This is a genomic window from Sphaerobacter thermophilus DSM 20745, assembly GCF_000024985.1.
GTDB classification, from domain to species: domain Bacteria; phylum Chloroflexota; class Chloroflexia; order Thermomicrobiales; family Thermomicrobiaceae; genus Sphaerobacter; species Sphaerobacter thermophilus.
This window is the reverse complement of record NC_013523.1, coordinates 1-54,538: the sequence shown is the minus strand read 5'-3', so window position 1 is coordinate 54,538 and position 54,538 is coordinate 1. Positions and strand designations below refer to the sequence as shown.

The following is a 54,538-nucleotide window of genomic DNA, read 5'->3' as shown; positions in this document are numbered from 1 at the left end:
GCAGGCCCTGGGGCATAACCCCCGGGGCCTGTTGTTTTTGCCGCGGTGGGTGGCGTGAGGACCCGAGCGCCGTGGCGCGTGCCCGGGGCTAAAACGCTTGGTGTGAGTTAGCCGGGGCATGCTGTGCCCTCTTGACACAGGAAGGTGCCCACTTCCATACGGGAGATAGCTCGTATCCGTCTCCCACGAAAGGAGCACCCGATGGATGTGGACACCTTCCTGATTACAGTCTATGTCCTGGTCGACACCTTCTGCCAGACCCACCTGCCCCCGGAGCCCCACCGCCCCGGCCCCGCGCCGGCCCTGAGCCGCAGCGAGGTCTTGACCCTGGCCATCTTCGGGCAGTGGATGAGGTTCTCCAGTGAGCAGGACTTCTACCGCTACGCCGAGCGCCACCTGCGCCCCTACTTCCCGACCCTGCCCCACCGCAGCCAATACAACCGGCTGCTGCGGCGGCATCAGGTCGCCCTGGCCCAGTTCGCCCTCTACCTGGCAGACCAACTTGGCCGGGGGCCAGTGGCGGTGGATGTGCTCGATGTGGCGCCGGCTCCGGTGCGCAACGCCAAGCGCCGCGGGCGGGGCTGGCTGGCCGGCGAGGCCAACATCGGCTTCAGCTTGCGCCTGGGCTGGTTTGCCGGCTTCCGCGTGCTGACCGCCGTCAGCCTGGAGGGGGCGATCACCGGCTGGGGCGTGGCCCCGGCCAGCACCAATGAGCGGTCCCTCGCCGAGACCCTGATTGCCTGTCGGGCCCACCCCGATCCCCGCCTGCCCAGTGTCGGCACGCCGGTGGCGACCTATCTGGCCGACAGTGGCTTTGCCGGCGAGGACTACAAGGCGCACCTGGCGGCCACCTATGGCGTGACGCTGGTGGCCACCCCGCAGCGGGGCAGTCGGCGGCGCTGGCCCAAGGCGGTCCGCCGCTGGGTGGCCCGCCATCGCCAGATCGTGGAGACGGTCGTTGGACGACTGCTGCACACCTTCGGCCTCGAGCGGGAGCGCCCGCACACCCTGGCGGGCTTCCAGGCGCGACTGGCGGCCAAGGTGGCGCTGCACAACCTCTGTTGCTGGCTGAATCGGCAGCAGGGGCGGCCGCTGCTGGCCGTGGCGAACCTGATCACCTGGTAGCCACGGCGCCCTAACTCACACCAAGCGTTAAAGCCGCCGGGCTGAAGAGGGGAAGCCCACTGAAGGGGCTGCGATGGCCACGTGCAGGCGTATCCGGTTCGGCAGTCCGCCGGGCACCGTGTCCCCAGCCCCTTTCGTGGGCTTCGCCGTGTCAGCCCGGGGGTAAACCCCCCGGGCACGTACCGGGCGGCGAGACCTCACGCCGGGGAGTGAGCTATGCTCCGCCTCAGCCGGCTGCAGCCGGCTTCCGCTGTGAGTCCAGCAGCTTGAGCCCGGGTCCCCACCAGGTGGCAGACACCGTATCACCTGGGGGCGGGCGCCCGCCCGGCGACCACGCAGGACGGCCTGGGCTGGGGACGCTAGACGAGCTGGTCCGGCGTCTCGACGTGCTCGCTGGGGAGCCATTGATCCTCGTACCGCTGTCCGGCGGGGTCTGGCCGCGGACCGGTACCCTGCACCGCCGCCGTCTCCCAGAGGCCGCGGAGGGGCTGCGGGAGGGCACCGGCGGTATCCTGCCGATCTTTCTCCGGGAGCGCTTCCTGCAGGGTGGCGAAGACCGCGCGGGTGGCGTGGACCGCGTCGTCGCGCGTCGGGAGCCCGGCCCGCTGGCGGACCCGCTCCAGGAACTCGTCCCGGTCAAACGACGCACCGGTGCCGCTGATCTGGCGCCGGAGCGTCGCGCCCCTGCCCAGTTCCCACTCGGTCTTTAACTCCTTGGGCAGGTGCGAGGCAATATGCCCTGCCTGTCCCTCGGGGAGGCGCTCGTGGAGCGTCTGGAAGACGGCACGGATGCTCTCCTCGGGCGTCGACGCGAAGCGGTCGCCCAGCCGCTCGCGCACCTTATTCACGAACGTCCGCTTATCCATGGACCGCCCCTCCCGAATGTCGTTCGTGGCTATGTGGTCGTGGTGCGACATCGGGGTCATTCGGCTCGGACGCTTCCCCGGCACTGGCGGGAGGCGGGCGCTGCCCGCCGCGACCATACCGGACCGCCGTCCCGGCCCAGTGGCACCGAGCGCGCCCCCGCCCTGGTCGTGCGTCCGATTCCGGACACTAGGACGGGAAATCGTCCGCTCCACCGGCCCCCGCGGAGATCGGCCAGTGCATCTCGCGCGGCCAGCGCTCCAGCTCGATGTCGGTGACGCCGCGGCTGAGCACGACGCGGTCGCTCTCGACCCGCGCAACTGCGTCCTTCGGGATGTAGATGCCGCACGCCTCCAGCCGGTGCACCAGGAAGTCGTCCTCACGTACCCCGGCGACGATGCCCACACCGCGCCCGTCGGAGTCGACGACCGGCACGCCCCGGTGGATGTCTGCCCTGTGCTCGCTCATCGGCGATCCCTCTCCTGCTCGCTCGTTCCGAGCTGTTTCCGGCATCCCCTCTGCCGTGCAAGGATCATGCCGATGCCGGCTGGTATGCCCCGTGCAACCGATCGGTAGGAACCACAGGCCCGTGAGGCGCGGGAGAAGGAGACCGCGATGACCACCGATCCGAACCTGCTCCTGCTGGAGCGCATCCGCTGGGGCATGAACGTCTGCGACAGCGAGCACCAGCCGATCGGCCGCGTGGTCAAGGTGTATCGCGCCGCCACCTACGGGACGCCTCCACCCGCCGCCTACCCCACCGAGGTTGAGCCGTACCTTGAGGTGGAACGAGCAGGCAGCGGAACGCGCCTCTTCGTGCCGATCGGATCACTCAGCGACGTCACCAACGACTGCGTCGTGCTGAACGTCACCTGGGATCGAGTGGACCGCATGGGCTGGGAGCAGCGCCCCGCCTACCTCCAGGACCCGTAGGGGGAAGGGTAGGTGAGCGGGCAAACCTAGTCAGAAGACAGCAGGGGCCGCACCGCTGCCACAAACGTCGGAGCGTGTTTGATGAGCTTCTGCTCGGCCAGCTCAACAGCACTCATCGGGGGATTCCGGAGACAAGCTGCTTGCTCCTGGATAAGTCGCGCTAGCCGAATCGAATCAAGGTCGAAGAGATCGCAGAGAAATTCATCTGGTGTCTTGACTTGTATCTGGAGTGGGTCTAGCACGGCAGCTGGGAAGTGACGAGTGTTCGCCGTCACGATGAGATCGGCACCGCTGCGCAGAGCCGCAGCGACCACGTGTCGATCGTCAGGTGCGGCGTCCATTCCGGAAACCTCGATGCCCTCGACTTGGACCGTCGCGTCTTCAAACACGTCCCGCAGTTCAATGCAGACCTGCTGCGCGTAGGCCCTCGTCCTGCCGCGCCTGACCAGGGTGTTGTGCAACTCACCCAGGGTCTTAACGCTCCAACGCGGCGTGTAGAGTTCTTCCACGGCGGCACCGATCAAGAGATGCCGCAGCGAGTCGGGCACAAGGACGCACGTGTCGAGTACAGCAACGAACGCTGCCAAGCCAAGATCGGGCAAACCTCACCGCCTAGGTATAGTCGCCCGACTCCTCGCTCGCCTCGATCATGCGCCGGATAGCTTCCTTACGACGTTCGTAGCGCTTCTGGCGGTATGCGAGGACGTCCCCGAAACGAATACGCCGGTGCCGGCCGACCGTATGGTACGGGATCTCACCACGCTCAAGGAGCCGGATTAAATAAGGCCGTGACACGTTTAGGATATTCGCCGCTTGCTGGGTCGTCAATTCTTTGTCAATGGGGACAATCGTGACCGCAGCGCCTTCGGCTAAGGCGTGCACTGCCTCGCGAAGCACCCGAAACAGCGACGGAGGCAACGCGATGCGCGTGCCATCGTCGCCGATGAGGGCGGGGCGGTCCGTCCAACGGCTCTCCAGCAAGCGGTCGATATCTTCAAGCGACGCGCGCTCGTCGTCAGCCGCCATTACCGGCTTGCTCGGCTTCAATGTAGCTGACTGCATGGGGTACCTCCTCCCGCCTGCGTGGACGCATCATAGCGCATATTCGAAACAAACGCAACTACCGTGCTCACCCAAAGGTGCCAAGAGGCCCATTCGCCCCTGGCACGCGCGAACGCGACGGGGGGCGGCAGGATGCCGGCGCTCCTGACGAAGGGGTTGGGCGAGGCTCCGTGCGACGCCCGCGCTCCTGGGTTACCGCCGCGTCGTCAGGCGGCGTGGCGCGCCCGGATCAATCGAGGTCGGCTACGGCGGGGTGAGGCGCCGGGTCGGTGAGCACTCGGCGGGCAGGAGCCGAGACACGGAGGTGCTGCCGCAGGGCCACGCAGAGGCTGTGGGCCACGATCATGTGGGCGTCCTCGACCTGCTCGATCGTCTCCGACGGCACGCAGACGGCCAGGTCCGCCAGGCGACGCAGCTTGCCGCCGGTCCGCCCGGTCAGGGCGACGGTCACCGCCCCGGCACGGCGCGCCACGCGCGCGGCGGCGAGGACGTTGGGCGAGTTGCCGCTGGCACTGATCGCAATCAACACGTCGCCCGGCCGCACCAGCGGCTCCAACTGCTCGGCGAAGACGCGCTCGTAGCTGGTGTCGTTGGCCCAGGCGGTTACGAGCGGCATGTTGTCGGTCAGCGGCACGACCCGGAAGGGTCGCCGCCCGGATAGGTGCGTTCCCTTGACGAGGTCGCAGGCGAAGTGCGACGCAGTCGCGGCGCTCCCGCCGTTGCCGGCGATGAACACGGTGCCACCGCGGGCACGGCAGTCGTCCAGCATCTCGGCGACTCGCGCCACCACAGCACCCGGCATCGCATGGACCAGGAGCGCGATCTCGCGCCAGTACCGTTCGATCTCGTCTCGCATCATCACGCTCCTTGTCTATGCCGCCCTATACCGCCTTCGGACAGACGCGTTCGCAGATTTGATCCTGAGCAGAGCCGTCCGCCGCGAGGCGGTGGGCGGCGGAGTCGAAAGATTTCCCTGCTGCGTGGCGAGTCTGACGCGAGGTTCTTCGATTCGAACCGAGCCCACGACGGGAGAGGGTAGATTTACGCAATACGCAGTACGCACTACGGTTGACCCATGACGCATCACGCACCGCCTCACGGCCAGCTCGTCTCCGTCAGCGGGGTCACAATGACCTCCTGGAGGGCGGACTCGGGCGGGATCTTGACGGCGAAGACGATAGTCGCCGCGACGACCGCCGGGTCCTGCAGGTTTGCCTCGTCCGGCATTGGGATGCCCTGCTCGATGAAGCGGTCGAAGAAGTGGGTGCGCATCCCGCCCGGGATCACCGCGGTGACGCGGATGCCGTGCGGCCGTCCTTCGACCCCCAGCCCGCGGCTGAAGCCGATCAGCCCCCACTTGGAGGCGTGGTAAGCCGCGGCGTTGGCCCAGGCACGTGTGGCTGCGGTCGACGCGACGTTGACGATGTGCCCGCCGCCCTGCCGCTTCATGACCGGGAAGGCGAGCCGGGAGAAAAGGAACGGCCCACGCAGGTTCACACCGATGACCTGATCCCACTGGGCAACCGACATCTCCTCGGCCGCCAGGGTGTGGTCGACGGCGGCGCAGTTGACCAGCACGTCGAGGCGACCGAAACGGGCGACCACCTGACCGACGGCGTGGGCGGCCGCGTCGGCGTCGCTGACGTCACAGCCGAGCGGCAGCGACTCGATGTCGGCCGCGGCGATCTCGCGCGCGACATTGGCTGCGGCCTCGACGTTGATGTCGAGACATGCGACCGCGCAGCCCTCGCGGGCGAAGGCTCGCGCGGTGGCGGCGCCGAGGCCGCTGCCGGCACCGGTCACGAGCGCCACTTTCCCGCGCAGGTCGATCCCCGTTGGTCCATCCAGGCTCATGAGTGCTCCTCTTCCAGCCCACCCCGGCCGGGGTGGTGAAGGTCACCGCTCGGCGAGATGCAGCAGCCGCTGTGGTAGCGGATCAGCGGGAACTCGGTGACGACCTCCTCTCCCACCATCGTCGCTCTGGCGGTGAGGTCGGGCGCCGCGGGCGACGGTGCAACAGCCGGGCGCGCCCGCTCGGCCAGCACGGCGCCGTAGAGTGCCTGGGTCCGCTCGGCGACCGTCTGCCAGGTGAAGGCGCGCTCGACGCGCGCCCGGGCCGCCCGGCCCATTCGGTCCCGGAGCGCCGGGTCGGCCAGCACCTCAGCCAGGCGCCGGGCCAGCGCCTCGGGATCGCGCGGCGGGACGAGGAAGCCGGTCTCACCGTGGCGCACGGTGAAGGCGATGCCGCCGACGGCCGAGCCGATCACCGGCCGGCCGCAGGCCATCGCCTCCAGCGGCGTGAGGCCGAACGGCTCGTACCAGGGCGTGGTGACGGCCACATCGCCCGCGCCGTAGTAGGCGGTCAGCTCGCCGGGCTGTCGCTTGCCGGTGAAGATCACCCGGTCGGCAATCCCCAAATCGGCGGCGAGACGCTGCAGCACGCCGATTTCGGGCGTCGCCTCCGGGTCCGGCTCCTCCTTCTCCCCGCCGACGGCGAGGAGGCGGACCGGCAGACCGGTCCACCGGGCGAGCAGGGCGACGGCGCGCACGACGTTGCGCACGTCCTTGCGGGGCAACATCCGCCCAACGTAGACGACGACCGGGCCGTCGGTGTCCAGCCCGATCCGGCGACGCGCCTCGGCGCGGTCCATCGGGAAGAACTGCGCGGTGTCCACCGCCGAGGGGATGACGACCACGCGCGCCGGGTCAGCACCGTAGTCGTCCACCAGCTCCGCCTGCTCGGCGGGACACTGCGCGATGAGGCGATCGACCTGCCGGACGATGTCGGTCTCGACCCAGATGCGCTCCGGCGGGCTGGTGTCAGCCGCACCCTGGTGCCGCCGCTTGGTGATACCCGTCGCGTGGAAGATCTGGACGACGGGCACGCCGAGCGCCCGGCGCAGCTCGCCTGCCACCCAGCCGGACATCCAGAAGTTGCCGTGGATCAGGTCGTAGCGCGCCCCCTCGCGGACTGCGAAGCGGAGGATCTCGTCGCGGAACGCGGGCATCAACGGCCACAGGTCGTCCTTCGGCAGGAAGCGCGGCGGGCCGGCCGAGACGTGGACGATGCGGACGCCGGGCGCCCAGTCGAGCGTCTCGGGCAGGTCCGGCGCGTCACGCCGGGTGAAGATGTCGACCGCGTGGCCCATCCGGCCGAGCGCGCGGCTCACCTCGTCCACGTAGACGTTCTGCCCGCCCGCATCCTGCCCACCGAGGAGCGCAGCCGGGCTGGCGTGCTCACTCAGGAACGCGATGCGGAGCGGTGGCAGATGACCGGCAGCCATCAGGGCACCGTCCTTCCCTGGTCCTCAGCCGGGCGTGGTGCGTACTGCGTATTGCGCGTTCCGTTGTCTTCCCCCTCTCCCACAAGGGGAGAGGGGGGTAGGGAAGTGAGGGGTGTCTCTCCCAACACCCGCGCAAACGCGGCGTTCCAGTCGCGCCGGAAGCGATCGAGCCCGAAGCGCTCCTCGGCGGTGCGGCGGGCGGCTGCGCCGATGCGGGCAGCCTCCGCCGGGTGGTCGAGGAGGAAGAGCATGCGGTCGATCAGATAGTCCAGGTCGCAAGACACGAAGCCGTTGACGCCGTCCTGGATCACGTTCGGCAACTCGGTCGTGGCCAGCGCCACCACCGGCGCGCCGAGGGTCATCGCCTCGATGACGGATAGCGGCAGGCTGGTGTAGCGCATCGGGCTGAAGACGAAGCGGTACGCGGCCACGCGGCGGTGCAACTCACGGTAGGGCACGTCGCCCAGGCCGCCGAACGCCTCGGTCTCCATGCCGATCGCATCGATCGGAACCTGCTCCCGCGCCTGGAGGAAGAGGTCGAACCCGGCGATGCGCGGGCGACGCTGGACGCCGTTGGCGACGAAGACGCCGCGCGGCAACCGGCCGGTGTAGCGCGCCGCCGGGTCGATGGCCACGCTGTGCTCGATGACGGCCGTGGGTGTGCGGCCGTTGTCCCACATCACGCGGTTGTAGTGCGTGACGTGGACCAGAAGCACGCGCGGATCGTCGACCGGGTGACGGGAATGGACCGCGTCCGGCCTGGGCGTGTTGTGCTCCAGGTAGATGCCGGGGAGGTCGCGCTGCTCGGCGGAGAGGATCTCGAAGCGGTCCTCGAACCAGTTTTTCGGCGTCTGGTAGATGACCAAGTCAAAGTCGAGGTGGCGCACCCGCCCAGCCGGAACCTCGCGTACGGAGCCGGGCAGATCGAAGGTCGGGCCACGCCCGCTGTAGCCTTCGGGGCGCCCCGGCTTGACCGGCAGGTACCAATCGTGCTCGATGCGCGCGAGCGCGTTGAGGTAGCTGCCGTGGATGTGCCAGATCAGGATCCTCAGTCGTCGCATGCGATCGCTCCCGCCCCCAGCAGCCGCATCGCGGCCGCGGCGACCATCTCCGGCGTGATTCGGTGCAGGCACCGGTGATCGATCGGGCACTCCCGGTGGGCGCAGGGGCTGCACGCGACCGGGACGCGCACGACGGGGTGCCGCTCCCGGTCGAGCGGTGCCCAGCGGATCGGATCGGCCGGGCCGAAGAGGGTGACGCTGGGCGTGCCCAGCGCGTCGGCGATGTGGGCCGGGCCGGTGTCGTTGCTGATGAAGAAGTCGAGCCGGGCGATCAGTGCCGCCAGCCCGCCGAGCGAGGTCCGCCCGGCCAGCACCAGCGGCGCGGCGCGCATGGCCCTCGCGACCTGCTGAACCGTCGCGACCTCCTCCGTGCTGCCAGTCAGGACCACCCGCGCGCCGAAGCGCTCGGCCAGCAGGTCGCCCGCCGCGGCGAAGCGCTCGGGCGGCCAGCGCCGCGCGGGGTAGCGTGCGCCGGGGTGGATGCCGACCAGCGGCCCGCCGGGCGGTAGCCGGTCAAGCAGCGCGGCTGCCTCGGCCCGGTCGGCGGCACTCAGCGGGAACTCCAGCGCCGGCCCCAGGTCGGGGCAGCCGAGCAGCCGGGCCAGCCGCAGGTTACGCTCGATCTCAGAGCAGTCGTCCGGGTAGGGGGCGCCGATGTCCAGCCCGGCTGGACGTGCGCCGTCGTAGTACCCGGCCGTCACCCGCCCGCCGAGCGCCAGCGCGCAGGCGTTGCTCGTCCGGCCGCTGCCGTGCAACTGGATCACCAGGTCGTAGCCCGCGGCACGCTGGGCGGCGACGAAGCGGGCGGTGCGCGCCGGATCGATCTGTACCTCCGCGATGCCGGGGTAGCCCTCGAAGGGGACGAAGCGGTCAAGGTAGCGGTCGAATCGCCGGGCGAACGCCTCGGCCCAGGGCAGGCCAATCAGAGTGATCTCGGCCCCGGGGAACCCGGCCCGGAGCGCGCGGAGGGCGGGCACCGCGAGCAGCAGGTCGCCGAGGTGCAGTGCGCGCAGCACGGCGATGCGGCGCGGCGGGGTGACGAGCGGCGCGCTCATCGCCCACCTCCCGGTACACCCACGCCGGCGCCGACCAGTAGCTCCAGCGCCGCCGCGGTTGCCTCCTCGGGCGGGATGTCGAGGCACGGCTGGCCGATCGGGCAATCGAAGCGGTAGCAGGGGTGGCAGGCGGTCGGCCGCCGCAGCAGGCGGGAGCGGGTGTGCCGCGGGCGCCACTGCGCGTCGAGGTCGGTGCCGGAGTAGAGCGCCAGCACGGGCGTGTCGAGCGCGTCAGCCAGGTGGAGCGGCAGCGTGTTGCCGCAGACGACGAGCGCGGCCCGGTCCACCAGCGCGGCGAACTCCCCCAGCGTCGTCCGCCCGACCAGCGGCCGCACCCGCGGCCCGGCCCCATCGACGACCGCGGCGACAAGACCCGCCTCGCGCGCCTGACCCGTGACCAACACCGGCCAGCCGGCCGCGGTCAGCAGCCGGGCGAGGCCCGCCGCCAGCGCGACCGGCACCCGCCGCGCCGCGGCGCTCGCGCCGGGGTGGAGCAGGACGAAGGGCGCGCCGGGGTCCAGGCCCGCTGCAGCCGCCAGCCGGGGCACGGCCGCGTGCGCCTCCGGAGGCAGGGCCACCGCCAGGCGGCGGTCGCGCACCGGGAAGCCGAGGTGTTCGACGAGGCGCACGTTGCGCTCGGCTTGGTGCAGGTCGTCCGGCGCGCCGCGCTGCTCGTCGGTCAAGGTGCTGCCGCCGAACTCCTTCGACTCCCCCGCCCGCAGCGGAATTCCCGCCAGGTAGCAAACATAGCCGGGCACGTGCGGTGTCTGGCTGAAGGAAGTGAAGATGAGCGCGGCGTCGAAGCGACGAGCTGCCAGGTCGGCGATCATCGCCCGCTCGCGCGCCGGGTCGAACGGGATTCGCCCGCCGACGTCCTGCCAGACCGGCCGCCAGACCATGACGTCGTCGACCCAGGGGAGGAGCGAGGCGGCCGCAGCACCCGCGCGGCTGGCGATCAGGGTGATGCGCCCCGCGGGCGACGCTTCCTTGATGGCCCGCAGCGCGGGACCCAGCATGATGACGTCGCCGATGTTGTCGAGCCGCAGCGCGGCGATGGTGCGTGCCTCTCGCCAGCCGCTCATGGCCGCTTCCCACCCTGTGCGACCGAGGCGGTCGCCCCATTGGTCGCCGCGGGCTCCGCCCCGGACAGGAGGTCGCGCGCGGCATCGAGCACCATGGCCGGTGGGACCAGGCGCAGGCACTCGTGCCCATACGGGCAGACTCGGCTGTAGCAGATGCGGCAGGGAACGTCGTAGAAGAGCAGCCGGTGCGGCACGCGCCACGGCCCCCACTGCTCCGGCGGGTTGGTCAGTGCGAAGAGGGCGACCACCGGCGTCTTGACCGCGGCCGAGACGTGCATCGGCCCGGTGTTGTTGGTGATCGTCAGGTCCGCCGCGGCGATCAGGGCGCAGAGGCCGGGGAAGTCGAGATCCCCCGCCAGCGGCAGCGCCCGCTCGCGCAGCGCGGGGCGCAGGCGGGCCCGGATACGCTCGACCAGCGGCCGCTCCTCGGCAACGCCGGTCAGCGCCACGGTGGCGCCTAGGCGCCCGATCAGCAATGCGGTCACCTCGGCGTACTGCTCCCAGGAGTAGGTCCGGGCCGGCATCGAGCAGCCGGGGTGGAGCACGACGAGCGGGCGGTCGCCCAGCGCGCCAATGTCCGCCAGCCGGTCGGCGACGGCCGCGCGGGCGCTGTCGGGGACCGAGAGCACGAGGTCGCGCTCGGCGGTGTACATGCCGATGGCGCCGACGAGGTCCAGACCACGCTCCACCTCGTGCATCATCCGCTCCGGGTGCTTGTGGCGCGTGGTGAGGAGCGAGCCGGGGCCGTCGATCGAGACGGCGACGCGCAGCGGGATGTCGGCCAGGTAGCAGAGGTACGCCGCGGGCAGGGGGCTTTGGCGGAACGAGGTGAAGATGATCGCGCCATCGAACCGGCGGGCCTTGAGCCGCGCGATCATGTGCTGCTCGCGCCGGCTGTCGTGCGGCAGGCGGGACCAGGGGTCCATCCAGGGCGCCTGGTAGACGACGACGTCGTCCAGGTCGGGGTTCAGCCGCCCTGCCTGGGCCCCGACCGGTCCGGCCAGCAGCGTGATCTCCGCCTCAGGCAGCGACGCGCGGATGGCGTGGATCGCCGGGGTCGTCAGCAGGACGTCGCCCAGGTTGTCCAGCCGGATGGCCAGCACCCGGCGCGCGGCGGCCCAGCGGGCGTCCAGCGGGCTCACGGCTCCGCTCCGTTCGTGCCAATCCCGGCAGAGTCGGCGGTCCCGGCCAGCGCCACGATGCGGTCGATCACGCCACTGGTGCTCAAACGGCTGACGAGCGGCAGGATCACCACCCGTCCGCCGACGGCACGGACCGCCTCGGCCTCGGGCAGCCGAACGTCGGAGTAGTCGCCTCCCTTGGCGTGGATGTGCGGGCGCAGCGCGCGGATCAGCTCGGCCGGGGTCGCCTCGTCGAACAGCAGCGCCTCGTCCACCGCGTCGAGCGCGGCCACCAGCGCCAGCCGGTCGCGCTCGCTGTTGATCGGCCGGCCCGCCCCCTTGAGCCGCCGGGCAGAGCGGTCGCTGTTCACCCCGACGATGAGGAGGTCGCCGAGTGCCCTGGCACGGCGCAGGAACTCGACGTGCCCGGCGTGGAGGATGTCGAAGACGCCGTTGGTGAAGACGATGGTCCTGCCCGCGAGTCGGGCAACGTCGAGCCGGGCGACGACGTCACGGCGAGCCGCGGCCATACTGGCGGGCCGCCCGTCCAGGTCGCACAGGCTGACGCGGCGCAGGAGATCCTGGTAGGGCACGGCGGCGGTCCGCTGGCAGGCAACGGCGATCCCGGCGGCGTCGATGCCGATCCGGCTGGCCTCCACTACATCAGCCCCGGCCGCGAGCGCGAGCCCGAGCGCGGCGGCGAACGTGTCGCCGGCGCCGATGTCGCTGGCCTGCGCGGGCGGGTGAACCGGAAGGTGCCGGCCGGCCCCGTCGCGCCCGAGCAGGAACACACCGTCGGCGCCCAGGGTGATCGCCGCATAGGCCGCGTCGACCTGCTCCAGCAGGCCGCGGCCGATCCGCTTGACCTCCGCCAGGTCGAGCGGGCCCGGCTCCTCCGCCCCCGGCGCAACGGCCAGACGTGCCTCCAGGTAGTTGGGCGTGACAACCGTCGCCCCGGCAGCATGGAAGCGGTGCAGCGCCTTGGAGTCGACCACCAGCGGGCAGTGCCGCGCGGCACGCAGCGTCCGCAACTGGGCGATGAGGTCGTCGGCGACGGCTCCGTAGGCGTAGTCGGAGACGACCACCACGTCGCAGGTGGGGACGGCGTGTTCCAGATGCTCCAGCAGCCGGGCGTGGGCCGCGGGCGAGGCGGCGCGGGAGTCTCCCTCGTCGAAGCGGACCACGTACTGCCCGTCAGCCAGGATGCGCAGCTTGTGGAGCGTGCTGACCGCCGGGTCGGCCACCAGCCAACGGTCGTCGACGCCGCGCGCGGCCAGCGCCGCCCGCAGTAGATCGCCCGGCACATCCTCGCCCACCAGCCCCAGGAAGACGACCTCGGCCCCTAGGGCGCGCAGGTTGGCGGCCGTGTTGGCGGCGCCCCCGGGCACGCGCTCCTCGGCCGTCTTGCGCACCACCGGCACCGGCCCCTCGGTGCAGAGCCGCGCGGCGGTCCCCTCCAGGTAGCTATCGAGCATGGCGTCGCCGATGACCAATGCCCGCAGGCGCCGGAAGCGCCGCACCACCTCGACTGCGCGCACCATCACCGGTCTCCTCCCGCGCCGCTCAGGCTGGCCGCCGGCCAGCCCGGCGGCCGGTAGTCCAGCTCCGGTGCCGCCGCCAGGCCCTCGACCGCACTGATGATCCGCAGCGCGTGCGGCGTGTCGCGGGCGACGAAGTCCGGCCGGCGCCGCGCCGTGACCGGCGGCGACTCGGTGGCGAGATCGACGAGGACGGTGCGGCACCCGGCGCGGCGGCCCGCCTCCACGTCGTCCAGGACGTCGCCAACGAGCCAGGAGCGCGCCGGGTCGACGCCCAGATCGTGCACCGCGCGCCACAGCATCCCGGGGGCGGGCTTGCGGCAGTCGCAGCGCCGGGCAAGCTCGGGAATCGCCCCGTCCGGGTGGTGCGGGCAGTAGTAGATCGCGTCGAGCCGCACCCCGGAGCGGTCCAGGCTGGCCGCCAGGTGCTCGTGCATCCGGTGCAGGTCCTCCTCGGTAAAGTAGCCGCGGGCGATCCCGGACTGGTTCGTCACCACCACCAGCCGGAAGCCGGCCGCCTGCAACCGGCGCAACTCCGGGCCGATCCCCTCGTAGAGGCGCAGGTGCTCGGGCCGGGAGGGGTAGTGGCGCCGGTGGACCAGGGTGCCGTCCCGGTCGAGGAAGATCGCGCGACGCGGGCCGGTCATGGGCCACCGGCTCCTTCCCGGATCGCCAGTTCAGCCTCGACCAGATCACAGAGGACGTGGGTGACGATCAGGTGCAGTTCCTGCACGAGAGCGGTGTCGTCGGTGGGGACCCGCACCGCGAGGTCAGCCAGCGCGGCCAGCCGGCTGTCGCGCTCGCCGGTGACGGCGAGCACGGTGAGACCGCGCCGGCGCGCGGTCACGGCCGCCCGCACCAGGTTCTCCGACTCCCCGCTCGTGCTGATCACGACCAGGAGATCGCCCGCCCGGCCGAAGGCCGCCACCTGCCGGGCAAAGACCTGCTCGTAGCCGTAGTCGTTGGCGACCGCCGTCACGACGGCGCTGTCGGTACACAGCGCCACGACGGGATACGGCTCCCGCTCGCGCCGGAAGCGCCCGACCAGTTCGGCCGCGAAGTGCTGGGCCCCGGCCGCGCTGCCGCCGTTCCCGGCGACCAGCACCGTGCGCCCGGCTCGCAGCGTCGCGATGAGCATGTCCGCCACGGCGGCGAGGCGGGCGCTCTGTGACTCCAACCGGGTCAGTGCCGCCGCCAGGTCGCGTCTGCGCCCGGCCAGCGCGTGGGCGAGCACCGCCCCGTACGGCCCGCCGTTGGTCGACGGAGCCCACGCTGCGACCTGCACGTCATCATCGATCATGCGTTTGCTCCCGATCGCTCGCACACGCCGAGCCCATAGGCGCGCCGGCGCACTTGAATGCGCGGGGGCTATTTCCTTTTCCCAGGCTAACGAGTTTGCCAGTCAGGCTTCATCGGGCATCTGCCCAAGCCGCTTTGGGTTCTGGAGAAGCGGGTTTGTGCAGGTGCACAACGGCGGGGTGGGGAAGAGATCTGGCTGGGGACCCCTCACCCCCGACCCCTCTCGGACGGAGCCCACAAGGGGAGAGGGGAGAGATACGCACTACGCAGTACGCATGACGTGTGACGCACGACGCATGAGGCGGGACGTTCCCCGCTCCCAAGGTTGGGAGAGGGGGTCAGGGGGTGAGGGCCGGGAGACGGCCCTCACCCCCACCGGACACGACAGCGCCCCCGGTTGCCCGGGGGACGCTGCCTTGGCGCGTCAGGCAGATGTGACGGCGCTACGACGCAACCACCTCGAAATACACAGGAGGGATGAGCTGGCGATCACGGACGGCAGGCACTTCAGTCAACCGGGGATACCGCGAGAAACGCAAGAGGTGAGCAAACAGTATTTCGAACTTCTCGTCCCTGTCGCCCAATGTTGGGAAAGGGGAACGAAGGACGTTGCGCGCCATTTGCTTTGCGTGAGACGAACGCTATGCCCCGCCGTCCATGCGCCCCGCTCCCGAGCGCCTGACCGAGGGGTGGGAGCGGGGCCGGGGGTGAGGGCCAGGTCCCCCTCACTCCGTGGCGGAACGGAGGGAGCGGACGAGGAGGGCGAGGCGGACCTGGACGGCGTCGTCGAAGCGGCGGGGGTCGAGGCCGGTCAGCAACGCGACCTTGTCGAGCCGGTAGCTGAGGGTGTTGCGGTGGATCGCGAGGCGCGCGGCGGCGTCGGAGAGGCAGCAGTCCGCAGCGAAGAAGGCATCCAGCGTTTCCAGCAGCTCCGGAGCGTGGTCGAGCGGGCTGAGGAGGTGTCGCGCCAGGTCGATCTTCGTCCGCTCGTCGGCCACGCCGACGAAGGCCGCCATACCCAGCCCGTCCAGGCAGTGGACCCGGTTCTGGCCGTGGAAGCGGCGGCCGAGGAAGAGCGCCGCCCGCGCGTCCTGGTACGAGCGGGCCAGCCCGCGGATGCCGGGATGGTAGCGGCCGATCCCGACGTTGACATGGGCGCCGGTGTCCCGCCGCAGCCGGGCGAGCAAGGCGTCCGCGGCGCGCTTGAGCGCGCTGAGGTTGGCCCACGAGGCGGCGGGCTGGTCAGGGCTGTCCTCATCGGTCCAGGCCACCAGATCCTGCGTGCTGCTGGCCTTGAGCACCGCGATGTCGCCGTCGCCGATGTAGGCGCAGATGCTGTCGTTCGGCAGGTCGAAGAAGCCGACGACGCTGGCGATCACGAGCTGGGCGCGCCGCCGCCGCTGCACCTCGGCCGCCTCGGGCCGGTCGGGACCACTCGCGCTGAGGATAAACTCCGCGGCGTCGATCAGGATCACCGCGCGCGGTCGGGTGAAGTCCATCCCCAGGATCTGGGCCACGCGCAGCACGTCGGCCTCGTCGCCGAACTGCCCGCGGAGCAGATCGTGGATGAACTTGTCCTTCAGTTCGTGGCGCTTGGGAATCTGCTCCAGCACCGCCGCCTGGTTGATCACCAGCTCCACCAGAGCCTGCACCAGCCGCGGCGACGTCGCTTCGCCGGTGACCGGCGGGCCGACGATTACCTGTCCCTCATGGGAGTCGACCCGCAGGGGAACACGCAGGAAGTGCCCGGTGGGGTCCGGCTGAACCGCATCGAATGGGAGGCCGACGAGGTCGGGGTCGGTACTGGCACGCGTCACCCCGCGATCATCGACCACAGCGACATCGGCTGCGAGCAACTCGGCAGTCCGCTCCAGGACCACCTCCGCCACGCGATCGAACTGTACCTTGACCATCGCCACCGTGCGGGCCTCCATCCGCCGAGCGGATGTGTTCCAGCACTGATCGAGATGCCGGTGTCAGGAAACGCCACCCCGCCCCAGCGGGCAGCGTGCTTGCGTGATGCAGAACACATGCCAGCCGCTGGTCGGGTGGCGCCGCGGACGCGGGTGGTAGCATTCAAGGGCCGCGCCGACCCCGGACGGACCGGTGCCCGGCACCACGACATCGACAGCGAGGAGGAGACTACCGCATGCCCACCCGTCCAGCCAGTCGCCGCCGCATCGGTCCCACGCTGACGCTCGTCCTGTTTCTGGGGCTCGTCACCCTGCTCGCGGCGTGCGGCGGGTCGCGGGAGTTGACCGGCACCGACCTAGGCCAGGAGCCGGCGCCGGACTTCACGCTCACGGATCACCGCGGGCAGACCGTCAGCCTGTCGCAGTTGCGGGGCAAGGCGGTCGCGCTCACCTTCATCTACACCCACTGCCCGGACATCTGCCCCCTGATCACCCAGCACCTGCGGCAGGCGTACGAGCAGTTGCCGGAGGACGCGCAGGAACGGGTCGCGCTGGTGGCGATCACCGTCGATCCGGCACGCGACACGCCGGAGGTGCTCCAGGAGTACTCTGAGCGGCACGGGCTGGCGGAGAACCCGGCCTGGTTCGCGCTGACCGCCGACGCCGCCACGCTTGAGCCCGTCTGGGCGAGCTATTATGTCGATTCGGGCGCGATGATGGCCGACGACCATGCCGGAGCGGACGCGCACGGCGGGCAAGGCGAGCACGGCGATCACGCCGACCACGAAGCCACGCCCGCGGCGGGCGACGGCCAGCAGTTCACCCACACCGACGCGATCTTCCTCATTGACCGCGACGGCAACTGGCGCGTCCTGCTGCGCTCGGGAACACCTCCCGAGGAGATCGCCGACAACCTTGAGATCCTGGCCGGGTAGCGGCGGCGCCTCCGTTCGGACGCGGGTTCGGCCGTGGCCCCTGGATTGCATCGTCCGGACAGTGGCAGGCACCCCGCCCGCTGCCGATACCGGGGTGCCCTCGCGGACCGCCCGGTGCGAGCCGGGAAACGGTCAGGGGACGTCCGGCGATGCTGCTCTCATTCTGGTTGCCCGCTGACTGGGGCGCGATCTTCCTGCCCTCGACGCCGATCCTGGAGATCGTCGTGCGGGGCAGCGTCATCTATTTAGTGCTCTTCTTCGGGCTCCGGTTCCTGCTGAAGCGTGAAGCCGCCGGAATCCGGCTCACCGACCTGCTGGTCGTCGTGCTGATTGCCGACGCGGTACAGAACGGTATGGCGGGTGAGTACACCGCCGTCCCGGACGCACTGGTGCTGGCCGCGACAATCGTCGGCTGGAGCATGCTACTGTCCTTCGTCTCCTACCGCTTCCCCCGTGTCCGCCGGGTGATCGAGCCGCAGCCGCTGCTGCTGATCAAGGACGGGAGATTGCTCCCAAAGAACGCCGCCAGCGAGTTGCTGACGCGCGACGAGATCATGGGACAACTGCGCGCGCAGGGGGTGGAGCGGATCGAGGACGTCAAAGAGGCTTACATGGAGAGCAACGGGATCATCACCGCGATCCCACGCGAGAAACAGGGGGAGCCGAAGCAGCAGCCCAACGACGCGGTGCGGTAGACACCGATCAGGCGCGACGGCGTGGAACCGGCTCCACGCCGGACCGGGAGGGAAGAGACGAAAGCCGGCCGGAAGGTGGCACGACGCGGGCTCTACGGCTTGCCGGAGAGCGCGTCCGGGTCGTTCACCGCCTGGCGGAACTGCTCGCGCAGTTGCCGCTCCGTCTCGGCCTCGGCCTCGGCACGCGCCTTCTTCGCCTCTTCGAGCCGCTCGCGGACGCGTTCCTGCAGCTCCGGTCCGCTCTCCGGCGCCAGCAGCGAGGCGACTGCCGCCCCGACCGCGGCGCCGAGCAGCGCGCCGCCACCGAACTTGAGGATTCCGCGGAGTAGGCCCATCATCGCGTCCCCCTCCCGAACAGCCGCCGCAGCAGCGCGGCGGCGATCGCGAGCGCCACGCCCGCGGCCGCACCGAAAGCCGCTGCGCCGGGCAGGTCGAACGTCGGGCGGACATCACCTTCCGCCTGGCCCGCCAGCACCAGCACCCGCGAGCCGTCTTCCAGATGCGCCCGCTCGGCGCGCACCAGTCCAGCCCGGCTGCGCACCATCCGCACGTCGTCGGCCGAGACCTGCGTTACCTGGCTGCGCTGGAGCACGGCGCGCTCGCTCCGGACCGACATCGCCGCGGAGCGATCGAGCTGCGCGCTGCGCGCGTCGATCCCCCGCGCTGCCGACTGCTCCATGCTCACGCGCTCGGCGGTCACGCCATCGGCCGAGCTGCGGTTCATCAGGACCGTCTGCGCCTCGACCGACCCGACGCGCGTCCCGCTGACCTCCGTGGCTGGAGTCGGCACCTTTCCCGCCGGTTGCTTATAGACCGTCTCCCGGATCCCGCTCTCCGGCCCCTCCGCCATGACGCAGCCCCCACCAGTCTCAACCTCAGGCTCATCAGTCGCGAGCGGGGCGCACCGTCAAATCCGCGCCACCATGCCCGCAGCGTCCATGGTACGGGCCACATGCTGCCAGTGTCAAACAAACGGCCCGGTAGATCCTCGCTCGCCGTGAAGCAGGGATAGTAGGTCACACGGAGCGCGGGCGTCACCGGGAGTCGCGCCCAGCGGACGCGGCTCTCACCCCCCAACCCTTTCCCAACGTTGGGAGAGGGGAGCCACACACGAGGGGTCGGGAAGGATGCCCGCGCTCCGGGACAGCCGGGTGGCGCAGAGGGTCCGGCGGCGGTAGGATGCGGCTGGAGAGGTTGGCCCGGCATTGTTGCGTCAGCCGTGGGACGGGAGGGAACCAGCATGCAGTCGCCATCCCCGAGCCGGGGTCCGCGCAAGCTCGATATCGCAACCCGCGTGGTCCACACCGGCGAGCGTCCGGCACGCCCGGACTTCGTTCCGGTCACCACGCCGATCTACCCGAGCGCCTCGTTCGTGTACGAGGATCTGGATGTGATGGACCAGGCCCTCGGCGGTGCCGAGGACGCCTTTGTCTACACCCGCTATGGGAACCCGACGACCCGTGCCCTGGAGGTCGCCGTTGCCGACCTGGAGGGAACGGAGACGGCCTTCGCCTTTGCTTCCGGCATGGGGGCGCTGCATGCGGCGATCATGACCAGCATCGCGCCGGGCGACGCCATCGTGGCGTCCCGCGACCTCTACGGCGCGACCTACGCCATGCTGAACGGGCAGCTACGCGAGTGGGGCTGCCGCGTCGAGTTCGTGGACATGCTCGACCTGGAGGCGGTGGGCGCGGCAATCGAGCGACTGCGCCCGGCCCTCGTCGTCTGCGAGGTGATCTCGAACCCGCTGCTGCGGGTGACCGACGTGCCGGCCGTGGTGGAGATGGCGCACCGTGTCGGGGCGACGGTAATGGTCGACGCGACCTTCTGCCCGACACTCTACGCGCCCGCCGCGGACGGGGCAGATCTGGTCATCCACTCGCTGACCAAGTACATCGGCGGGCATGGGGATGTCACCGGCGGCATCGTGGCGACGAGCAAGGAGCGACGGGAGCGCCTGGCAACCTTCGCCCGCACGACCGGCGCGACGATCGGCCCCTTCGAGGCCTGGCTGGCGCTGCGTGGGCTCAAGACGCTACCGCTGCGGATGGAGCGGCACTGCGCCAACGCGGCGGCGATCGCGAGCGCACTGGTCGAGCATCCCCTGGTCGCACACGTCAACTATCCCGGCCTCACCAGCCACCCGAGCCATGCGACGGCACGGCGGCTCTTCGGCGAGCGCGGCTATGGGGGCATGATCTCCTTCGAGATCAAGGACGGCGGGCGAGAGCAGGTCTTCGCCTTCCTGTCGGCGCTGGAGCTGATTGTCCCGGCCACCTCGCTCGGCGACGTCTATTCGCTGGCTCTCTACCCGGCGATGTCGTCGCACCGCGCGTTGACACCCGAGGAGCGCGCCGCCTACGGCATCGGGGATGGACTGGTGCGCATCTCCGTCGGGATCGAGGCGCCGGAGGACATCCTGGCCGACCTCGACCAGGCACTGCGGGCAGCGGCGGGGACGTCCCGCTAGGCCGCATCGCCCGCGTTGCGGGTTGACGGTGAGGCAGCGTCGTGTTAGGTTAATGGGGTCCGGGACGCGGGGCGTCCTGGGCCTGTGGTGTGCGGCTCTCCCCTTCTGGGGATTGACGACTGCCGCACTCGGCCTCGTGAAAGGGTCAACGTTGGAACCCGGTAGTACTCACAAGGGAGTCACCGTTCTCAGCGGCTGACCGGGGCCAGCGTGTTGCCATGCGTGCCACGCCCCCGGTTCAGCCGGGGGATTTTTGTGCCAATGACGGCCTGGAAAGGTGGTACGCAATGCAGACCTCCGTGCGCTACACCGTGATCAACCAGGATGGCCGGCCGGTGATCCGGGCGGTACCGGTGCCGAGCCGGCTGAACGACTCGCTGGTGCAGGCTGCTGCGCGCGGCGAGCGCCAGCAGGCGCCGGCTAGGCGGGATGAGTCGATCCTGCGGCGCATCCGCCGTCTGCGGCTGCTTGACATCCGCTAGCGTCTGCACCGATTCCGCGGTTCACATCGACCCCTGCCGGGAGCAAGCCGGCAGGGGTCGTTCCTATCTTGGGCGGGAGCCGCACCCCCGTGACGGCTCAATGGCCACGAGCGCCGGCGTCGTGCCAGTCCCCGCGAGCGAGGACTTCACCCCCGCCCCCTCTCCCAACTTTGGGAGAGGGAGTCGCATACCGAAGCCGGCGGCATGCCGGCGCTCCTGTGCCGCCCGGCTCGGGAAGTGCAATGGGGGCGAGAGTGTTGGCAAGAGGGGTGAATACGGCTATTGTCTGCCGTGGAGTCAACGGAGAGAGGGGTGTACCACATGAGCCGACTGGGCTACGCGGCGATGTTCGAGCAGTTCCACCCGACCGACCTCCTGCGCTGGTGTCAGCTCGCTGAGCAGGTGGGCTTCGACTCGGTCATGGCCTCGGACCACTTCCAACCCTGGACGCCGCAGCAGGGGCAGAGCGCCTTCGTCTGGTCGTGGCTGGGCGCGCTGGGCGCCACGACCAACCTGCGCTTCGGCACCGGGGTGACGCCGCCCGGCTACCGCTACCATCCCGCCATCGTGGCCCAGGCGGCGGCCACGCTCGAGGCGATGTTCCCCGGCCGCTTCTGGCTCGGTTTGGGCGCGGGGGAGGCGCTCAACGAGCACATCGTGGCCGAGTACTGGCCCGAGCCGCCGCAGCGGCTGGAACGGCTCATCGAGTCGATCGAAGTCATCCGCAAGCTCTTCACGGGAAAGACGGTGAAGTACTGGGGCAAGCACATCAAGATGGAGTCGGCACGGCTCTGGACGATGCCCGAGACGCCGCCACCCATCCTGGTGGCAACCTCCGGCCCGATCATGAGCGAGCGGACGGGGCGGCTGTGCGACGGGATCATCACCGTCGGCGCGGCGGATGAGAAGATCCAGATGCTGATGGGTCGCTTCGAGAAGGGCGCCCGTGAGGCGGGCAAGGACCCGGCGACCATGCCGCGCATGATCCAACTGCACGTCTCCTGGGCGGAGACCGACGAGGAGGCGGTGGAGCAGGCCGTGCGGGAGTGGCCGAACGGCGGGATGAACTTCCCCAAGCAGGACATCCGCGATCCGGAGCACTTCGCCGCGATGGCCCGGCTGGTCCGGCCGGAGCACTTCACCGGCCGGGTGTTCATGTCGGCAGATCTTGACGCCCACCGCGCGCATATCCAGCATTACATCGACCTCGGCTTCACCGAGGTCTACGTGCACAACGTCGGGCGGAACCAGGAGGAGTTCATCCGCGCCTACGGGGAGAAGGTCATCCCGCACCTCCGCTGGCCCGACGGCAGCGCGCTGGCGTCGACCGCCTCCGCCTGACCATCCAACGCAGCACCGTGAGACTGGCCGGCCCGGCGTGCACGAATCACGCACGTCGGGCCGATCTGCTCTAGATTTTTTCCTGCGTTCGTGCTAATTGAAGAGTATCGAGCCAGGGCTGTTGAGGGCAGAACGACCAGGTCGGGGAGCTGGTGCTCCATTGCTCGCGTGTCTCGGGCTCCTCTCCGGTCAGAAGGGGGAGCACCGTGTGAACGGCAGCAGGCGCTACGGTTCATCGTCCGCGGCGCACTCGGCGCCGCACCTGGGCAGTGTAGGAAACAGACATGGACCAGTCTGCGGCGCGCCCACTGATCCTGATCGCCGAGGACGATCCGTCAAATAATGAGGTCATCGCCAGCACGCTGACCGAGTTCGGCGGCTACCGCGTGGTCAGCGAAGCGGACGGCGGGCTGGTGATGCAGCGCGTGGAGGAAGAGCAACCCGACCTGGTGGTGCTCGACCTCCTGCTGCCACACCGGAACGGGATCGACATCCTGCGGGATCTGCGGGCCGATCCGCGCTTCTCCCAACTCCCGGTGGTGGCGATCAGCGCCGACGTGCGCCCGGTGGTGTGGGAGCAACTGGAAGAACTTGGCTGCAAGGAGTTCATCCCGAAGCCCTTCGGGATTGATCAATTCCTGGAGAGCGTGGCGCGGGCACTAGCAGATTCCCATGGGGAAGGGTGACCCCGCCGCGGCACGCCGGTGGTCGGCCGGCGGCGGCATTGCCGGGGTGCCGCAGAGCCCGGCCTGGCACGCCGCGCCCCGAAGAGCGCACAGCAAGACGCCGGACCGGGCACGAAACCCGTCCGGCGCGTGTTCTGTGCACCGCGTGCCCCGGCCCGCGGCGCGAGGTTGCCCGGCTACGGGGCGACGAACGTCCCGTGGCTGGGATCCGGCAGCATGAAGATGAGGACCCCGATCCAGACCGCCAGGACGATGAGCGACAGCGCGAGCACCGTCAGGACGATCCGGCGCTCCCGCGGCGTGAGGCGATGTGGCTCAAACCCCTGCATGTTTCCTCCAGCGATCCTCCTCGCGGCGTGAGGCACGGCTCCGCCCCCGCCGCCGATGCACCCTAGAGCATCGCCCACAGGCGGCCCTGCGTCAAGGGCGCCGCGCGACGGCTCCGGCGCCTGCCCCTCGTATACTTACACAGACGCGCCCGGTGACGCAGCCGACCGCGCACGCACGCCATTTCTATCCAGGAGGCGATACTGCATGCCAACGCAGCCCAGCAAGAATCTTGAGACGGTGCCCAACCCCAAGCCGGAGCGGGACTACGAGATCGAGATCTCGACGCCGGAGTTCACTTGCGTCTGCCCGGTAACCGGCCAACCCGACTTCGCCACGATCACCATCCGCTATGTCCCGGACCAGAAGATCGTGGAGTTGAAGTCGCTCAAGCTGTACCTCTGGTCGTACCGCAACGAGGGCGCCTTCCACGAGAAGGTCACCAACCAGATCCTCGACGACCTGGTCGCCGCGGTCGACCCGCGCCGGGCGACCGTTATCGGCGACTTCAACATCCGCGGCGGCCTGCATACGGTCGTGAAGGCGGAATATACGCGGGAGTAGGACGTCACACGTCATGCGTTATGCGTCATGCGTTATGCGTCATGCGTCATGCGTCACACGTTCCCCTCACCCCCGGCCCCCTCTCCCACCAGGGGAGAGGGGGAGCTCAGCGGGTGACGCATCACTCCCTATACCGCCCCGCGGCATCGGCGTAGAGGTCGCCGCCGTGCGCGTCGTTGACGACGATGGCAGGGAAGTCGACGACGGTCAGGCGGTGGATCGCCTCGGGGCCGAGGTCGGGGTAGGCCACGACCTCGGCGGCGGTGATGCGCCGCGCCAGCAGTGCCCCGGCGCCCCCGACGGCGGCGAAGTAGACCGCGCCGTAGCGGACGATGGCTTCGCGCACGTCCGGGGAGCGGTGGCCCTTACCGATCATGCCGCGCAGCCCCGCTGCCAGCAGCGCGGGGGTATACGGGTCCATTCGACCGCTGGTGGTCGGGCCGGCTGAGCCGATGATGGCGCCGGGCCGCGCCGGGGCGGGTCCGACGTAGTAGACAATCTGGTCTCGCAGGTCCACCGGCAGCGGCTCACCGCTGGCCAGGGCCTCCGTGAGCCGCTTGTGGGCAGCATCGCGCGCGGTGAGCAGCGTGCCGCTGATGAGCACGGCATCCCCGGCACGCAGGCGGGACGCCGTTTCCGCGTCGAGCGGGGCCGTGATGCGCGTCGGCTCCATTGTCACTGGTCACCTCCTCCGGGCGGCTGCAGCCCACCGGCGGGTGTGCAACCGACTCCCGGCCGGACGAATCCGATCGCGCGGGTGACGGCCGGTGGGCCTTACACCTGTGCCACCTGCTTCCAGCCGGCCACGTTCAACCCGGCCGTGTAGATCTCCAGGCAGCCGCGCCCGCGCGCCTTCGCATGGTACATGGCATGATCGGCACGGCGCAGCATCTCCCGGGGAGAGATACCGGGGTTGTGCACCGCAAGCCCGATACTGGGGGTCACGGTGAAGTCCCGCCCGGCCGCGCGGATGGGCTGACTCAGCGCGGCGAGCAGCCGGTTCGCCGCGGCAACGGCGTCCGCGTGACTCTCGACATCGTCGAAGAGAACGGCAAACTCGTCGCCACCCAGGCGCGCCGCGATGTCGCCGTCGCGCAGCGTGGCGGCCAGCCGCTGACCGACCTTGACCAGGAGCAAGTCGCCGACCTCATGCCCGAACGTGTCGTTCACGGACTTGAAGTCATCGAGGTCGATGAAGACGAGGGCGGCGGTCCGGCCGTTGCGCTCAGCCTCGGCGAACGCGAGATCGACCCGGTGCATGAAGAGGGTCCGGTTCGGCAGACCAGTCAGCGGATCATGGAACGCCTGGTGGCGAAGTTGGGCCTCCAGCTCCTTCCGCTCGCAGATGTCGCGCATGACTGCGACGACGCCGCCGACATCCGGGTCGGTCAGGAGGTTGCTGACGGCGGCCTCCAGGTGATGCCAGGATCCGTCGCGGTGCCGCGCCCGGAGCTCGACGCGCCTCACCACACCGGGCTGCTTCAGGATGTGCGCCAGCTCGCGCCTCAGGAGCGACAGGTCGTCCGGATGCACCAGCGGGTAGACGACGGTGCCCTGGAGCTCGTCCGGCGGGTAGCCGAGGAGGTGCTCCGCAGCGGGGCTGACGTAGCGGATCGTGCCGTCGGGGCCGAGGATCACGATCAGGTCCGACACATTCTGGACCAGCGCGCGGAATCGCCGTTCGCTCCGCCGGAGCGCCTGCGCGAGGGCCACAGTTCGCGCGAGCAGCGCGGCGTTCTCGCGGATGATCAGCCCCTGGCGCAGAAGCACCAGGGTCAGGAGGGCCGCGACGCCGAAGAGCATTCCCGCGAGGGATAGACTCCCCTGCCGTAGCCCGGCGAGAAGCAGAAAGCCGACGCCGAGCAGGGACGCCGCGCTCGAGATGCTCAGCCGCCAGCGCCAGCCACGCGTGCCGGGGCGGGGCACCACATCGGGCGGCATACGCTCGACCCGTTCGCGCACGTGCGCAGCCGCGACGACCAACAGGTAGCACAGCACGTAGGCAATGCCGGGCCAGGACTCGGGGTTGTAGGCTCCGGCCAACCACAGGCGGGACCAGCCGGTGTCCGCCACCAGGAAGGCGATGAAGCCGACGCAGAGGAGGATGTGGGCGGTCGTGCGCCGGGCATCGGGCAACCGGACGAGCGCCACGGCGGCACCGAAGAGCACCAGCACGTCGGCGAGGGGATACGCCACGGAGAGCACCCACTCCAGCAGCGACGCGTTCTCGGCCGTCGCCGTAGGGTAGAGCACGACGTACCACAGGACCATGAAGCCGCCGACCACGACCATCAGCGCGTCGAGCCACAGCTCCGCGCGACCGCCCCGTTGCGGCGAGACACCGGGCATGAGGAGCAGTCCCGCAACGATCGGGGGATAGGAGAGCAGGTAGCCAACGTCGGCGGCGGACGGGAAAGGCGCCGCCTGGGCGACGAGTTCGTACCACGCCCACATCCAGTCGGCGGCGGCGTTCAGGGTCATGCCGAGCGCGAGGAGCAACCAGGCACGCCGCTCGTTCCCCGCGAGCGGGACGCGGGCAACCAGGCGCCAGAGCACCAGCGCCGGGAGCGTGGAAATAAGACTGAACAAGATATGGCCGATCGCCATCTCCGCGGTCCGACCGCCCAACTCGGTCAGCTACCAGGCGACGAACAAGAAGACGCTGAAGAGGACCATCACACCTGCGCCTGCGCGCCGCCGGTGCCCCTCACTCCCCGGCCCAGTCGCCCGGGTGCTCAGCCGCTCGAGCGCTCGCTCCCGCAGGCGTCTGCGCCGCGTCACCGCCGTTCGACATCCAACACGTGCGCCGGAACCAGAGAGACGGTGCGGACAGGCTCCCGCCCATCACCCACTCTCGTCCAGCACGGGCACTAGCGTATACAGGCCAATCATTGTCAGCATGAACGATTGGTCCTGATCGGAAATGGGTCGAACTGACTATCTCCACCCTCGAACCAGAACATTTGTTCGCTTTTCCGGCCGCCGATGTGTACGCATCAGTAGACGGGTAGTCGAACACGAAACGAGGGGAGCTGGGGATGGGACGAGGACGACCCTGCGCCCGGCCCGGCTGCCGCGCCTGGGCCATGCGAGGGCGGGACTACTGCTGGGCACACGACCCGACGCGCATCCGGGCCGGTCCGGCCGCGCAGAACGCGCCGGTTCTGGCACCGGGCGTTCGCGAGTTGATCGAGCAGCGGGTGGCCGAGCTGCTAGCGCAGTCGGGAACCGAGGAGTCGCTGGCGGAGGAGATCAGCGCGCTCCGGCTGGTCCTGGCGCGGGTGCTGGCCGAAGAGGACGACCCGGCGCGGCTGGCCGCGAGCATCCCGCGGATCGTCGATGCCGTGGTCCGCGCAATCCGCACCCAGCGGACGCTGGCGGCCGGGACGGCAGAGGGGTTGACAGCGGCGATGACGCAGGTGCTGCTCGAACTTGGACTCGGAGGTGATCCATGAGCAGCGAGGAGTCCCGGCAGGCCGCGCTGCGCAGCGGGGCGACCCTGCGGGAGATCGTGACGCGCGCCGGGCGCCGCGCAGGGGTCGATCTGGAACCCGGCTGCGCCTACGGCGCCGTCACCCGCGCCCACGTCGAGGATCTCACAGCCGAGCTGCGGGAGATCAAGACGCGGATCAACTACCTCTTCACGCTGGTGATCGGGTCGATCGCGATCGAGGTCCTGCTCCGGCTGGCCGGAGTGGGGTGAGGCAAGGTGCGTGGTGAGTATTGCGTGTTGCGTGTTCCGTGCTCCGTGCCCCGTCATGCGTCATGCGTGATGCGTGATGCGTGATGCGTGAGTTATCGCTCGCGACACGGAACATGGACTAGACCGCACGCAATACGCACTACGCAATACGGAACACGAAACACGCAACACGACTCACGGAACAGGAGGAACCATGGAACGGCCGGATGACGTGGTCGAGCGCCCCCCGGAGAGCGAGAGCCCGGAGCACACGGAGCCTGGGAAGCACTCGGAGCAGGGCGCGGACGGCACGGAGGGGTTCGACCTGGAGCGCATCCGCGAGTTGATCCTGGCGGCGCACCCCGACGTGGTGCCAGACATGATCAAGGGAACCACCTTCGACGAACTGATGGAGAGCATCGAGCCGGCTCGGGCCGCCTACGCCCGCATCGCCGAGAGCATCCGGAGCCAGCCGAGCAACGCGCCCGGTATCCCGGCCGGCCAGCCCGGCCGGCAGCCATCTCCCGCCCACGTCGAGCGCCTGTCGGCGAGCGCCAAGATCGCCGAGGGACTGCGACGGCGGCGGGGGTAGCGGGAGAACCCCTCACCCCCGGCCCCTCTCGGACGGAGCCCACAAGGGGAGAGGGGGAAGTACGCAATACGCAGTACGGAGCGGGGGTGAGGGCCGTCCCGCCATGACGTACCACGAGGGGAGGGATTTCCAATGGCACTGACCAAGGTGGAAGCGGCAAAGCTGACGAACGACATGTTGCTGCGCGGCGTGATCGAGACGATCGTGATGGAGTCGAGCGTGCTGACGCTGCTCCCCTTCATGAACGTCACCGGCACCGCGCTCACCTACAACCGCGAGAAGACGATGCCCGCCGCGCAGTTCTACGACGTCGGCGACACCTGGCAGGAGGCGACGCCTGAGTTCACGCAGGTCACGGTCGCGCTCAAGATCCTGGGCGGCGACGCGGATGTCGACAACTTTCTGCAGCAGACGTACGCCGACCCGAACGACCTGGAGGCGATCGTCATCGAGAGCCGAGCCAAGGCCGTCGCGCACCTCTTCAGCGACACCTTCTTCAACGGCGACAGCACTGCCAATCCCAAGGCATTCGACGGCCTCGCGACGCTCGTCCCGGCATCCCAGACGCTGGAGCCCGGGCCCGACGGCGGTGCTCTCACCCTCGACCTGATGGACGAGCTGATCGACCTCGTCCGGCCCGGGCGGCCGGACGCGCTGCTGATGCACAAGCGCACGCGGCGCAAGCTCTCGCAGCTCCGCCGCACCAGCGGCAACCTGCTCGAGACGGACGTCGACGCCTTCGGTCGCCGTGCCCTCTTCTACGACGGCATCCCGATCATCGTCGACGACTTCATCCCGATCGACGAGACGCTAGGCGCCGGCAGCAACCTCTCCAGCATCTACGCCGTCAAGTTCGGTCCATCCGGCGTGATGGGGATCGAGAACGGCGGCATCCAGATCGAGGCGATCGGTGAACTGGAAACCAAGGACGCCAGCCGGCACCGCATCAAGTGGTACGCGGGCCTCGCCCTCTTCAGCGAGCTGGGCGTCGCCCGCCTGCGTGGCATCGAAGGGGCGTGAGGCGGGGACCGCCCTCACCCCCGGCCCCTCTCCCAAGTTTGAGAGAGGGGAGTGATTCGTCGTCCTGTTCCCCATCTCCCAGAGTTGGGAGAGGGGACCAGGGGGTGAGGGCCGTCGCCACACATCATCCCCAAGGAGGTATCCGTGACGCTTATGCCGATCAGCGGCGAGGTGGTCCCCGCGACGCTGGCCGACTGGGTGCAGGCCCACGATGTCGACCGGATGACCCGCTACCGGGAACTGCTCGACTTCTACGAAGGGCGGCAGTGGGATCGGCGACGCCGGGCCGGGGAAACCCAGTTGACCATCAACTACGCCCGCGCCCTGGTGCGCAAAGCCGCCAGCTACGTCTTCCCGGAACCGGTGGTGTTCACCGTCCCGCCGGTCGACGGCGTCAGCCCGGAGCAGGCGCGGCGGGCCGAGACGGCGCTGAACGACCTGGCGGCCGAGCAGGACCTGCACGGGCTCGATACCCAAACCCTCATCGACGCCAGCGTCCTGGGCGACGGCGCCTTCAAGGTGACCTGGGACCGCGACGCCGGCCGGCCGCTGGTGGTCTCGGTCGACCCCGCGACACTGTGGGCCTGGTCGGCGCCCGACAACGTCCGCGCCGTGCGCCGCGTGGTGCAGCTCTACACGCTGCCGGCCGAAGAGGCGTCCGACCTGTTCGGCGTCGACGTCGGCGCCGGTCCCGGCGCGGTGCGCGTCGTCGAGGACTGGACGGCCGAGCGGGTGCGCTTCGAGGTCGCGGGCGTGATCGTCCGCGACGAGCCGAACCCCTACGGGTGGATTCCCTATGTCATCTTCCCCAACATCGCCAAGCCGCACTCGCTCTGGGGCGAGAGCGACCTGGCCGACCTGCTGGACGTGTGCCGGGAACTCAACCGGCGGATGACGGTCATCAGCCGCATCTTGCAGGTGTCGGGCAACCCGATCGTCGTGCTCGAGAACGTCACTGGGTCGGACGGCATCCGCGCCGACGAAGGCGCCGTCTGGGAGCTCCCGGAAGACAGCAAGGCCTACCTGCTCGACATGCTGAGCGGCGGTGGGGTGCGGCTGCATATCGACTACGTGGAGCTGCTGTACCGCGCCCTCTACGACCTGGCCGAAACGCCGCGGAGCGCCTTCGGCGACTCGGGGCGCAACCTGTCCGGCACGGCGCTGGAGGTGGAGATCCAGCCGCTGGTGCAAAAGGTCCAGCGCAAGCGGCGGGTGTGGGACAGCGTCTACCGCCGCCGCAACCGGATGCTGCTGGACCTGATGGAGCGCTTCGGCGGGATGGACTTCGGCGGGGTGCGGCGCACCGGCGTCATCTGGGGCCCGATCCTGCCGAGCGACCGCGAGGCGCTGGTCCGCAGCGAGACGGCCCTGGTCCACGCCGGGATACACAGTCGCCGCACGGCCATGACCCTCCTCGGCGACGCCGAACCTGATGCCGAGTGGTCCCGGGTGCTGGAGGAACGGGAGGCATTGGGGGAAGAGGGAGCGGCCCTCACCCCCTAGCCCCCTTACCCAACTCCGGGAGAGGGGGAACGTAAGCCGTACTGCGTATTGCGTCATGCTCCCCTCTCCCACAAGGGGAGAGGGGTCGGGGGTGAGGGGTATATGCCGACACTGAGCCAGATGCGCGACCGGCTCCGGCTGTGGCTGGAGGACGACGGCACGGTGGGGCTGTGGACCGATGCAGAGCTGGACGAGGCGTTGCGCTGGTCGCTGGAGCGGTACAGCCGGTGGGAGCCGGCGGAACGGGTCCTGACCGCGACGGTCGACGCGGGAGTAACCGAGATCGCCCTGCCGGAGGACACACTGGACGTGGCGCGGGTCGTTGCCCCGGGCGGGCAGGTCATCCCGCGGCGCGCGGCAGCCCCGGCGCGCGTCGTGGCCGGGGAGGAGCTGGCCTGGGAGCAGTTCGCGGGTGCGCTCCGGTTCACACAGCCATTGGTAGCGGGCAGCTACACGGTCTACTACGCCGCGACCCGGACCTTTCCGGCGACCGGCGATGAGCCGTTCCCGGTGCCGCCGGCCGCGGAGGCGTTGATCCTGACCGGGGCGCTGGTGTGGGCGCTTGAGTTCCGGGCGCGCGAGGAGTGGAAGCGTGGGCCGCTGCCGCCCCGCTACGAGAGCCGGCTGGAGGCTGCGCGGCGCGACTACCAGGCCCTGCAGCGCGACCTGCGGCGGCGCCTGCGGACGCGCACCGTGGAGGTCAGCGGGTGATCGAGCGGGCGACGATCGCCGGGATGCGGGCGCTCCTGGCGGACCCGGTGGCCTTCGCCCGCGCGCTCTTCCCCTCCCGCCGCCCGCGGCGCTACCAGGCGGAGCCGATGCGCGCCGTGGCGGCGGCCGTTGTGGCCCGCGCCCGCGGCGACCGCTCGCACCCCGCCGACTTCGGCATCGTCTTCTCCCGCCAGGCGGGCAAGGACGAGGCGCTCGCCCAGCTCATCGCCTACCTGCTGACCCTGTTCCAGCGCGCGGGCGGCTCAATCGTCGTGGCGCTCCCCACCCTGCGGCCCCAGGGCATCCTGGCGCGGGACCGGCTCATCGAGCGGCTGACGTGCGAGCGTGCCCGCGCTCTCGGACTCCGGCCACGGGTGCAAGACGGCACCATCGTGCGGCTCGGCCGCGCAGCCTGCCACTTCGTCTCAGCCGGACCGCAGAGCAACGCGCGCGGGCAGACCGCCTCGCTACTGCTCGTCGCCAACGAGTGCCAGGACATCAGGCCGGAGCGCTGGGACAGCGTCTTCGCGCCGATGGCGGCATCGACCGATGCCGTGACCCTCTCCATGGGGACGGTGTGGACCGCCGACACGCTGCTCGCCCGCCAGATGCGCCACCTGGCGGCGCTGGAGGCCGAGGACGGTCGGCGACGGCTCTTCCGCGTTCCCTGGCAGGTCGTCGCGCAGGAGGTGCCCAGCTACGGGCGCTACGTGGAGCGCCAGATCGCTCTGCTGGGGGCCGACCACCCGTTCATCCGCACGGAGTACGAGCTACTGGAACTGGACGGCCAGGGCGGGCTCTTCCCACCCAGCCGCCAGGGGCAGATGCAGGGCGACCACCCGCCGCTCACCCGTGCCGTGCCGGGTGAGGAGTATGCGCTCCTGCTCGATGTCGCGGGCGAGGAAGAGGAGAGCGTCGATCCCGGCCGGGCCTACGACCCGGCCGCGCGGCGGGACAGCACGGCATTGACGGTCGTGCGGGTGGTGCACCAGGACGCGCGCCCGCGCTACGAGGTCGTGCGGCGCTACCTCTGGACCGGCGTCAAGCACACCGCGCTGCACGCGCAGTTGGTCGACCTGGCGCGCCATGTCTGGCGTGCCCGCTACGTCGTCGTGGATGCGACCGGAGTCGGGGCGGGCCTCGCGAGCTTCCTCCGCGCATCGCTCGGCGACCGGGCGGTGCTCCCCTTTATCTTCTCCCTCACCAGCAAGAGCCAGCTCGGCTGGTCCTTCCTCAGCGCCGTGGACAGCGGCCGCTTCAAAGACCACGCCCCGGCTCCGGACGATCCCGAAGCGAGCGCGCTCGCCGCGCTCTTCTGGCGGCAGGTCCGGGCCTGCACCTACACGGTGCGGCCCGGCTCGCACCGCCTGATGAGCTGGTCGGTGCCCGACCCACGGACCCACGACGACCTGCTCATCTCCGCGGCGCTCTGCGTCGTCCTCGACGAGCAGGACTGGCGCCCGCGCCTGGCGCGGGGGAGGGGGAGATGATGCGTGATGCGTCATGCGTCGTGCGTCATCCGTCCCCCTCACCCCCGGCCCCGCTCGGACGGAGCCCACCAGGGGAGAGGGGAGAAACACGCAATACGCAATACGGAACACGCATCACGCATGACGGGACCATACCTATGACACCAAGCGAACCCGCGCCGTCCAGCCGCCCGGGAGGCGGCTGGGCGCGCTACGAAGCTGCCTTGCTCGACCCCGGCACCGGCGCCGTGCCGGGCAACCCGCCGACGCCGATCGTGGGGCCGGATCCCGGGCCGCCGGCGCCGCCGACGACGCGGCCATGTACGCGGTGGCTCCACTGGGAGGAGTACCGGACGGCGCAGGACGAGCGGGTCTGCCCGGTGTGCGGGCCGCTGCACGGGACGCGGTACATCGAGGGCGTGGGGCCGCAGCCGCCGCTGCATCCAGGGTGCCGCTGCCGGCGTGTTTACGCGTACTCGGAGTGCGTGAGCCGGGCCGACCCGAGTCGGCCGAGCGGCGGAGGCGGCCGGCCGAAGGAGTGAGCCATGTATGACGTGGTGATCGCGGGCCGGGGCTACATGGTGCGCGCCGGGACGTACGAGCGGCGGCAGTCGGCACCGGACCCGGCGCAGACGGGACGGGTGCGCCTGTTCGACTTCTACGGCGGTGGTGGTCGGGCGGCGCAACTGGAGCGGGATCGGTTCTGGCGGGGTGTAGGCGCGTGGCCGGCGCTGGACAGTCAAGGGGTGCAGGCAGGGCCGCGGCGGCAGGATCGGACGGAGAGCGTGACGCCGGCGTTTGATCCGGAGCGGCCCAGCTTCTCCTTTGTGCACGGCGGGACCACCTACGTGGCGAACGGGACGGGGTTGTATCGGGTGACGTCGGCCGGTGGGGCCTATGACGGGCTGGCGCTGGTGCAGGCGCTGGCGGCGCCGTGCACGGGGCTGGCGGTGAGCCGGGGTTTCGTGGGGTTCGTGCACGGGCCGGGGGAGCGGCCGACGATCTACGACCTGGCGACGGGCACGTATACGGCATCGGCCGCGGAGCCGGCAACGATCGTGGCGCCGGGTCGTGGGGCGCTGCTGATCGATCAGCCGACCGGTGGTGAGCCGGAACTGTGTGCGTGGGAGCCGTGGCTGGACGCGCTGGCGGGGACGCCGGTGAGCCTTGATCAGGAGATCGTGGCCGTGGCGCCGTTCAACGGGGAAGTGTGGATCGTGACGCGGGGTGCGATCTGGCGGGCGGTGGCGACGGAAGTGGGGGTCGACGCCGACGTCGTGACGACTGCGCCGCAGGCGGGGTTTGCCGATGACTTCGCGTGGATGATTGGGCACAACGGAGCGCTGTACGCCTGGCTGGGCAAGGAAGTGCACCGGTACGACCCCGGCGACAAGGTGTTTGCGCCGCTGGGGCTGCGCGGTCGTGCGACGTACGGGGCGTGCGGGCTTGGCCGCTGGCTGATCGTGGCAGTGGAAGACGAACACGGCGACGGGACGGACCTGTGGGCGTGGGATGGCCGGGGCTGGTGGCTGCTGGATGAGGGGCCGGCGTTCCGGTATCCGGTGGCGATCGCCGGGCCGGCGGAAGATGCGGATGTGCTGGCCGGCCGGAGTGGCAACGTCAACCAAACGGCGGTGTGGCAACTGGTCCCGCGCGCCGGCAGGCCGGGGCTGCGGGACACCGTGACGCTGGTGACGCCGCTGCTCGACGCGGGGGCGCGGGACGTTGAGAAAGTCTGGCGCCTCGTCGGCGTGGAGCTGGCGTGGCCGGACGAGCGGGCGACGTCCTCCCCGGTAACCGTGACGCTCGAAGCCAGCGTCGACGGCGGGCTGAGCTGGACCGCGGTGGCGACGTCAACGATCCATGGAGACGAGAAACGGACGCACGTCGTGGTGGGGACGCTGCCGCCGAGTGCCCGGTCGCGGTGGCTACAAGTACGGGTGACGCTCTCGGATGTCACGGACTGGTGTCCCGTGATCGCGGGCGTGTGGGCGGAGCATTCGACGGTGGACCCGGAGTCGCGCCGGCGTCGGTGGAGCTTCGCGGTGCAGTGTAAGGACCAGGTGGTGCGACGGGACGGGTCGGTCGAGCAGGCCGACGCACGCGATCTCGCCCGGACGCTGTGGGCGGCGTGGGAGGCGGGCGGAGTGGTGACGTTCCGGGATATCGACTACGACCGGACCGGCGTGGAGTACACCGTGCGGATCGCGGCGATCCGCGAGGAGGTGCCGAAGCCGCACGACGCCGGACGCTGGGGAGACGGCACGGTCGCGCTGACGCTGGTGGAGGTGTAGGCATGACCGCCGGCGGCCTGCAGCGACTCCCGCTCATCGACCTCCGCGCCCGGCTCGCGACCAACCCGCACGGTGGCCCGGCCACGACGGTGCCGCTCGCCCGCAAGCGGGGCATCGTGATCCACTACCACGGCCCGGCGATTCCCCCGGACGCGGACGAGGTGGCTGTGCTCCAGGCGGCCGCGCGCTACCACGTCGCCAGAGACTGGGACGAGATGCCCGGCAACGGGCTCCACACCGCCGGGGACGGGCTGATGTACCACCTCGCGGTGGGGCGGACCGGCGCACTCTACTGGTGCCGCGACGTCGAGGCCGTGCTCTGGCACTGCGGCGCCTGGCCGGCCAACGCCGAGGCGCTGGCCGTGCTGGTCCTCATCGGCGGTGACCAGCACGCGACCGCCGCCCAGCTCGCGGCGCTGCGCCGCCTCTGCGACACCTGGCGGGATCTGGGGCACGGCGACGAGGTTTGGGGCCATCAGGAGCTGCAACCGACGAGCTGCCCCGGCACGCTGATGGCCGACTTCGTCTTGCCGTACCGGGAAGGGAGGCGGATCGGGGTGGCCTACGGACACTACTTCACCGAGACGGGACACTTCGTAGGCGGCGCCTTCTGGGAGTACTGGCAGCGGCACGGCGGCCTGATGATCTTCGGCTACCCCCTCACCGAGGAGATCGTGGAGGACGGCCGCACCGTGCAGTACTTCGAGCGCGCCGTCTTCGAGTGGTGGCCGGAGAACCGGCCGCCGTACCAGGTGCTGCTGCGCCGCCTCGGCGCCGCGGCGCTGGCAGCACGGGAGACCACTCCCACCTCCTGACCTCACTCCTAGAAACAACGTTGGAGTGCGGCAAACCGAGCCGCCGCATTGGTACGCGGCGGTCGCGACCGCCGCTCTGGCGCGTCAACCTGGCCGGATAGAGCGGCCCTCACCCCCGACCCCTGTCCCAAGGTTGGGAGAGGGGAGAACTCGTGTGGGATACGGTACGACACCCACGTTTCAACAGACATGGGTTGAAGGGAGACGACCATGGACGGTGCGAGCGACTTCGCCAACGGGATCGTGCTGCTCGGCGTGCCGGCAGTGGTGCTGGTGCCACTGCTCGTAGAGGGGCTGAAGCGGCTCGGAATGCCGTCGCAATGGGCCACGCCCGCGGCGGTCGTCGCCGGGGCGCTGATCGCGGCGCTGGCTGAGGCGCTGGCCATCTGGCCGGAGATCGCGCCGGGCGTGCGCATCCTGCTGGCCGCGATCGTGCTGGGTTTCGGCGCCAGCGGGGTCTACTCCCAGACCCGAGCCTACCGCCGGGGCCAGGCCGCCGACCACGGCCGGGATTGACCGGACTATAATCGGGCGTGCGGCGCCACGGAGGCCACGGAGAGCGTGGCCGGACGGCAGGGAGCACGAGGTGGCGGGGCGAGCACTAGAGATCGTGCGCAGCGTCGATACCGGTACGGCGCGCGTGGAGATCGCGTTGGCGAGCCTACGCGACCTGCCCGCGTTGCACGCCCTCCAGCGCCGTTGCTTCAGCGAGGGCCAGGCCTACGGCATCGCCACGCTCTTGGTCCTCTATCTCTGGCCGCGGGCACAGATCCTCGTCGCCTGGGCCGAGGGACGCATCGCCGGCTGCGTCGTCGCCGACCGCAACGGCGACCGCGCCCGTATCCTCAACCTCTGTGTCGACCCTGACTTCCGCCGCCGCGGCATCGGCGGGTTCCTCCTCAAGACGGCGGAGGAGATGCTCGGCGCCCCCAACGTGACGCTCATGGTGGAGGACAAGAATACCGGAGCGCAGGAACTCTATCGTCGCGCCGGGTATATCCCGGTCGCCGACCTCCGCAACTATTACGGCCGCAACCGGCACGGGATTCTGATGCAAAAGCGGCGGTGAGTGACGTAATGCGTCATGCGTGATGCGTCATCCGTCATGCGTCACCGGTACTGCGTACTGCGTATTCCGTATTGCGTACGTCTTCCCTCTCCCCTGGTGGACTCCGTCTGAGAGGGGGCGAGAGTGAGGGGGACGGGTGACGTATGACGCATGACGTATGACGTACGACTTCAGTCGTTCCTCACTGTACGCCGGTGATCAGGTGTAACGCGGAGTAGACCAGCCAGCCGAGGATCGTGCAGATGGGGAGGGTGATCACCCAGGCGGAGACGATCCGCCCGGCCACGCCCCAGCGCACGGCGGACAGGCGCCGCGTCGAGCCGACGCCCATGATGGCCGAGGAGATGACGTGCGTGGTCGAGACCGGGATGCCGAGGCGGCTGGCGACCTCGATCACCGTCGCCGCCGCGGTCTCGGCAGCGAAGCCGTGGATCGGCCGCAGCTCAACCACCTTCAGCCCCATCGTCTCGATGATGCGCCAACCGCCGACCGCGGTGCCCGCGCCCATCGCACCTGCCGCCGCCAGGATCACCCAGAGCGGCACCTCCCACTCGTCACCCGTCCAGCCGTAGTAGCTGGCCAATGCCATGGTGATCACGCCCATCGTCTTCTGAGCGTCGCCCAGACCGTGGCTGTAGGCCATGTACGCGGCCGAGAGGACCTGGAGCCGCCCGAAGATGCGGGAGACCACGCGGGGCCGCACCCGCGCGAAGATCCAGAACAGGAGCACCATCAGCGCGAAGGCGCCCAGGAAGCCGAACAGCGGCGAGAAGAACAGCCCCTCGAAGGTGCGGGACAGGCCGCCGAGGATGATCGACTGAAAGCCGGCTGCGGCTACGCCCGCGCCGACGATCGAGAAGATGAGGGCGTGACTCGAGCTGGAGGGAATGCCGAAGTACCACGTGACGAGGTTCCAGGTGATGGCCGAGATCAGCGCCGAGATCACGAGGAGCTGGGTGGCCACTTCCGGAGGCACGATCCCCCGGCCAACCGTGTTGGCTACCGCTGTGCCTGTCAGCGCACCGACGACGTTGAGGATGGCCGCCATGGCGACGGCCTTGCCGGGGGTGAGCACCCGCGTCGCCACCGACGTGGCGATGGCGTTCGCCGTGTCATGGAACCCATTGATGAAGTCGAAGGCCAGCGCCAGGGCGACAACGACGATCAACGCCAGGAGAGCCGGATCAGGCATTCTTGAGTACGATTCCCTCCATCGTGTTCGCCACGCTCTCGGCGCGATCGGTCGCGTCCTCGAGCAACTGGTACAACTCGCCCCAGCGGATCGCTCGGATGAGGGCCGGGATATCCTCAACGCCATCGTAGAGGACGGCGAGTGCCTGGCTCAGCGCGTCGTCCGCCTCGTTCTCCAGCCGGTTGATCTCGACCGTGTAACGCAGGACACGGTCCCGCTCCTTCGAATGCTCCAGCCGCGGGACCGCCTCGGCGAGGATCTGAGCCTGTTCTAACAGGACCTTGCCGAAGAGCGTCGCCCGCTCGTTGCGTTCGCTGATGCGGTAGAGGTAAATGCGCCGGCCCGCCTCTTCGATGTAATCGACGAAGTCGTCGATCTGGCTGGCCAGGTCGCGGATGTCTTCCCGGTCGATCGGTGTGACGAAGGTGCTGTTGAGGGAGTGGAAAACCTGGTGGGTGATCTCGTCGCCCCGATGCTCGAGGTCGCGCAGGCGCCGGGCCTTGCGGTCCACGTCCTCCATCGTGGCGAGCATGTCGGCGAGCACCTGGGCGGTCTCGACAGCGTTGGCCGCGGCTTCGCGGAAGAGGGTGAAGAACTGCGCATCACGGGGCAGAAACCGCGCCAGTACCATCTACGCTCCCTCTCTCCGCTCCCGCTGCATGGCCGCACACGGCCCAGCGAAGCCGGCCGACCAACGTACGTGCATCGTTCGCAAGAGTACAGCCAGCGGCAGGGCAAGCGGATACCCCCGCCCTCACCCACGGGGCGGAGTTCCGGTGCCCTCCGGACGACCGTCGGGCCGCGCCGCAGCAATGAGTGTAACGTACGTGCGGCGGTTCACCAATAGTAGCGTGCGCGGCAGCCCCCGCCTCTCACCCCGATCGGAGCCACCCGCGGCGCGAGCCACTAGCAGCCCTCGTTCATCTTACCCCGACCGGCGCCGGCCGTGCGCAACGGGCCGGCGCGCGTGGTGCGTGCCCGCGGCACCGGATCCTTCACGCCACCCACCCCGGTCACGTGCCGGGCGGTGAGCTCCTCTCACCACCCACCGCGGGCGCGGGTCACCATCCCACGCCATACCATTGCGACGGCCTGGACCACCGCACTCCAAAGGCCCGCCCTACCCTGCTTCGGCGAGGCGGCGGCGGGCCCAGTCGACGAGGCCGCCGGAGGCGAGCATGTCCCGCATGAAGGGCGGCAGCGGCGCCGCCCGGAACGTCGCGTCGCCCACCTGGACCGCCCCGGTGTCGGTGTCGATGCGCACGGTGACCCCGGGCTCGGCGGCCTCGACCGCCTCCGGGCAGACGATGGCGGGCAAGCCCAGGTTGATGCAGTTGCGGTAGAAGATGCGGGCGAAGCTCTTGCCCAGCACGCAGCGGATGCCCCAGGCGAGCATCGCGTGCGGCACGTGCTCGCGCGACGAGCCGGTGCCGAAGTTCTCGCCCACGACCAGGATCGTCGGTCCGCCGAGCTGGTCGCGCAGGCTCGGGTCCAACCCCTCGAACAGGTACGGCTTCATCTGCTCGGGGTCGGCGATGTTGAGGTACGAGCCAGGGTAGAGCACGTCGGTGTCGACGTTGTCCTGCCGGATAACAACAGCGGCGCCTTCCAGGATCATGCCGGCACTCCCTCCGCGACCGCGCTGGGATCGATGATCTCACCGGCAACGGCCGCCGCGGCGGCCACGTAGGCGTTCGCCAGGTAGACCTCCGCGTCGGCCGAGCCCATGCGCCCCTTGAAGTTGCGGTTGGTGGTAGCCACGGCACGCTCCCCGGCCGCCAGTACCCCCATGTGCCCACCGAAGCAGGCGCCGCAGGTGGGGGTCGAGACAATCGCGCCCGCCGCGACGAACTGGTCGATCAGCCCCTCCGCCAACGCCTCCCGGTAGACCTTCTGCGACGCGGGCACGATGATGGCCCGGACGTCCGGGTGCACCCGGTTGCCAGCCAGGATCGATGCCGCCTGCCGCAGGTCGGTCATCGTGCCGTTGGCGCAGTTGCCGATGTAGACCTGATCGATCTTCCGCCCGGCGGCCTCAGCCACCGGCACGACGTTGCCCGGCGAGTGGGGCAACGCGATCAGCGGCGGCACGCCGTCGAGGTCGATCCGGACCCGGCGGGCGAACGAGGCATCCGGGTCTGAGCGCTCCGGCTGCCAGGGCCGGTCGGTGCGTCCGGCCAGATAGGCGGCGGTGACTTCATCGGCAGGGAAGAGGCCGGTCTCCGCCCCGGCCTCAACCGCCATGTTGGCGACCGCCAGCCGCTCGTCGATGGTGAGCGCCGCTGCGCCGGGGCCGACGAACTCCAGCACCGTGTTCGTCCCACCGCCGACGCCGATCGCGTCGATCACGGCCAGGATGAGGTCCTTGCCGGTCACGAAGGGGCGCTTGGCGCCGGTGAACGTCACCTCGATCGTTGCTGGAACCGTCTGCCAGAAGCTACCGAAGACGAGGCAGGCAGCGATGTCGGTCGACCCCAGCCCAGAGCCGAAGGCGCCGAGGGCGCCGTAGGTGCAGGTGTGCGAGTCGCCCCCGGCAATGACCGTGCCGGGGACGATCCAGCCGTCCTCCACCAGCACGGTGTGTTCGATGCCGCCCCGCCCCTGCCCGTAGTAGGTCACGCCGTGCCGGTCGGACCATTCCTTCAACTGGCGCTGCAGGTCGGCCGAGCGGGCGTCCTTGGCCGGGGCGAAATGATCGGCGGCCATCACGATTTTCGTCGGGTCGAAGACGGTGCTGGCGCCCATCTTCTCCATCATGCGGAAGGCTACCGGGCCGGAGACATCGTTCGCCATGACGAGGTCGCAGCGGACCATGACGATGTCCCCGGGCGCCAGGTCGGCAACGTCGCTATGGGCCAGGAGGATCTTCTCCGCGAGCGTGTGTGGCATGGGTTCCCTCCAGGTCAGCGAGCGGCGGGAAAACGGCGGCCTTGTGCGTGTAGTTTACGTCAAGACCGGACGCCGCGGGAGCGCCGGCTCAGGACCGCGGGCGGCGGCCGGGGCGCCGCCCAGCACCACCTGTAGGACCAGCTCCGGAGGATCTCGCATTGAGGTCTGTGCCCGGGGCTAAAGCCGCCGGGCTGAATACGGATAAGCCCACTAAAGGGGCTCCCTTGTCCCACCGCGCGCTGATCCGATCCGGCCTCACGCCGGGCGCCGCGTCCCCAGCCCCTTCAGTGGGCTTCGCTTCCTAGCCCGGTGGCTTTAACGCTTGGTGTGAGTTAGGGCGCCGTGGCTACCAGGTGATCAGGTTCGCCACCGCCAGCAGCGGCCGTCCCCGCTGCCGATTTAGCCAGCAGCAGAGATTGTGCAGCGCCACCCGGGCCGCCAGCCGCGCCTGGAAGCCCGCCAGCGTGTGCGGCCGCTCGCGCTCCAGCCCGAAGGTGTGCAGCAGCCGCCCGATGACCGTCTCCACGATCTGGCGATGCCGGGCCGCCCAGCGGCGGACCGCCTTGGGCCAGCGCCGCCGACTGCCTCGCTGCGGGGTGGCCACCAGCGTCACCCCGTAGGTGGCCGCCAGGTGCGCCTCGTAGTCCTCGCCGGCAAAGCCACTATCCGCCAGATAGGTCGCCACCGGCGTGCCGACACTGGGCAGGCGGGGATCGGGGTGGGCCCGACAGGCAATCAGGGTCTCGGCGAGGGACCGCTCATTGGTGCTGGCCGGGGCCACGCCCCAGCCGGTGATCGCCCCCTCCAGGCTGACGGCGGTCAGCACGCGGAAGCCGGCAAACCAGCCCAGGCGCAAGCTGAAGCCGATGTTGGCCTCGCCGGCCAGCCAGCCCCGCCCGCGGCGCTTGGCGTTGCGCACCGGAGCCGGCGCCACATCGAGCACATCCACCGCCACTGGCCCCCGGCCAAGTTGGTCTGCCAGGTAGAGGGCGAACTGGGCCAGGGCGACCTGATGCCGCCGCAGCAGCCGGTTGTATTGGCTGCGGTGGGGCAGGGTCGGGAAGTAGGGGCGCAGGTGGCGCTCGGCGTAGCGGTAGAAGTCCTGCTCACTGGAGAACCTCATCCACTGCCCGAAGATGGCCAGGGTCAAGACCTCGCTGCGGCTCAGGGCCGGCGCGGGGCCGGGGCGGTGGGGCTCCGGGGGCAGGTGGGTCTGGCAGAAGGTGTCGACCAGGACATAGACTGTAATCAGGAAGGTGTCCACATCCATCGGGTGCTCCTTTCGTGGGAGACGGATACGAGCTATCTCCCGTATGGAAGTGGGCACCTTCCTGTGTCAAGAGGGCACAGCATGCCCCGGCTAACTCACACCAAGCGTTTTAGCCCCGGGCATATGCCGGGCGGCGCGGTCCCTAACGCCGAGGCGCCAGCCCTGCGTCGCCCCAGCCGGCTAGAGCCGGCTTTCCTCGTTAGCCCGGCGGCTTCAGCCCCGGGCACGCGACGCCGCCCGATACCAAAGCCGCCGCTCCGCCTGCCGGCCTATCTCACCCCGTTGACGCGCGCCTTGCCAAGCTCCTGGGAGAGCCACTCGTTGAACGTGCGGCGCGTCGCGGCGACGATCCGGCTCAGCTCCTCGAGCGGCGGGAGATCGCCATGGTCGAACTCCGGCAGCGGCCCCCGGGTCGCGCGGATCTTCGCTCGTTCCGCCTCAGTCGCCGCGGCATCAACCGAGCCGTCGTCCTTCAGGACCACGCCGTAGTCGCGCCGTGCGGCCTCACGGCTGACCAGGTTCCAGCGCACATCCTTGGCGACCAGCTCCGGATCCCGTTCCAGCGGGTCGCCGACCCCGCCGGCGCCGGCCGTCTCGAAGATGAGCCGGTCGCCCGCGTAGACCGGGACGTCGCGTACCTTGGACGGCAGTTCGACCGTCTCGCCGTTGGCGCGGATGAGGGTCTTCTTCGACGACGCGCCCGGCTTGCCGCCGCCCACGCCGTAGGGATAGGTGTGGTAGCGGTCGTCCTGGTAGGTGATCCGTCCGTCGGCGAGGAAGCGGTAGACCTTCTTGATGCCGCAGCCGCCGCGGTAAAGCCCCGCGCCTCCGCTGTCGATGCGGGCACGGTACTCCTCGACGATCAGCGGGTAGTAGGTCTCCATGTACTCCGCAGGCACGGCCAGGAACTCGGGCCACCAGGAGTGCCCGTCCAGGCCGTCCTTGCCCATAATCGCCGGGATCCCGCCGTAGAGGATCTCCATCGTCTGGAACGGCTCGCCCGTCGGCTTGACGCCGGAGTACACGAAGTTCGGGCTGGTGCCGTAGGAGCCGGAGACCTGGAAGCCGATCGCCTTGGCGTAGACCGCGCCGAGCACGTCGAACAGGCGCGCCATCACCACCAGCCGGTTCGAGAGCGGCGCCGGATCCTTCGGCTGCAGCACGCTCCCCTCCGGGATGGTGACGTTGATGATGTCCTCGTAGCCGTCGTTGAACAGGATGGTGGGGTCAAAGGCGGAGATCAGGAACACCCCGGCGAACATCTGGAACATCCGCTTGTTGAGCAGGAAGTTCACCGGCCCCGGCACCTGCGCGTCGGTCCCGGTCCAGTCGAGGTTCAGGGTGTCGCCTTCCCGCCACATCGCCAGCTTGAGCTTGATCGGACCATTACCGAGGCCGTCGTCGTCGGTGTAGTCCTCGAACTCGAAGCGCTGGCCCTCCGGGATGTACTTGCGGATCAGCTCGATCACGCTGCGGCGGGTCCGGTCGAGCAGCGCGTCGCACGCCTCGAGGTAGGTGTCCTTGCCGAAGCGGTCGCAGATGTCCTTGACCCGCTGGGCACCGGCCGCCGTCCCGGCGGCGATGGCCATGATGTCCGCCCGCGTCTCGCGTGGGGTGCGCGAGTTGTGGCAGAAGAAGCGCAGGACATCCTCATTCAGTTTGCCGCCGTCGTAGAGCTTGACCGGCGGCATGCGCACGCCCTCCTCGTAGATCGAGCGGGCGTCGATGGGGATGCTCCCGGCAGTGCTGCCACCGACATCCATCAGGTTGCCCCACTGGAGGGCATAGCCGATGTGGTCGCCGTCGTAGAAGATCGGCCGCACCAGCAGGATGTCGGGCAGGTGGGAGGTGGACCCGTCCATCATATACGGGTCGTTGGTGGCGATGACGTCGCCGTCCTTGAGGTCCTCGACCCGGTAGGGCGAGTGCGCCAGCACCGTATCGACCGGGCTGCCGAACTGCCCGACGATCATGCGGCCCTTCCGGTCGGCGATCAGCGGGAACTCGTCCGCCTGCTCACGGATGATCGGGCTCACCGCCGTGGTCACCAGGACCCGGTCCATCTCGTAGCGGATGTTCTTCAGCGCGTTCTCGATGATGTCGAGCGTGACCTGGTCGATGTTGTGCTCGCGGACGAAGTCCGGCAGCGGCTTCTCGTGCAGCACCATCTCGCCTATGCCTCCTCGATCAGGATGTTGCCGTAGGCGTCCACAGTCCCGGTGTAGCCCGGCTCGATCACGGTCGTGGTGTCGTGCTGGATGACGATCGCCGGACCGGCCAGCACGTGGCCCGGGAGCAAGCTGGCGCGGTCGTAGATTCCGGTGTCCATCCAGGTGCCGTTGAAGTAGACCGGCTCGTGCCGCAGGACCTGCGCGTCCCCGGAAGCCCGGCCGTTGGTGCTCGCCGTGAGGCTCACGCCACGGATCGTGCCCCGGCCGACCACGCGGATCGTCGCGATCTCCAGCGGCGAGTCGGGCAGGTCGAAGTTGTAGCGCTGCCGGTGCGCCTGCTCGAACCGCTCGCGCAGGAAGGTGCAGGCGTCACCGTCCACGATCTCCGCCAGATCGAAGCGGCAGGGGATCTGGATGTTCTGCAAGTAGTAGCGGCAGTCGGCGTAGAGGTCGAAGACCTTCTGGTCCTCCGCCACGCCCTCACTCTCGAGCCACTCGTTCGCCTGGGCAATCAGGCGCTGCACCGTCGCAGCCAGCTCCGAACCCGGCGTCTCCTCGGCGATGCGCAGGTACGTCTCGGCGAACTCGTTCTGGATGTTCGACGTGAGGAAGCCAAAGGCGCTCATCACGCCCGGGCTGGGCGGCACAATCACCGAGCGCGAGTGGATCAGACGGCCCAGCGCGTTGGCGTGCATCGGTCCCGCGCCGCCGAAGGCGATCAGCGCGAAGCGTCGCGGGTCGTGGCCGCGCTCGACGCTCACCACCCGCAGCGCCGCGTGCATGTTCTCGTTGACAATGTCGAGGATCGCCGAGGCCGCCTCTTCCACGCTCATGCCCAGCGGGTCGGCGATGGTCTTGACCGCACGCCGTGCAGCGTCCTCGTCCAGTTTCAGCGTGCCGCCGAGCGCCACCCCGGGCGGGATGCGGTGCAAGACCACGTTGGCATCGGTCACGGTCGGCTGGGTGCCGCCGCGGCCGTAGCAGGCCGGGCCGGGGTCGGCTCCCGCACTGGCCGGGCCGACCTGCAGCGCGCCGCTGGTCGACAGGAAGGCGATCGAGCCCCCGCCGGCACCGACGCTCTGCACGTCCACCGCCGGAACCTTGAACTGGTAGTAGCCGAGCTGGATCTCCCGGCGGATGATCGTCTCCCCGCCGAGCACCAGCGAGACGTCGGTGCTCGTCCCGCCCATGTCGAGCGTGAGCACGTCGGGCACGCCGATCACGCGCGCCAGGTAAGCCGAGCCGGTCACGCCGCCGGACGGCCCCGAGAGCGCGATCTGGATCGGGCGGTCGATCACGGCATCGGTGCTCATGTTGCCGCCGTCGGAACGGACCACAGCGAGCGTGCCACCGAAGCCCTTCTCGCCGATCGAGGAGGCGAAGTTCCGCATGTAGTGCATCGTTCGCGGTCGCACGGCGGTGTTCACCACCGTGGTCAGCGTCCGCTCGTACTCGCCGTACTCCTGCCCCATATCGGACGAGATCGACACCGAGAGGTCCGGGTACATCTCGCGCGCGATCTCGCGGGCGCGCCGCTCGTGCGCGGGGTTGATGTAGGAGTTGAGGAAGCCGATGGCGAGCGCCTCGACGCCCCGGTCGACCAGCGTCCGGATCGCCTCACGAACCTCATCCTCGTCGAGCGGCTGCAACACCGTGCCGTCGGCGGCGATCCGCTCGTTGATGCCGATCGTGTCGGTCGGATCGGCCGGCGGATCGGGCTTGACGAGCGACATCCAGCCGTACAGCGGCCCCGGCGTCCAGGCACGTGCCAGGTGCAGGATCTGCTCGTGCCCCTTCGTCGTGAGCAGCCCCACCCGGGAGCCAGTGCTGGTCAGGATCATGTTCGTCACGACGGTCGTGCCATGGAAGTGGAGGTGCAGGTCCGAGAACCCGATCCCGGCCCGCTCGCAGACCGCCTGAATTCCGGTAACGATGCCTTTCGAGGGGTCTTCCGGCGTGGAGAGCACCTTGCCCTGGATCAACTCCCCGGTCTCTTCGTTGAAGAGGAGGACGTCGGTGAAGGTGCCCCCCACGTCCACAGCTACGTTGTACGCCACGAGCCCAACTCCACTTCTCTGACGGATGTCGGCCGTCAGCTCCCCGGTCCCCCGCCGGCCTACCCAGCGACCGGCGCGAACCCTCCGGCTCGATAGACCTGGCCGGGCAGCTCCCGTCCCAAGCGCTCGGCCAGCCATTCCGCGCAGGCGATCAGCGCCTGCAGATCCACCCCGGTCTCGTACCCCATCCCATGGAGGAGGTAGACGAGATCCTCGGTCGCGATGTTGCCGGTGGCGCGGGGCGCGAAGGGACAGCCACCGGTGCCGCCGACGGACGCGTCGAGGATCATGGCCCCCGACTCGACCGCCGCCAGCGCGTTCGCGATCCCGGTATTGCGCGTGTTGTGGAAGTGGCACCCGACAGTGGCGCCGAGGGCACGGGTGCCCTCAACCAGCTCCCGCACCTGCCGGGGCACACCGACGCCGATGGTGTCGGCCAGGATGATCTCGTCCGGCCCGGCCGCCTGCACCTGCTCGGCGATCTGGAGCACCCGCTCCGGCTCGACCCGCCCCTCAAAGGGGCAGCCGAAGGCGACGCTGAGCGTCACGCTGATGCGCAGGCCGTCCTCCCGCGCGCGGGCGACCAGCCGCCCGGCCAGCGCGACCGAGTCGGCCACGGTCGCGTTCTGGTTGCGCAGCGCGAAGGTGTCGGTCACGGGAAAGGCGTAGTGGATCTCGTCCACGCCCGCCGCCACGGCCCGCTCATAGCCCCGCTCGTTGAGCACGAGCCCGGCGTAGGTCGTCCCCGGGCGACGCTGGGTCGCCGCCAACACCTCCTCGGCACCGGCCATCTGCGGCACCCGCTTGGGGTTGACGAAGCTGGCAGCCTCGATGCGCGACAGCCCGGCCGCCGCCAGCCGGTCGCACAGCTCCGCACGCACCGCCGGCTCGAGGATCGTCGCCTCGTTCTGGAGGCCGTCGCGGGGACCGACCTCGACGATCGTCACCCGCATCAGATCACCCCCCGCTCCCGCAGGCTCGCCTGCTCCTCCGGGCTGATCCCGAGCAGCTCGCCGTAGATCTCGGCGTTGTGCTGGCCGAGTGCCGGGCCGGTGCTGCGCACGGCCCCCGGCGTCTCGCTCAGGCGCGGCACCACGTTCTGCATCGGGATCGGGCCGATCTCCGGGTCCTCCACCCAGACGATGTTCTCCCGCGCCGCGAACTGCGGGTCCTCCATCATGTCCTTGGCGGTGTAGACCTTCCCGGCCGGGACCCCCGCCTCGTGCATGGTGGAGAGGATCTCCTCGGCGCTCCGCTGGCGGGTCCAGTCGGCGATCATGCCGTCCAGTTCCTCCATGTGCTCGCCGCGCGCCTGGTGCGTAGCGAAGCGCGGGTCGTCGGGCCACTCCGGGTGGCCGATCGCCTCGGAGAGCCGCCGGAAGACGTTGTCGGCGTTCCCGGCAATCAGGACATAGTCCCCATCCTTCGTCGGGTAGATGTTGGATGGCGCCACGCCCGGTATCGTCGATCCGGTGCGCCCGCGGATGTAGCCGGTGAGGGCGTACTCCGGGATGGTGCTCTCCATCATGGCCAGGACCGCCTCGTAGATGCCGACGTCAACGACCTGTCCCCGCCCGCCGTTGACGTCGCGGTGATGGAGCGCGACGAGCGCTCCCAGCGCGCCGAAGGTGGCGGCCAGCGAGTCGCCGATGCTGATCCCGACCCGCGTCGGCGGCCGGTCAGGGTAGCCGGTGACGTTGCGCAGCCCGCCCATGGCCTCACCGATGACACCGAACCCGGCCCGCTGGCTGTACGGGCCGGTCTGGCCGTAGCCCGAGACGCGGACCATGATCAGCTTCGGGTTGATCTCGCTGAGCCGATCCCAGCCGAGCCCCCAGCGCTCCAGCGTGCCCGGCCGGAAGTTCTCCACCAGGATGTCGGCGGTGGCGATCAGGCGCCGCGCGATCTCCTGCCCCTCCGGCTCGCGCAGGTTGAGCGTGATCGACTTCTTGTTGCGTGCGATCACCGGCCACCAGAGGGAGCGGCCATCCTTCCGATGCTGGCCCCAGGCGCGCATCGGGTCGCCCACGCCGGGCGCCTCGACCTTGATCACCTCGGCCCCGAAGTCGGCCAGGAGCTGACCGCAGAAGGGCCCGGCCAGCAGGACCCCCATCTCGATCACCCGCACCCCGGCCAACGGGCGCTCTGCCCCAGTCATGGCATCTCTTCCTTCAGCTTCTGAATCACGAAGTCTCGCCCCCCGTAGATGTGCTCACGCATGACGATCTCCGCCCGCGTGGCATCACGTTCCCGCAGCGCGCGCAGGATCTGACGGTGGTAGTAGTTGGAGATGGCGCGCTCGTGCGGGCCGTACCAGAAGAAGGACTTGAACACGAGCGGCACCTCGACGGTGCGGCGGACGAGCTTGTCGAGGTGTGGATTCCGGCTGGCCTGGATGACGATCTGGTGGAACTCCTGGTTGTACTGCACCAGCAGGCGCGCCTCCTCATCGCGACTGGCGCGCGGCTCTTCGCTCAGGCGCTCCATCTGCGAGGCCAGCTCCTGCATCCGCTCCAGCTCCGCGTCGGTTATCCGCGTGGCCGCTCGGGCGGCCGCGTGAGCCTCAAGCACGGCCCGCAGGTCGTAGAGGTTCCACACATCGTCGATGCCGAAGGCGCAGACCGTCGCCCCACGGTGCCGGACAATCTCGACGAGCCCCTCTGCCTCGAGCATCGTCAACGCCTGTCGGACCGGCGTCCGGCTGACGCCCAGCCGCTGAGCAACGTTCTCCTCGACCAGCCGCTCCCCCGGACGGTAAACCCCGCCAAGGATGAGCTGCCGGAGCTGCTGGTACACCTCGGCGCTGCTCACCCGCTCGCTGCTGCGCGCCGCGCCACCCGGCGCCCGCGCGTCAGCCCTCCCGTCGTGCCTGTCTCGTTGGTTGTATACAACCATCCTAATGAGCACCTCCACCACTGTCAAGAGGCGACATCCGGATCACCGGCGCCCTCGGCATCGAACTATCGGCTGTGTGCACGTTGCTGCACCGGCATCTGCCCACCCGCTGGGCAGTCTCAGGCCCGCCCCGCAAACCGCTAACACGCGCCAATGTATACATTCCGCCCTCGCGGGCGCCGCCAGCCCTGACAAGCCGTGGGCACAGTCCTTTGAACTCCGCGACAGTATCGCATTGCGCAGCGGAATGATGCGAACCGCGTGGTGAAAGGGGCGTGTGCCGTGGCGCGTGCCCGGGGGCGAACTCCCGGGCCGCCGCCCTGGTATGGCGCGGGTTGGTGACACGCTCCCGCGGCCGGATGGTGCGTGGCACGCCGCGGCACGGTCGATGCCCGGGATGGTGGTACGAAGGATCCCGCGCCGTGGCCCGTGCCCGGGGCTAAAGCCGCCGGGCTGACAACGAAAGCCCGCTGAAGCGGGCTAGGGACACGGCGCCTGGTGGGATGCCGGATTGGGTCAGCGCGAGTGTGGGACAAGGGAGCCCCTTCAGTGGGCTTTTCCTTTTCAGCCCGGGGGTTTACCCCCGGGCACAGGCCGACCTGCTGACACCGCAACATCCGGTTCTGCGCCCTGCTGCGCCCCCAGCCGGCTCTAGCCGCTCTTTTTTCGTCAGCCCGGGGGTTTACCCCCGGGCACTCACCGGCGCGGCAGGAACCGTATCGCCCGGGTGCGGGCTCCGCGTGGTCACGCGACGCCTAGGCAAACGCCGGGAGCACGTGCTCCTGGTAGAAGCGGAAGAAGCCGGCCTGGTCGGTGCCGACCTGGTGGACATAGACCGCGTCGAACCCGGCGTCGAGGAACTGCTGAATCCCGGCAATGTGCTTCTCCGGGTCCGGGCCGCAGATGATGGCCTGCGCCACGTCCTCCTCGCGCACGGTCGCGGTCGCCTGCTCGTAGTGGCGCGGCAGCGGCAACTCCTGGCTGATGTCGCCCGACAGCGCGGCGTTCGGCCACCACTCGCGCGCGATCTTCCGGGCCGTCTCCTCGCTCGGCGCCCAGCAGACGGTGAGCTGACCGTAGCTGGGCATCCCGGCGCCGCCCGCCTCCTGGAACGCCTCCACCAACTCGGGCTTCGGCGCCGTGCTGATCAGGCCGTCGCCCAGCTCACCCGCCAGCCGCGCGGCGTTCGGGCCGGACGCCGCGACGTACAGGGGCGGTGGCTCCGGCGGCAGGTCATACAGGCGAGCTCGGTCCACCGTGTAGTACTCCCCTTCGTGGGTGACCCAGTCCCCTTCCCACAGCCAGCGGATAATCTCGATCGCCTCGGCGAGCATGGCGAGTCGCTCCTGCGCCGGGGGCCAGCGCACGCCGACGACATGCTCGTTCAGGTTCTCGCCGCTGCCTACGCCCAGGAAGAAGCGGCCGGGCATGAGCGACGCCGCGGTCGCTGCCGCGTGGGCGATGACCGCGGGGTGGATGCGCATGGTGGGACAGGTGACGCCGGTGCCGAGCCGCAGGCGCTCGGTTTCTTGAGCGATCGCGCCGATGACGGTCCAGACGAAGGGGCTGTGCCCCTGCCGGTCGATCCAGGGATGATAGTGGTCGGAGATGAGGGCGAAGGTGAACCCGGCCTCTTCCGCCTCGCGGGCGAGGCGCACCAGCGTCGCCGCGTCGTGCTCTTCGCTGGAGAGGGCGTATCCGATCTCAGCCATGCTGTCACTCCACTCCCCCGGACGCTCACTGTGGACCCGCCCGGGCTTCTCGCTCGCGCCGTTCAACGTGGTGCCGGCATCAGGTGAGGCGCGGCTCTTCCCAGTTCATGGCGTCGACCTGCTCCGCCCCGATGGCCAGGATGACGCGCGTGCCCTCGACGCTCGTTGCGGCATCGAAGGGGACGTAGACATCGCGCTTCATCGTGCGGTCCACGAGGAAGTCCCGGTCGCGGACCTCCTTGACGACGCCGACGCGTTGCCCGTCGGCCCCCACGACCTCCATCCCCTCGCGCACCTGCGTCCGATCCAGCGGCTGCTGCTGTGTGGATGACGGGGAGGACGTTCTCGCCTGCATGTGCCCTGCGGGCATTTCCTGTCCGCCCGCGGTGAGCGGCCGGTCGGCTTCGCTCCCTGCGCGGACGGGGATCCGCCGGGCGCCGGAGGGGGTGAGCTTGGGCAGCCGAATGGTGAGGATGCCGTGCTCGTAATGTGTCGTGGCCCGATCGACGTCCACCGGGCCCGGCAGCGACTCGATCCGCTCGATGCGCCCGATCTGGCGCTCACGGATCAGCCAGTGACCCGTCTCATACTCCTCCGACTCCCGCGTCTCGCCGGTGATCTCGAGCATGTTGCCGCTGATGCGCACGTCGATGTCCTCCGGCCGCACGCCCGGCATGGCGACCGTGACGACATACTCGTCACCGTGGTCCCGCAGGTTGAGCAACGCCCCACCGCGGCGGACAAACGGCGCGCTCTCCAGCAGCCGATCTACCGCATCGCGCAGCGACAGCAGACTGCTCCTCGGTTCCCATGTTTCGCTGCTCATCGGTCTTTCCCTCCAGTCCCCCACCGTGGCGCGGATCGCATATCGGCACTGGGGGTACGCAAACGCTATGCCGTCTGGCGTGTGCCGTGGCGCGTCGGGGCAGCCTCGTCCCCCTCACCCCCAACCCCTCTCGGACGGAGCCCACCAGGGAAGAGCAGAGCAATACGCAATACGCAGTACGCAACGCGCACTACGCGCCACGCCCCTCACGACGCGCGCGTGCGCGCCGTCCCTGCGACCCAGGTCAAGGCTTCGACCAGCGCGTTGGTAATCTCCGTCACCCCGGCAGTGCGTCAACGCGCCGGTTCGCCCGGGCCGTCCCCGGGTCGCGCCCCGTCGTCGATGGCGCCCGGCAGGTCATCGAGGGGATAGCCCAGCTCGTCCATCCCCTCCGCGTGAAGGAACTCCGGCTACGCTCGATGCCGTGCCGACCGGGACGGCGTCCATCCCCTCCGCGTGAAGGAACTCCGCTCCCAAGTCCCGGAAGATCTGCACGGCATCGCGGTCGCGAGCACCGGCCCGGACCGTAACCACGCCCTCGCCGCGGGCTACTGCGTCGGCCGCACGCCGCGCTGCCGCCTCCGGCACACCCTGCCCGGCCAGCGAATCCGCCACGGCCGCCCCGGCCGCCTGTCGACTCCTGCCACTCCCACCCGGAGCAGTGTCGGGGGAGAACAATCCGATAGCGGCTCGCTCGAACCCGGCACGCAGCAGTTCATCGACCGCGTGCGCCGCGCGCTCCGGCGTCGGAAACGCGGCCACGGTCAGCATGCGTTCGCTCATGGTGTCACCCTCCCTGACCCATCGCGCCACGGCAGCCACGAGAAATCACCCCGCAGGTGGGGCTTTAGGTCCGACCGCCGAGGAGAGGGCAAGCGACGTGCCGCGAGCTCGCCACTCCATCACGATCAAACCTCTCAGCCCCTCAGACACCAGAGAGGGGTGGGATTCGTCACGTGTGACGCCGTGATCGGCGAACACCGCCGAGCCAGTGGGGCGGGAATCGCACCCACCGTCACCAGGGAGGCTGGATGTCAACCCGGAATGGGGTGCCGGGCGACGATCGCCCGGCTCAGGACTCCGCGGAGGTGTAGAGGAGTTCGCGGATGGCCATGATCTCACCGCGCAGGCGGGCGTCGGTCTCCATCTGGCGCTCCATCTTCTCGATCCCGTGCAGCACGGTGCTGTGGTCGCGCCCGCCGAGGCACTGGCCGATCTCGACCAGCGACGAGCCGGTCTCCTCGCGCAGCAGGTACATGGCCACCTGGCGCGGCAACACGATGTCGCGCCGCCGGCCGGGGCCAGTGATGTCCCGCCGCGTGATCTGGTAGTAGTTGACGACCGTGTCGACCACCTGGTCGACCGTCACCTGCCGCCGCCCGGCGCCGACGCTGTCGGTCAGCGCTTCAATCGCCAGCTCCATCGAGATCGGGCGGTGGTAGAGCTGGGAGAGGGCGATGATCTTGTTCAGCGCGCCCTCCAGCTCGCGGATGTTGCTCTCCACCTTACGAGCGACGTACTCCAGGACATCGTCGGGAACGGTCACCCCCAGCTCGCGGCCCTTCTCCGCCAGGATCGCCGCGCGCGTCTCCAGGTCGGGCGGCTGGATGTCGGCCAGCAGGCCCCCCTCGAAGCGAGAGCGCAGGCGGTCGGCCAGCGTCGGGATCGCCTTCGGCGGCCGGTCGCTGCTGATGACGATCTGCTTGCCCGACTGGTAGAGCGCGTTGAAGGTGTGGAAGAACTCCTCCTGGGTGCTCTCCTTGCCGGCGATGAACTGGATGTCGTCGATCATCAGGATGTCGATGGTCCGGTAGCGGTTGCGGAAGTCCTCGGTCCGCTGCTGGCGGATGGCGTTGATCAACTCGTTGGTGAACGTCTCGGAGGAGACGTAGCGGATCCGCAGCTCCGGGGAGCGCGCCAGCGCGCGGTGACCGATGGCGTGCAGCAGGTGGGTCTTACCCAGCCCGACGCCGCCGTAGATGTAGAGCGGGTTGAACTTGTCGGCCGGACGATCGGCAACCGCCAGCGCCGCGGCGTGGGCCAGCCGGTTGTTGGAGCCGACGACGAACTTCTCGAAGACGTAGCGGGGGTTGAGGCCGTGCTCCGGCGTCGCCGTCAGTTCGAGTTGCTGTGGCACCCCCGCGACGGCGGTCGCCGCGCCGCCCCCGGGTGCGCCCAGCGGCGCGGCGTGCGCGCGGTCGGCCGCCGCCGTGCGGCGCCCGGAACGCGCCGGCCGGCGCCCACCGTTGAGCACGGTGAACTGCACCGCGACCTTGCGCCCGAGGATCAGCGACAGGGTGTTCTGGATCTGCAGCGCGAACTTGTTGCGGAGTTGCTCGACAGCAAAGCTGTTCGGCGCGCCGATGGTGGCGCAGTCGTCCTCGAAGCTGATGATCTCCGTGTTGCGCAGCCAGGTCTCGAAGTTGGCCCGCGAGAGCGTCTGCTCCAGATCGCTCAGGGCGGCCTGCCACAGTTGTTTGGCCTGCATCGCAACGTACTCCCCGGGGACTTCCTTGCTGGGCGACTGAGACAAT

56 protein-coding genes are annotated in these 54,538 nt (G+C 69.8%); 21 read left to right on the top strand and 35 right to left on the bottom strand.

All coding sequences use genetic code 11. The annotated features are described in order from the left end of the window. The first annotated feature begins 201 nt into the window (after window positions 1-201). Window positions 202-1,125 carry an IS982 family transposase gene (locus STHE_RS00270; protein WP_012870543.1) on the top strand — a complete coding sequence of 308 codons (924 nt, stop codon included), beginning with the start codon at window positions 202-204 and terminating at the stop codon, window positions 1,123-1,125. A 359-nt stretch (window positions 1,126-1,484) separates the two neighbouring features. Here STHE_RS00270 and STHE_RS17615 read toward each other — a convergent pair whose 3' ends face one another. Both STHE_RS17615 and STHE_RS00260 read right to left on the bottom strand, forming a co-directional pair. Then, the gene (locus STHE_RS17615) at window positions 1,485-1,991 is read right to left on the bottom strand and encodes a DUF2267 domain-containing protein (RefSeq protein ID WP_012870542.1); all 507 of its coding nucleotides are present in this window, start codon (window positions 1,989-1,991) and stop codon (window positions 1,485-1,487) included. A gap of 187 nt (window positions 1,992-2,178) precedes the next feature. Next, window positions 2,179-2,457: a DUF2171 domain-containing protein gene (locus STHE_RS00260; protein WP_012870541.1), complete on the bottom strand. Its 279-nt coding sequence runs from the start codon at window positions 2,455-2,457 to the stop codon at window positions 2,179-2,181. 147 nt (window positions 2,458-2,604) lie between these two features. Between STHE_RS00260 and STHE_RS00255 the strand changes: the two genes are divergently transcribed. Further along, complete coding sequence (locus STHE_RS00255) at window positions 2,605-2,922, top strand: hypothetical protein (RefSeq protein ID WP_012870540.1); 318 nt, start codon at window positions 2,605-2,607, stop codon at window positions 2,920-2,922. A 26-nt stretch (window positions 2,923-2,948) separates the two neighbouring features. Here STHE_RS00255 and STHE_RS00250 read toward each other — a convergent pair whose 3' ends face one another. The 13 genes from STHE_RS00250 to STHE_RS00190 all read right to left on the bottom strand — a co-directional run bounded on the left by STHE_RS00250 (window position 2,949) and on the right by STHE_RS00190 (window position 16,337). Beyond that, window positions 2,949-3,509: a PIN domain-containing protein gene (locus STHE_RS00250; protein ID WP_041399122.1), complete on the bottom strand. Its 561-nt coding sequence runs from the start codon at window positions 3,507-3,509 to the stop codon at window positions 2,949-2,951. Between the two features lie 25 nt (window positions 3,510-3,534). Next, window positions 3,535-3,984, bottom strand: a complete 450-nt coding sequence (locus STHE_RS00245) for a helix-turn-helix domain-containing protein (protein ID WP_012870538.1) — start codon at window positions 3,982-3,984, stop codon at window positions 3,535-3,537. A gap of 229 nt (window positions 3,985-4,213) precedes the next feature. Then, a complete protein-coding gene (locus STHE_RS00240) occupies window positions 4,214-4,843 on the bottom strand; it encodes a D-sedoheptulose-7-phosphate isomerase (RefSeq protein ID WP_245534861.1) in 630 nt (209 codons plus the stop codon). Between the two features lie 236 nt (window positions 4,844-5,079). After that, window positions 5,080-5,838 carry an SDR family oxidoreductase gene (locus tag STHE_RS00235; RefSeq protein ID WP_012870536.1) on the bottom strand — a complete coding sequence of 253 codons (759 nt, stop codon included), beginning with the start codon at window positions 5,836-5,838 and terminating at the stop codon, window positions 5,080-5,082. Next, on the bottom strand, window positions 5,835-7,268 hold the full coding sequence (locus STHE_RS00230) for a glycosyltransferase (protein ID WP_012870535.1): 1,434 nt from the start codon (window positions 7,266-7,268) through the stop codon (window positions 5,835-5,837). Before STHE_RS00230 ends, STHE_RS00235 begins: the two co-directional genes overlap by 4 nt. Beyond that, the gene (locus STHE_RS00225) at window positions 7,268-8,329 is read right to left on the bottom strand and encodes a glycosyltransferase (protein WP_012870534.1); all 1,062 of its coding nucleotides are present in this window, start codon (window positions 8,327-8,329) and stop codon (window positions 7,268-7,270) included. The genes STHE_RS00230 and STHE_RS00225 overlap by 1 nt, the downstream gene beginning before the upstream one ends. Further along, window positions 8,317-9,384 carry a glycosyltransferase family 9 protein gene (locus tag STHE_RS00220; protein ID WP_012870533.1) on the bottom strand — a complete coding sequence of 356 codons (1,068 nt, stop codon included), beginning with the start codon at window positions 9,382-9,384 and terminating at the stop codon, window positions 8,317-8,319. The genes STHE_RS00225 and STHE_RS00220 overlap by 13 nt, the downstream gene beginning before the upstream one ends. Then, window positions 9,381-10,466: a glycosyltransferase family 9 protein gene (locus tag STHE_RS00215; protein WP_012870532.1), complete on the bottom strand. Its 1,086-nt coding sequence runs from the start codon at window positions 10,464-10,466 to the stop codon at window positions 9,381-9,383. The genes STHE_RS00220 and STHE_RS00215 overlap by 4 nt, the downstream gene beginning before the upstream one ends. Beyond that, window positions 10,463-11,608: a glycosyltransferase family 9 protein gene (locus STHE_RS00210; protein ID WP_012870531.1), complete on the bottom strand. Its 1,146-nt coding sequence runs from the start codon at window positions 11,606-11,608 to the stop codon at window positions 10,463-10,465. Before STHE_RS00210 ends, STHE_RS00215 begins: the two co-directional genes overlap by 4 nt. Then, window positions 11,605-13,128, bottom strand: a complete 1,524-nt coding sequence (locus STHE_RS00205) for a PfkB family carbohydrate kinase (protein ID WP_012870530.1) — start codon at window positions 13,126-13,128, stop codon at window positions 11,605-11,607. The genes STHE_RS00210 and STHE_RS00205 overlap by 4 nt, the downstream gene beginning before the upstream one ends. Then, the gene (locus tag STHE_RS00200; RefSeq protein WP_012870529.1) at window positions 13,128-13,772 is read right to left on the bottom strand and encodes a D-glycero-alpha-D-manno-heptose-1,7-bisphosphate 7-phosphatase; all 645 of its coding nucleotides are present in this window, start codon (window positions 13,770-13,772) and stop codon (window positions 13,128-13,130) included. The genes STHE_RS00205 and STHE_RS00200 overlap by 1 nt, the downstream gene beginning before the upstream one ends. Further along, window positions 13,769-14,425 carry a D-sedoheptulose-7-phosphate isomerase gene (locus STHE_RS00195; RefSeq protein WP_012870528.1) on the bottom strand — a complete coding sequence of 219 codons (657 nt, stop codon included), beginning with the start codon at window positions 14,423-14,425 and terminating at the stop codon, window positions 13,769-13,771. The genes STHE_RS00200 and STHE_RS00195 overlap by 4 nt, the downstream gene beginning before the upstream one ends. 724 nt (window positions 14,426-15,149) lie before the next feature. After that, window positions 15,150-16,337 (bottom strand): PucR family transcriptional regulator, encoded by a 1,188-nt coding sequence (locus STHE_RS00190; RefSeq protein WP_083776123.1) that lies wholly within the window; start codon window positions 16,335-16,337, stop codon window positions 15,150-15,152. 236 nt (window positions 16,338-16,573) lie between these two features. Here STHE_RS00190 and STHE_RS00185 point away from each other — a divergent pair, with 236 nt between their 5' ends. Both STHE_RS00185 and STHE_RS00180 read left to right on the top strand, forming a co-directional pair. After that, the gene (locus STHE_RS00185) at window positions 16,574-17,272 is read left to right on the top strand and encodes an SCO family protein (RefSeq protein WP_012870526.1); all 699 of its coding nucleotides are present in this window, start codon (window positions 16,574-16,576) and stop codon (window positions 17,270-17,272) included. A gap of 149 nt (window positions 17,273-17,421) precedes the next feature. Further along, window positions 17,422-17,967 (top strand): DUF421 domain-containing protein, encoded by a 546-nt coding sequence (locus STHE_RS00180; protein ID WP_012870525.1) that lies wholly within the window; start codon window positions 17,422-17,424, stop codon window positions 17,965-17,967. A gap of 92 nt (window positions 17,968-18,059) precedes the next feature. On the opposite strand, the gene STHE_RS00175 is transcribed toward STHE_RS00180, so the two are convergent. Both STHE_RS00175 and STHE_RS00170 read right to left on the bottom strand, forming a co-directional pair. Next, window positions 18,060-18,305, bottom strand: coding sequence for a YtxH domain-containing protein (locus tag STHE_RS00175; RefSeq protein WP_012870524.1), 246 nt, complete (start codon window positions 18,303-18,305; stop codon window positions 18,060-18,062). Beyond that, complete coding sequence (locus tag STHE_RS00170; protein WP_012870523.1) at window positions 18,302-18,817, bottom strand: hypothetical protein; 516 nt, start codon at window positions 18,815-18,817, stop codon at window positions 18,302-18,304. The genes STHE_RS00175 and STHE_RS00170 overlap by 4 nt, the downstream gene beginning before the upstream one ends. A 390-nt stretch (window positions 18,818-19,207) precedes the next feature. Between STHE_RS00170 and STHE_RS00165 the strand changes: the two genes are divergently transcribed. The 4 genes from STHE_RS00165 (at window position 19,208) to STHE_RS00150 (ending at window position 22,946) form a co-directional block, all read left to right on the top strand. After that, entirely contained in the window at window positions 19,208-20,437 is a 1,230-nt protein-coding gene (locus tag STHE_RS00165; RefSeq protein WP_012870522.1) for a trans-sulfuration enzyme family protein, read from the top strand. Between the two features lie 287 nt (window positions 20,438-20,724). Beyond that, complete coding sequence (locus tag STHE_RS00160) at window positions 20,725-20,919, top strand: hypothetical protein (RefSeq protein ID WP_012870521.1); 195 nt, start codon at window positions 20,725-20,727, stop codon at window positions 20,917-20,919. A gap of 321 nt (window positions 20,920-21,240) precedes the next feature. Then, window positions 21,241-22,260, top strand: a complete 1,020-nt coding sequence (locus tag STHE_RS00155) for a TIGR03557 family F420-dependent LLM class oxidoreductase (RefSeq protein WP_012870520.1) — start codon at window positions 21,241-21,243, stop codon at window positions 22,258-22,260. Window positions 22,261-22,544: 284 nt separating this feature from the next. Further along, window positions 22,545-22,946 (top strand): response regulator, encoded by a 402-nt coding sequence (locus STHE_RS00150; protein ID WP_012870519.1) that lies wholly within the window; start codon window positions 22,545-22,547, stop codon window positions 22,944-22,946. 176 nt (window positions 22,947-23,122) lie between these two features. Here STHE_RS00150 and STHE_RS18920 read toward each other — a convergent pair whose 3' ends face one another. Further along, a complete protein-coding gene (locus STHE_RS18920) occupies window positions 23,123-23,275 on the bottom strand; it encodes a hypothetical protein (RefSeq protein WP_012870518.1) in 153 nt (50 codons plus the stop codon). 205 nt (window positions 23,276-23,480) lie between these two features. Here STHE_RS18920 and queF point away from each other — a divergent pair, with 205 nt between their 5' ends. After that, a complete protein-coding gene (queF, locus tag STHE_RS00145) occupies window positions 23,481-23,837 on the top strand; it encodes a preQ(1) synthase (RefSeq protein ID WP_012870517.1) in 357 nt (118 codons plus the stop codon). 121 nt (window positions 23,838-23,958) lie between these two features. Here queF and STHE_RS00140 read toward each other — a convergent pair whose 3' ends face one another. From STHE_RS00140 to STHE_RS18915, 3 genes are all read right to left on the bottom strand, one after another. Then, entirely contained in the window at window positions 23,959-24,510 is a 552-nt protein-coding gene (locus STHE_RS00140) for a Fe-S-containing hydro-lyase (protein ID WP_012870516.1), read from the bottom strand. 101 nt (window positions 24,511-24,611) lie between these two features. Then, window positions 24,612-26,444 (bottom strand): diguanylate cyclase domain-containing protein, encoded by a 1,833-nt coding sequence (locus STHE_RS00135; RefSeq protein WP_012870515.1) that lies wholly within the window; start codon window positions 26,442-26,444, stop codon window positions 24,612-24,614. 30 nt (window positions 26,445-26,474) lie between these two features. Continuing rightward, window positions 26,475-26,618 (bottom strand): hypothetical protein, encoded by a 144-nt coding sequence (locus tag STHE_RS18915; protein WP_169308163.1) that lies wholly within the window; start codon window positions 26,616-26,618, stop codon window positions 26,475-26,477. 257 nt (window positions 26,619-26,875) lie between these two features. Between STHE_RS18915 and STHE_RS00130 the strand changes: the two genes are divergently transcribed. The 12 genes from STHE_RS00130 (at window position 26,876) to STHE_RS00075 (ending at window position 36,992) form a co-directional block, all read left to right on the top strand. Then, a complete protein-coding gene (locus tag STHE_RS00130; protein ID WP_012870514.1) occupies window positions 26,876-27,292 on the top strand; it encodes a hypothetical protein in 417 nt (138 codons plus the stop codon). Beyond that, complete coding sequence (locus tag STHE_RS00125; protein ID WP_012870513.1) at window positions 27,289-27,540, top strand: hypothetical protein; 252 nt, start codon at window positions 27,289-27,291, stop codon at window positions 27,538-27,540. The genes STHE_RS00130 and STHE_RS00125 overlap by 4 nt, the downstream gene beginning before the upstream one ends. Before the next feature lie 193 nt (window positions 27,541-27,733). After that, on the top strand, window positions 27,734-28,111 hold the full coding sequence (locus tag STHE_RS00120; protein ID WP_012870512.1) for a hypothetical protein: 378 nt from the start codon (window positions 27,734-27,736) through the stop codon (window positions 28,109-28,111). Window positions 28,112-28,243: 132 nt separating this feature from the next. Then, window positions 28,244-29,131 (top strand): major capsid protein, encoded by an 888-nt coding sequence (locus STHE_RS00115; RefSeq protein WP_012870511.1) that lies wholly within the window; start codon window positions 28,244-28,246, stop codon window positions 29,129-29,131. Between the two features lie 153 nt (window positions 29,132-29,284). Continuing rightward, on the top strand, window positions 29,285-30,634 hold the full coding sequence (locus STHE_RS00110) for a phage portal protein (protein WP_148219983.1): 1,350 nt from the start codon (window positions 29,285-29,287) through the stop codon (window positions 30,632-30,634). Between the two features lie 102 nt (window positions 30,635-30,736). Next, window positions 30,737-31,345 (top strand): phage adaptor protein, encoded by a 609-nt coding sequence (locus tag STHE_RS00105; RefSeq protein WP_012870509.1) that lies wholly within the window; start codon window positions 30,737-30,739, stop codon window positions 31,343-31,345. Beyond that, window positions 31,342-32,835: a phage terminase large subunit family protein gene (locus tag STHE_RS00100; protein WP_012870508.1), complete on the top strand. Its 1,494-nt coding sequence runs from the start codon at window positions 31,342-31,344 to the stop codon at window positions 32,833-32,835. The genes STHE_RS00105 and STHE_RS00100 overlap by 4 nt, the downstream gene beginning before the upstream one ends. 137 nt (window positions 32,836-32,972) lie before the next feature. After that, a complete protein-coding gene (locus STHE_RS00095) occupies window positions 32,973-33,356 on the top strand; it encodes a structural protein (RefSeq protein WP_041398649.1) in 384 nt (127 codons plus the stop codon). A gap of 3 nt (window positions 33,357-33,359) precedes the next feature. Beyond that, a complete protein-coding gene (locus STHE_RS00090; RefSeq protein WP_012870506.1) occupies window positions 33,360-35,108 on the top strand; it encodes a hypothetical protein in 1,749 nt (582 codons plus the stop codon). Between the two features lie 2 nt (window positions 35,109-35,110). Beyond that, window positions 35,111-35,923 (top strand): peptidoglycan recognition protein family protein, encoded by an 813-nt coding sequence (locus STHE_RS00085; protein WP_012870505.1) that lies wholly within the window; start codon window positions 35,111-35,113, stop codon window positions 35,921-35,923. 210 nt (window positions 35,924-36,133) lie between these two features. Then, window positions 36,134-36,439, top strand: coding sequence for a hypothetical protein (locus STHE_RS00080; RefSeq protein WP_012870504.1), 306 nt, complete (start codon window positions 36,134-36,136; stop codon window positions 36,437-36,439). 70 nt (window positions 36,440-36,509) lie between these two features. Then, window positions 36,510-36,992, top strand: coding sequence for a GNAT family N-acetyltransferase (locus tag STHE_RS00075; protein WP_012870503.1), 483 nt, complete (start codon window positions 36,510-36,512; stop codon window positions 36,990-36,992). Window positions 36,993-37,173: 181 nt separating this feature from the next. Here the strand turns inward: STHE_RS00075 and STHE_RS00070 are convergent, their stop codons facing one another. From STHE_RS00070 to dnaA, 14 genes are all read right to left on the bottom strand, one after another. Continuing rightward, on the bottom strand, window positions 37,174-38,184 hold the full coding sequence (locus STHE_RS00070) for an inorganic phosphate transporter (RefSeq protein ID WP_012870502.1): 1,011 nt from the start codon (window positions 38,182-38,184) through the stop codon (window positions 37,174-37,176). Then, a complete protein-coding gene (locus STHE_RS00065) occupies window positions 38,177-38,815 on the bottom strand; it encodes a DUF47 domain-containing protein (RefSeq protein WP_012870501.1) in 639 nt (212 codons plus the stop codon). Before STHE_RS00065 ends, STHE_RS00070 begins: the two co-directional genes overlap by 8 nt. Window positions 38,816-39,304: 489 nt before the next feature. Continuing rightward, complete coding sequence (locus tag STHE_RS00060) at window positions 39,305-39,802, bottom strand: LeuD/DmdB family oxidoreductase small subunit (RefSeq protein WP_012870500.1); 498 nt, start codon at window positions 39,800-39,802, stop codon at window positions 39,305-39,307. Next, window positions 39,799-41,073 carry a 3-isopropylmalate dehydratase large subunit gene (locus STHE_RS00055; protein ID WP_012870499.1) on the bottom strand — a complete coding sequence of 425 codons (1,275 nt, stop codon included), beginning with the start codon at window positions 41,071-41,073 and terminating at the stop codon, window positions 39,799-39,801. The genes STHE_RS00060 and STHE_RS00055 overlap by 4 nt, the downstream gene beginning before the upstream one ends. A 346-nt stretch (window positions 41,074-41,419) precedes the next feature. Continuing rightward, complete coding sequence (locus STHE_RS00050) at window positions 41,420-42,343, bottom strand: IS982 family transposase (RefSeq protein WP_012870498.1); 924 nt, start codon at window positions 42,341-42,343, stop codon at window positions 41,420-41,422. Between the two features lie 269 nt (window positions 42,344-42,612). Further along, window positions 42,613-44,511 carry a hydantoinase B/oxoprolinase family protein gene (locus STHE_RS00045; protein ID WP_012870497.1) on the bottom strand — a complete coding sequence of 633 codons (1,899 nt, stop codon included), beginning with the start codon at window positions 44,509-44,511 and terminating at the stop codon, window positions 42,613-42,615. Window positions 44,512-44,516: 5 nt separating this feature from the next. Continuing rightward, entirely contained in the window at window positions 44,517-46,571 is a 2,055-nt protein-coding gene (locus STHE_RS00040; RefSeq protein ID WP_012870496.1) for a hydantoinase/oxoprolinase family protein, read from the bottom strand. A gap of 59 nt (window positions 46,572-46,630) precedes the next feature. Continuing rightward, complete coding sequence (locus STHE_RS00035) at window positions 46,631-47,524, bottom strand: hydroxymethylglutaryl-CoA lyase (RefSeq protein WP_012870495.1); 894 nt, start codon at window positions 47,522-47,524, stop codon at window positions 46,631-46,633. Next, window positions 47,524-48,729, bottom strand: a complete 1,206-nt coding sequence (locus STHE_RS00030; protein WP_012870494.1) for a CaiB/BaiF CoA transferase family protein — start codon at window positions 48,727-48,729, stop codon at window positions 47,524-47,526. Before STHE_RS00030 ends, STHE_RS00035 begins: the two co-directional genes overlap by 1 nt. Beyond that, on the bottom strand, window positions 48,726-49,466 hold the full coding sequence (locus STHE_RS00025; protein ID WP_012870493.1) for a GntR family transcriptional regulator: 741 nt from the start codon (window positions 49,464-49,466) through the stop codon (window positions 48,726-48,728). The genes STHE_RS00030 and STHE_RS00025 overlap by 4 nt, the downstream gene beginning before the upstream one ends. Before the next feature lie 755 nt (window positions 49,467-50,221). Further along, window positions 50,222-51,178, bottom strand: coding sequence for a TIGR03557 family F420-dependent LLM class oxidoreductase (locus STHE_RS00020; protein WP_012870492.1), 957 nt, complete (start codon window positions 51,176-51,178; stop codon window positions 50,222-50,224). A 79-nt stretch (window positions 51,179-51,257) separates the two neighbouring features. Then, window positions 51,258-52,004, bottom strand: a complete 747-nt coding sequence (locus tag STHE_RS19290) for an Hsp20 family protein (RefSeq protein ID WP_012870491.1) — start codon at window positions 52,002-52,004, stop codon at window positions 51,258-51,260. A gap of 357 nt (window positions 52,005-52,361) precedes the next feature. Further along, complete coding sequence (locus STHE_RS00010; protein ID WP_012870490.1) at window positions 52,362-52,787, bottom strand: hypothetical protein; 426 nt, start codon at window positions 52,785-52,787, stop codon at window positions 52,362-52,364. Window positions 52,788-53,076: 289 nt separating this feature from the next. Then, entirely contained in the window at window positions 53,077-54,492 is a 1,416-nt protein-coding gene (dnaA, locus tag STHE_RS00005) for a chromosomal replication initiator protein DnaA (protein WP_012870489.1), read from the bottom strand. Between the last annotated feature and the right edge of the window lie 46 nt (window positions 54,493-54,538).

What these genes read in the sequence shown, in the direction of transcription:
- STHE_RS00255 (WP_012870540.1), top strand. Translation starts at nt 2,605, where the DNA reads ATGACCACCGATCCGAACCTGCTCCTGCTGGAGCGCATCCGCTGGGGC.
- STHE_RS00155 (WP_012870520.1), top strand. Translation starts at nt 21,241, where the DNA reads ATGAGCCGACTGGGCTACGCGGCGATGTTCGAGCAGTTCCACCCGACC.
- STHE_RS00070 (WP_012870502.1), bottom strand. Translation starts at nt 38,184, where the DNA reads ATGCCTGATCCGGCTCTCCTGGCGTTGATCGTCGTTGTCGCCCTGGCG.
- STHE_RS00270 (WP_012870543.1), top strand. Translation starts at nt 202, where the DNA reads ATGGATGTGGACACCTTCCTGATTACAGTCTATGTCCTGGTCGACACC.
- STHE_RS00035 (WP_012870495.1), bottom strand. Translation starts at nt 47,524, where the DNA reads ATGCGGGTGACGATCGTCGAGGTCGGTCCCCGCGACGGCCTCCAGAAC.
- STHE_RS00170 (WP_012870523.1), bottom strand. Translation starts at nt 18,817, where the DNA reads ATGGCGGAGGGGCCGGAGAGCGGGATCCGGGAGACGGTCTATAAGCAA.
- STHE_RS00140 (WP_012870516.1), bottom strand. Translation starts at nt 24,510, where the DNA reads ATGGAGCCGACGCGCATCACGGCCCCGCTCGACGCGGAAACGGCGTCC.
- STHE_RS00190 (WP_083776123.1), bottom strand. Translation starts at nt 16,337, where the DNA reads ATGGTCAAGGTACAGTTCGATCGCGTGGCGGAGGTGGTCCTGGAGCGG.
- STHE_RS00225 (WP_012870534.1), bottom strand. Translation starts at nt 8,329, where the DNA reads ATGCGACGACTGAGGATCCTGATCTGGCACATCCACGGCAGCTACCTC.
- STHE_RS00045 (WP_012870497.1), bottom strand. Translation starts at nt 44,511, where the DNA reads ATGGTGCTGCACGAGAAGCCGCTGCCGGACTTCGTCCGCGAGCACAAC.
- STHE_RS00030 (WP_012870494.1), bottom strand. Translation starts at nt 48,729, where the DNA reads ATGACTGGGGCAGAGCGCCCGTTGGCCGGGGTGCGGGTGATCGAGATG.
- STHE_RS00175 (WP_012870524.1), bottom strand. Translation starts at nt 18,305, where the DNA reads ATGATGGGCCTACTCCGCGGAATCCTCAAGTTCGGTGGCGGCGCGCTG.
- STHE_RS00120 (WP_012870512.1), top strand. Translation starts at nt 27,734, where the DNA reads ATGGAACGGCCGGATGACGTGGTCGAGCGCCCCCCGGAGAGCGAGAGC.
- STHE_RS00160 (WP_012870521.1), top strand. Translation starts at nt 20,725, where the DNA reads ATGCAGACCTCCGTGCGCTACACCGTGATCAACCAGGATGGCCGGCCG.
- STHE_RS00150 (WP_012870519.1), top strand. Translation starts at nt 22,545, where the DNA reads ATGGACCAGTCTGCGGCGCGCCCACTGATCCTGATCGCCGAGGACGAT.
- STHE_RS00060 (WP_012870500.1), bottom strand. Translation starts at nt 39,802, where the DNA reads ATGATCCTGGAAGGCGCCGCTGTTGTTATCCGGCAGGACAACGTCGAC.
- STHE_RS00085 (WP_012870505.1), top strand. Translation starts at nt 35,111, where the DNA reads ATGACCGCCGGCGGCCTGCAGCGACTCCCGCTCATCGACCTCCGCGCC.
- STHE_RS00245 (WP_012870538.1), bottom strand. Translation starts at nt 3,984, where the DNA reads ATGCAGTCAGCTACATTGAAGCCGAGCAAGCCGGTAATGGCGGCTGAC.
- STHE_RS00010 (WP_012870490.1), bottom strand. Translation starts at nt 52,787, where the DNA reads ATGAGCGAACGCATGCTGACCGTGGCCGCGTTTCCGACGCCGGAGCGC.
- STHE_RS18920 (WP_012870518.1), bottom strand. Translation starts at nt 23,275, where the DNA reads ATGCAGGGGTTTGAGCCACATCGCCTCACGCCGCGGGAGCGCCGGATC.
- STHE_RS00260 (WP_012870541.1), bottom strand. Translation starts at nt 2,457, where the DNA reads ATGAGCGAGCACAGGGCAGACATCCACCGGGGCGTGCCGGTCGTCGAC.
- STHE_RS00025 (WP_012870493.1), bottom strand. Translation starts at nt 49,466, where the DNA reads ATGGTTGTATACAACCAACGAGACAGGCACGACGGGAGGGCTGACGCG.
- STHE_RS00135 (WP_012870515.1), bottom strand. Translation starts at nt 26,444, where the DNA reads ATGGCGATCGGCCATATCTTGTTCAGTCTTATTTCCACGCTCCCGGCG.
- STHE_RS00050 (WP_012870498.1), bottom strand. Translation starts at nt 42,343, where the DNA reads ATGGATGTGGACACCTTCCTGATTACAGTCTATGTCCTGGTCGACACC.
- STHE_RS00110 (WP_148219983.1), top strand. Translation starts at nt 29,285, where the DNA reads ATGCCGATCAGCGGCGAGGTGGTCCCCGCGACGCTGGCCGACTGGGTG.
- STHE_RS00240 (WP_245534861.1), bottom strand. Translation starts at nt 4,843, where the DNA reads ATGATGCGAGACGAGATCGAACGGTACTGGCGCGAGATCGCGCTCCTG.
- STHE_RS00215 (WP_012870532.1), bottom strand. Translation starts at nt 10,466, where the DNA reads ATGAGCGGCTGGCGAGAGGCACGCACCATCGCCGCGCTGCGGCTCGAC.
- dnaA (WP_012870489.1), bottom strand. Translation starts at nt 54,492, where the DNA reads ATGCAGGCCAAACAACTGTGGCAGGCCGCCCTGAGCGATCTGGAGCAG.
- STHE_RS00200 (WP_012870529.1), bottom strand. Translation starts at nt 13,772, where the DNA reads ATGACCGGCCCGCGTCGCGCGATCTTCCTCGACCGGGACGGCACCCTG.
- STHE_RS00230 (WP_012870535.1), bottom strand. Translation starts at nt 7,268, where the DNA reads ATGGCTGCCGGTCATCTGCCACCGCTCCGCATCGCGTTCCTGAGTGAG.
- STHE_RS00065 (WP_012870501.1), bottom strand. Translation starts at nt 38,815, where the DNA reads ATGGTACTGGCGCGGTTTCTGCCCCGTGATGCGCAGTTCTTCACCCTC.
- STHE_RS00165 (WP_012870522.1), top strand. Translation starts at nt 19,208, where the DNA reads ATGCAGTCGCCATCCCCGAGCCGGGGTCCGCGCAAGCTCGATATCGCA.
- STHE_RS19290 (WP_012870491.1), bottom strand. Translation starts at nt 52,004, where the DNA reads ATGAGCAGCGAAACATGGGAACCGAGGAGCAGTCTGCTGTCGCTGCGC.
- STHE_RS00125 (WP_012870513.1), top strand. Translation starts at nt 27,289, where the DNA reads ATGAGCAGCGAGGAGTCCCGGCAGGCCGCGCTGCGCAGCGGGGCGACC.
- STHE_RS00090 (WP_012870506.1), top strand. Translation starts at nt 33,360, where the DNA reads ATGTATGACGTGGTGATCGCGGGCCGGGGCTACATGGTGCGCGCCGGG.
- STHE_RS00195 (WP_012870528.1), bottom strand. Translation starts at nt 14,425, where the DNA reads ATGATCGATGATGACGTGCAGGTCGCAGCGTGGGCTCCGTCGACCAAC.
- STHE_RS00180 (WP_012870525.1), top strand. Translation starts at nt 17,422, where the DNA reads ATGCTGCTCTCATTCTGGTTGCCCGCTGACTGGGGCGCGATCTTCCTG.
- STHE_RS00185 (WP_012870526.1), top strand. Translation starts at nt 16,574, where the DNA reads ATGCCCACCCGTCCAGCCAGTCGCCGCCGCATCGGTCCCACGCTGACG.
- STHE_RS00115 (WP_012870511.1), top strand. Translation starts at nt 28,244, where the DNA reads ATGGCACTGACCAAGGTGGAAGCGGCAAAGCTGACGAACGACATGTTG.
- STHE_RS00220 (WP_012870533.1), bottom strand. Translation starts at nt 9,384, where the DNA reads ATGAGCGCGCCGCTCGTCACCCCGCCGCGCCGCATCGCCGTGCTGCGC.
- STHE_RS00235 (WP_012870536.1), bottom strand. Translation starts at nt 5,838, where the DNA reads ATGAGCCTGGATGGACCAACGGGGATCGACCTGCGCGGGAAAGTGGCG.
- STHE_RS00095 (WP_041398649.1), top strand. Translation starts at nt 32,973, where the DNA reads ATGACACCAAGCGAACCCGCGCCGTCCAGCCGCCCGGGAGGCGGCTGG.
- STHE_RS00130 (WP_012870514.1), top strand. Translation starts at nt 26,876, where the DNA reads ATGGGACGAGGACGACCCTGCGCCCGGCCCGGCTGCCGCGCCTGGGCC.
- STHE_RS00105 (WP_012870509.1), top strand. Translation starts at nt 30,737, where the DNA reads ATGCCGACACTGAGCCAGATGCGCGACCGGCTCCGGCTGTGGCTGGAG.
- queF (WP_012870517.1), top strand. Translation starts at nt 23,481, where the DNA reads ATGCCAACGCAGCCCAGCAAGAATCTTGAGACGGTGCCCAACCCCAAG.
- STHE_RS00205 (WP_012870530.1), bottom strand. Translation starts at nt 13,128, where the DNA reads ATGGTGCGCGCAGTCGAGGTGGTGCGGCGCTTCCGGCGCCTGCGGGCA.
- STHE_RS00055 (WP_012870499.1), bottom strand. Translation starts at nt 41,073, where the DNA reads ATGCCACACACGCTCGCGGAGAAGATCCTCCTGGCCCATAGCGACGTT.
- STHE_RS17615 (WP_012870542.1), bottom strand. Translation starts at nt 1,991, where the DNA reads ATGGATAAGCGGACGTTCGTGAATAAGGTGCGCGAGCGGCTGGGCGAC.
- STHE_RS00080 (WP_012870504.1), top strand. Translation starts at nt 36,134, where the DNA reads ATGGACGGTGCGAGCGACTTCGCCAACGGGATCGTGCTGCTCGGCGTG.
- STHE_RS00020 (WP_012870492.1), bottom strand. Translation starts at nt 51,178, where the DNA reads ATGGCTGAGATCGGATACGCCCTCTCCAGCGAAGAGCACGACGCGGCG.